We start from the raw sequence: 57,671 nt of genomic DNA, 5'->3' as shown, positions 1-57,671 counted from the left end.
GTGAAAAGATATGAAAAGAAAATGAAGTATATGGATCCATTAAAAATGGGTTCTGGTACGGAATGGACTTCTTACCGTGATTTGAAGAGGTATGCGGTAAAGGCAGTTTTTACGGCTAAAATAGAAGAGTCGAAGGACACGGAAAAATCGATGAAATTGTTTGAAGAAAGCTATTTACAATACCGGAAATTGGAAATCTTGTTTGACAGGCAGGCCGGGCATATTCGTAAAGAACGCTTTAAGGCAGCGCTTGTATTCGCAAGCCGTTGTGTTTTATGGCTCTTTTTGGTCATCTTAGCCGCTATCTTGTCCGCTCTTATGGCTGACGGGCTACAGGCTCTGTTTTAATTTTCAGCCAATCTTCTGACATTTCTATTAATCCCCACGATACTATTGCATAGCCAAACCTTTCATAAATAACGGTAATTCTATTAAAATCCGTAAATCTCTCCTTTTCGCCTTCTTTCCTATCAGAATCACCTGTTTTGTAGTTATTTCTATCGCATTTAAAGGGTACGCCTCTCAATCTTTCCTCTGGTATTTTTACCTATTAATCTTGAAAGTTTCGCCTATCGCCCCCTCTTGATATTCCCCCTACTTTTGCCTTCGTAAGTTAAATGGAAAAAATATTAGGGTTATGAAACTAAAGAATATACTATCGTTTTTTTGCTTCTTGGCAGCAATGGCATCCTGCTCGATGGACGATGAGACAGTGATGAATGACATCTCTAAAGAAATAAACAGTTCTACAAGTACTTCTAAGGAAGCGTTGGTCTCTTTCCAGTTGGATATGAATGGCTTAACAACAAAATCTGTAACTGATGCAGGAACAGATAATACAGTAGATCAAGAAGTTAATAACATTGTCATCTTTTTGTTAAATGGAGACAATGTTATTGATTATGCTTTATTGAACAAAGCTGATGGAGATTTCTCGCAGTCTGGTAACGTTTGTACTCCTAAAGCCGATTTTGGTTTCCTTACAAAAAAAGTGAATACCTTAAAATTAATGGTTATAGCCAATTCTAACATCACTGCTTCAACTGTATCTAATTACACTACAGGGACACAAGTGAAAGCTGCTTCTACTAATTTGGCTGATTGTGCCAAGTTCGGTGAATCCAATATTACATGGATCTTTGCTGACGGATCTGAATATCCGGGTTATGAAAAGATTAACGGTACTGATGGCGTTTTAGCACATTCGTATGCCGTGAATGTTGCAGTGAAACAAGCCTATGCACGTGTAGAACTTGCTTCGTTTAATGTTAAGAAGCAAATCGGTTCTGATAATGTAGACGTAACATTGATGGGAGTGAAGTTGTGTAACATAAATACAAGAGGCCGAGTAGATGGAGCCGTTATCGGCCCGGTTCTTGCAGAGCCATCTGATTGGAACTTTCGCAATGGTTTGCCTTCTTGTAATACTGGTGAGGCTGAATGTTCTTCAAGCGTAGGGAAAAATATTTTAGCTAATAATAATGTATTTTTCCGGACATTTGCATACGATTATTCAAACGTGGAAGATGATAAAGAAATGTATTTGGAAATTTCTTATAAGATTGGAGTTCAATCTCAACTTCGTACAAAGAAAATCGTAATTGAAGGAAAAAACGATAATCTGAAGGCTGTAGAAGCTGGCTATATTTACCGGATTAACTTGACTGCATCAGTGAGACCTGAACAAGTAGATCTGGATGTGATCTTTTCTATCGACAAATGGATTGACGGAGGTGTATTAGTTGATGGTAATTTGACTGCGAATAGAAATTAATGTAAACGGGTAAAATTAATATATTATGAAGATAAGGAGTTTAATAGGTTGTTTAGCTGCGGTTGTAGGAATGGCAGCTTGTACCTCAGAAATGGCTGTCGATAATAAAGAACGTGTAGGACTTTCAATAGCGTTGTCTGTCGGAGGAGGAGAAACGAAAGCTGTAGGTGATGAGATAGATCCATATTATGAAGAAGTAAATGTTGTACGTTATCATGTGGCTCTTTTTGAGAATGGTAAGCGAATCGCACATGGTGAATATGGTGATGGACAATCGCAAGGTTTACAGAAAGTAGAAGGGACGGAGGGTATATCAACAGAGTATAAAGCTCATTTTGATAATATACCGGAAGGTTCTATTTCTGTTTATGTGATTGCCAACTATCCCTCGACTTGGGATTTTAATGATACCAAATGGGGTAACTTTTCAGGCTACCAGGCAGAGAGCGTCGTGACAGATCCTTTTCTTGCAGAGGAGTTAGTAAAAGTCGGTTATAAAACTTTTACAGTAGAGAAAGGAACAACTGAACTCAGGTTATCACTTGTTCAGCTATCATCTGGTATTGATATGCTTCTTACACAATCGGGAGATGCTGGTTCGATGGAAGATGCAGATGAAGCTACGCATGAATATGTTTTTCAGGATGCATCGGCAGAGAAGATGTATGATATAACCGATGAAAACGAAATTGAAGATAATATTGGTTTTGAGGTAATAAAAAGTACGATTAGTAATTATTTGACTATTAAAGATGCTAAGTATGCACGGGCATCTGCTCTTATGAATTCCAAAGGACAATGGAATGATGCAGGAAAAAAGTGGTTCAATAATGGAAAGACTGATGTATATGAAGGTGATAAAGTATATGAAAAACTTCAACCTGAACGGGGAGTTCTTTATTTTCGTGCAAAGGTGAAAGAAGACGGTAAAAGAGATTATAATGATTATCTCACAGATTTCAAGATTGTAGCTTATGGACGTGATGTCGATTGTGATGTTAAAGTTCCTGTAACAGGACTTCTGACAGGTAAAACAACGTTAGCAGGATTGAATAAAGAATCGGATATTGCAATATGGAGTAAAGAAAGGCCAGAAAATACAAAATATCAGGCTCTTACAATGTCATCCTTTAATACACGGTTTTATACTTACGAACCTGGTGAGAATGATCTCATTTTGAGTGTAGTAGTAGGTACTGGGGAAAGCAAGAATGTGTATCGTAAGAAATACAGACAATACGGTTATAAGATTTATCGGGGAAGATGGATAAATGAACCCACTCAGCATTATGCTTATGATTGGGCGGGGCAACCGGAGAAATTCCCTGTTGATGCATGGCTTAAAGTTTCGAAAGGCGGTAGAGTTATTGATGAAGGAACTGGAACGCCTATACGCACAGAAGCAGGAACCGGCGATCTGAATAATACAAAGACCTATTCATTGACAATTCCAGGATCAACAATAACGAAAGGCCATGTTTATCAAGTGAAAGGGACATATAGTCCTTCTTTCGATGTCTCTCCTGAAATTGAATGGGAAGTGATAGACATGAAACAAGTGACTGTAAATCCAGATCCATTTGAATAAGCGTATAGAGATGTAATTTCAAGAATGAATGTGAATTAAAAAAATGAGAAATATGAAACGATATAGCATACAAACCATTTTCTTTATTTGGGGTTTATTGTTGTTTGCGGCTTGCCAGGATGAAGATTTGATCAAGAAAGATGATGTAGTCGAAGGTGTCCCTGTCTCTGTAGTTTTGAATGTGTCTTCTTTTGCATTCGACAAGGTAGAGACAAAAGCCGACATGGGAACAGTTGCGGAAAACAAGGTAAATGATCTTCATATCTTTATTTTCCGTTCGGATAAGACTTTGGAAGATCAGGCGGATTTTAATAACCTGTCACAAACCGAAGGTTCCGGAAATAGCGGAAGTGTAGTGTGGCCTCGTACTATTACTTCCGGACAGAAATATATTGTCGCTTTGGCCAATGTCAATTCTGATAATATCACCGGAATCGATTATTCCGCTGTTGACGAATTTGATGATTTGAAAGAAATAGCAGCCTCGTTGAATGGTGATCTTATTCAGCGTCCTTCTACGAAAGGTTTTGTCATGAGCGGCTATTGGGGAGAAAGTTCTTCTTCTGCAACTACCAGCTTAGGTTTATGCGTTATTCCGAGACCAACTACGGAAGGAGATAAAATAACATTGACAGCAGGTAAAATCTGGTTAAGGCATCTGGATTCGAAGATAAAATTTGACATTCAATTATATGATAAGACAAATAAAGAGTTTATCCCTCGTGATTGGAAGATTGTAAATGTGCCGAAAAAAAGCAATATTATAGAGCAAACTACCGATGCCGCTACGGTAGCTGATGATTTCTTCGAGACTCCGGAAGCGAAGTTTGAAATTCTGAATCTTGAAGCTCAAAAGTATTTGGGCGGTAGTTTTACTTTTTATATGTTGGAGAATCGTAAAGCGGCATTGAATCCGATTGACGACTATGCTGAGCGTGAACATAAAAAAGACAAAGGAGGTCGTCCTGAAGATCCGTTTTTCAATGCAGATCCGCTCTCGACTTATGTGGTATTAAGAGGTACTTATTATGAATATAAGTCCAATGGAGAAATTAAATTGAGTGCCGATGTCCGCTACACAATTCATTTAGGTTATGTGAATAAGGTTGCTTCCGATTTTAACAGCGAACGGAATCTGTTCTATACTTACACTGTCAAAGTCAAGGATGTCCAAAATATTATTCTTGAAGTAACATCGAGTGAAGATGGCAAAAATTTTGAGGAAAAACAACCGGGAAGCGAAGGCGATGTTATTATTTCCGACCAGAATCTGTTGTTGGATGCACACTATGAAGTAAAAACCGTTACTTTCAAAAAGGATGCAATTTCTAATTTGTCGGTAATGGTGAGGACACCTTATGAAAAACCGACTTCGACAAGCGGGCAGTTTAAGATTGATAAAGAGAATGGAGAGGTAGTGATTGATAATCTGAATGATTATCAATGGGTCGAATTTGTAAAAAATCCATCAGAAGTAAAGACTTTTGCCGATTATACATCTGTTAAGAGCCACACGGATAATTCCTCGTATAATAACTCGGATGATCAGAGGTGCCTAAGGGATATTAAGCAGTTGTTGCGCGATCTATATACTCATCGTAATGATAATGATTTTTGGGATGCAGATGGTACAGTCACTTATACTGTATTCGTCAATGAATTTTATTATGATAAGGAACCGGCGAGTAGCAGTACTGCTCAATGGAGAGATTTTGTGAATTGCGATAACCGCCAGATGCATATATTGTGCGATACGAAATACAGTTTGGACGAACAAAGCAGTTTGACTAAATCAAATATTATGATCAATCAGCGTTCGATCAAGACCATTTATAACAAGGAACTTTCTGAAAGTGTTCTACCTACGGCATGGGGTATCGAGACGAAATGTGAAGATGGGCGTATGTATCCTAAAAGAGGTGATTATGTTGAAGGGCATTGGGAAAAAGGCAAATGGGTTGATGCTTATTATAAATGGATTTATAAAACGAATACGAAAACAAATGGACGATATAATACATTCCAATGGCTGGCAGAAGCTGGGAATTTGGGTTGGAATAATTATGTCGATTATCAAACGAATACGAATAAAAGCACAGTGACAGCAGAATATGCATGTTTTCAGCGTAATCGGGATTTGAATGGTAACGGAAAAATCGATCCATATGAAGTTCGTTGGTATTTGCCTGCAACCAACCAATATATCGGTTTATGGATCGGACAGGATGCTTTGCCTTCGGAAGCTCGATTGTTACAAAATTCTGTAAGTTCTATTAAAGATGGTAGTAATGGTACAAAAGATAATCGTTTGGAAAATCACTATTTATCCAGTAATGGTGTTCGTTTTTGGGCGGAGGAAGGTGTTTCTACCGGTTCTGAAAAATATTATGGATTTTATGTGCGTTGTGCCCGCAATTTAGGTTATGCTCACAATAACGAAGAAGAATCGGCTCCGACTTCACCTACCGATGGGGAAGTATTGGATTATGTAATTCCAACTCGCGGATTTGACAAGATCGTAACAAGTATTGATTTATCACGTGTGGATCCATCCGCATTAAGAAAGGAAATATATACTTCGATTGATTTTCATGCTGAACATAGTGGTGGAACATTGAATTATCCTCATAGTAGTTTTGTGGTTTCTGACTTGAAGAACGGTACGCTATCTTACAATAAAGATAGTGGGAGAGGGAGTCTGCCTTCTTCCTGTCCGGAGGGTTATCGTATTCCGAATCAGAGAGAATTGGCGTTGATTGCGGGATATTCTAATGCCAATATTGGAAATATCGGAGCAGTTACTTATTCGGACTTGACTTATAAGAAAGACTTGTATACGACAAGATGGAGTGGGGATGGAAAGTTTAATTGGTTAACATTGAGTGGAAACAGTGTTTCTACAGTCCGCTGTGTGAAAGATTATTAAACACTAAATAGATCAATTGTTCTCATTTTCAGTTGTAGTTTAGTATAAGAAGTAAAGAGGCTTCAGTCATAAGGTGTATCCTTGGACTGAAGCCTCTCTCTTTGTCAATGTTTTTATTTTTTACAAAAATTCCTATTTCCCCGACATCCTGTTTCGGAATGTCGGAATTTTTATCAAGCAAAGTCAGGAGCTTAATTGAAAGTTAAGTAGTGATACTTAGAAAATGTTATAAAATAGGGGCTACGCCTTCAACGTTTGTTATTTTCTAAAAGTTTTTTGTAAGCATAAGCAGAAGTACACATTGTATCTTCATATTGCAACAACAAGGGTTATCGTTTTTTCAGTTACAGTTCTTGTTGTTGTAGCCTTTATCATTTAGCCCGATTGCGTATGTCTGATATTATCACTTTGGGATGCGAGAGTATCCAATTCTTCTATTTGTCGTCATAATGACCTATGGCGGAGACGATGTAGATGGTAATGGTTTCTTCTTTTACTCTATAGATAAGCCTGTCTTTTTTATTTATTTGTCTTGACCAATATCCGGAAAGTTCATATTTAAGGGGTTCGGGCGAACCTATGCCGTCATAAGGCGTTTCCGCTAACTCCTTAAATATCCTCTCAATTCGTTTGATCGTTTTCCGGTCTCCCGATTTGTAATGGGCTGCAAGTTCTTTCTTGGCTTCGTTTTCAATTTCTATAGAATACTTTCCCATATATTATCAATATCGTTGATTTTTGTCGTATTTCCTTCGCGAATGGCTCTTTCGGCATCTCTGATCTTGTTTATCAGAGCAGAACTTGTCGACAATCTATCTGACTCGGTAATGGGGATAAGCATATAAGCCTTGTCTTTTCCTCTTTGGACAATAATTTGTTCATTCTGATCTGCCAAGTCAAAGTACAACTTTTGATTGTCATTAAATTCACGACTGCTAATAATCCTCATAAAAACCTCTCTTTCGTTTTAATCATATATCAAACTTTTGCGAATATACGGAAAAGTTTTAATCATACATCAAACTTTTGGCTGCTTTTTGTCTTCTTGATCCTTTTTATGGTGAAGCCTGTTGGATGATTTTATCGGCATGATAATATTTCCGTGTGTTAATCGGTATTTCTATCGTCCTGCCCCTTTTTCATCGGTATTTATATCAAACGCCTTGTTCTTGGTAGCTTTGCCTGTGAAACTTGAAACGTGCACCTACCGCGTAGGGTAAAGACTTATTATATTTTTGTGTCGGGATAAACTGTATTATCTCCTTTGTTGTTTAATATAGGATAGAAAAATAAAAGATAATTAAAAATGAAGTGTATGAAAAAAGTACTTTTCCTCTTTTTGCTTCTGGCCGGAATGACGAACGTCTATGGGCAGAAGTTTGCGGTAAAGTCAAACTTGCTGTACGACGCGACTGCGACGATCAACCTCGGTGTTGAGATGGGATTGAGCAAGAAGTGGACGCTGGACTTGTCCGGTAACTACAACGGATGGAAGTTCGGCGACGACATGCGTTGGAAACATTGGATGGTCCAGCCGGAAGCACGTTATTGGCTATGTGAGAAGTTTAACGGCCATTTTCTCGGGGTGCATGCCCATTATGCCGATTATAATGTCGGCGGGATCAAGTTCCTGAGTAAAAATATGGAGAATTACCGGTACCAGGGCAACCTCTACGGAGCCGGACTGTCCTATGGCTACCAGTGGCTGCTGAGCAATCGTTGGAGCATGGAGGCGGTGATCGGTATCGGATGGGCGCACCTGGACTATGATAAATATCCGTGCGCATCGTGCGGTACGGTTCAGAAGAGCGAGACGAAAGATTATTTCGGGGTGACGAAGGCTGCTCTTTCTATCATTTACTTTATTAAATAATCGGCGCTATGAAGAAAACAATGAAATTATATATGGCGGCAGCTCTGTTGGCTGTCGTTTCGCCGGCTATCCTGGCTCAGGCTCCGGTAAAAGTGGTTTGTAACGAATTGAAGCAAAAAGGAAACGAATTGCTGATCGATGCCGTGATCACGGTCGACGGCAGCCAGATCAAATCCCGTGAGAATCTCTCCCTGACACCGGTCTTGGAATCGGCTTCGCAGAAAGAGGGCTTGCCTTCCATCTTGCTGAACGGGCGGATCAGCCAGAAAGTGTACGACCGCGAGATCGCGTTGAACAATTTGCAGGATGAGCCTCGCTTCCTGGTCGTGCAGGCCGGAAAGAGCGAAAGCGTCATCAACTATAAGACGGTAATCCCGTTTGAAGCGTGGATGAAAGACGCCCGTTTCGTGCTGGTCCCGAACATGTGCGGTTGCGGCAAAGAGGCGCAGGGCACGCCGCTCGTGATAGCCGACAAGGTCCTGACCCGTCCCGACAAACGGTATGAGGTACAGCCTACCCTGGCTTATATCTCTCCGGAAGCGGAAACGGTAAAACATCGTGCCGAGGTGGGGACTGCTTATCTGGATTTCCAGGTGGGCAAATATGCGATCCTGCCGGATTTCCGTAACAATGCGGTGGAACTGGCGAAGATCGACAATACGATCAGTACGGTCGTAAACGATAAGAACATCACGCTCGAAGGCATTATCCTGAAAGGTTTTGCTTCGCCCGAAGGCAGCTACAAGTCCAATACGGTCCTGGCCGGCAATCGTGTGAAAGCGCTTTCCGAATATATAAGGAAGAAGCATGACTTCAAACCGGAGCTTTTCACGCTGGAAAACGGTTCCGAAGATTGGGAAGGCCTGAAAGCGAAAGTGGAGGCCGACCGGAGCGTCCCTTCGCGGGAGGCTGTGCTGGCTATCATCGACAGTAATGACGACCCGGACAAGAAAGACGCCAAGCTGGCAGCTCTGGACGGAGGGGCTCCTTACCGGTATGTGTTGAAGAATATCTATCCTTCGTTGCGCCGTTCCGACTACCGTGTCGCTTACCAGGTGCGTTTCTTTACGGTTGAGGAAGGCCGCGAGATTATCAAGACGCGTCCGCAGCAGCTGAGCTTGAGCGAAATGTTCGCGGTGGCCAACAGCTACGAGATCGGCAGCAAGGACTATAACGAGGTGTTCGAGATTGCGGTCCGCATGTACGGCGATGATCCTGTCGCCAACCTGAACGCAGCCAATATCGCCTTGTCGAAACACGACCTGGAGGCAGCCCGTACGTATCTGGCTAAGGCTGGCAACAGTCCCGAAGCGGTACATGCCCGCGGCGTGTTGAATCTGCTGGAAGGAAACCTGGATGAGGCAGGAAAGTTGTTGGAACAGGCAAAAGCTGCCGGAGTGAAGGGGGCAGCGGCCAATTTGGACGAATTACGTAAGAAAGAGGCGGATAATCAACTGTTTGATAGTTTTGAGTAGCATAATTGATACTTTTGCATGGTAGCGGATATATAGTTAGCCTGTATCTTTGCGGTAAAAGTTTGCATATAAAAGATTGAGGATTTTAAAGAATTAAGATTATGGAACGTATAGCAGATGTCGAAAATGTTTTGATGAATGAGATAGACAACCAGCATGGTGTCTACTTATATCTCGAAGGTAATGCATGGTGCGCGTATGAACGTTCTGCTTATTATCTGGCCAGACTGAATGTGCCGGTGGTATTACAGAAAGAAGTAATCCGCGAGGGGTACGATGTGGTTTTGTTAAAAGCACTGTTTGCGGTGGATGACATGTGTTTGCCGCTTGCTCCCAAAACGGAGTTGAAAAGGGTGGCAGATGACAAGTTGCAGTTCCACATCTATGACAGTATTGATGGTTTTCCCGAATGGAAAGCTTCTCAGTTGAATAAGTTGCCTGCGTGACAGGTGGTTGATTCGCATTTTTATTAAACAGCCGTGAGGCTTGAATAAATACTAAGTTGTAAAATTGAGGGTGTATTTTGTCCCGAAGGCCGATCGCAAGATCCCCTTCGGGACTTTTTTAGTTCTAAGAATATTTGAAACATACAAATGATGATTTATCGGCCGAAATTGAACTGTATTATTTAGAGGGTGCGGTAAACTATGATCCGGGCGTCCGGTGAGAGGGTGACGGTGAAGTTGTTGCCTGTCGCTTCGTTTAATGTGCCTTGCCACCAAGAGGTCAGCTGGCGATTGTGGATGGGCCAACGCAGTCCGGATATCGAGATCCTGCCGGATGGGGCAAGGGAGAAAAGGGACACTTGGGTTCCGGGCTCGCTGTCCAGTGTTGTCGTTTGCTGGATAGGGGTGAAGATCCCATAATCCGATAGCATCTCTACCCGGCGGAACAGCGGGGCGTAGTCCATCAGCAGGGAGATATTGCCTAACGTATGGTCTTCGCGCAGCCCGGTAGCCCCTAAGATCAGGACTTCCTGTTGCCCGGACCGGCGGGCGAAGCGGACGGATTTTGTCAGGTCGTTTATTTCCTGGTCTTCCACGATATGGATGCGGTCGGCATAGCGTTGGCGGAAGCGGGGCGGGATGCTGTCCAGGTCGCCGACAATCGCTGTCGGAATGATGCCTGCTTTATCCAACGCCTCGACGGCTCCGTCACAGGCGATGACAACAGAGGCTTCGTGCAGGAGACGAAGCGGTAAAGCTGTTTGCGGAAAGCTGCCGTTTGCCACGACTACGCAATTATAAGGTGCTATCATTTGTTCTTATTCCTTTCTTTTTCCATGTGTATAATCCGACTGCCGCCAATATGGCGTAGCAAATATAGAGAAACATTGTGGGATAAAGTCCACGCAGGCAATAAAGATAGACGGAGACGCAGTTAACGATGATCCAGAATATCCAGTGTTCGACGATCCGGCGTGCCAGCATCCAGGTGGCGACGATCCCGACAGCAGTGGTAAAAGCATCGCCTGCCGGGATCGGCGAATCGGTGAAATGATGCAGGGCATAATAGAGCAACGCAAACAGGACGACAATGGAAAAACTGATCCCGGCAAAAAGACGGGGCGTCATGTCGCGGTAGAGGATCACCTCCTGGGGAGCTGCTTCTACGGCTTCCGCTGTTTGTTCTTGCCCGCCCCTGCGGCGTGTCCATTGCCAGAAACCGTATATGCTGATGGCTACATAATAGATGTTCAATCCCATATCCGCATATATCTTTGAAAAGAAAAAGACAAAAACATAGACAAGGGAAGTCAGGAAGCCGACGACCCACATGGCGCGATGCTGCCTTATCTCCAGAAAGAGATAGAGCAGACCGGTCAGTACTCCGAAATATTCCAGTAGTTGTTCCATTGTTTAAAACCTGAATGTTACCCGTGCCATTGCGTTAGTTCCCGCCTGGGTGAAATAACCGTCCTCTTTATAGCGTTCGCCGTCGACCATTGCCGAGTAGACCCAGGCGTTGGTCTCATATTGCTCGTTGAACAGGTTGTTAACCGTGACATCGAGTGCGATCTCCTTCATGAACTTCGGTTTGAAAACATATCCGACACGCAGGTTGCTTACGAAATAAGGATCGATGGAGCGGTCTTTGCAAGAGGTGTTGTCGATATACTGGCGGCCGACAAACTGGGAGTTGAAACTTGCACTGAATTGTTTCCAACTGAAATTGAACATGCTGTTGGCGATGATGTCCGGCGAAAAGGCGATAGTGGTCGTCCCTAAGTTGTTGCGGTCCTCACGCAGGTAGTTCCAGTCGGCGTCGTAGACCTCGATGCTTTCGGTGAAGTTCTTGATCTTGTTCCGGCTTAAAGTCAGGTTCCCGTTCCAGTCCAGCCAGCGGGCTATTTCTACGCCTCCGGTCAATTCGATTCCCATCCGGTAACTGTCTTTGATATTGGAGGTGAGCGCTTCGCCGATTTCGCTGATCTTGCCGGTCAGGACCAGCTGGTTGCTGTAGTCCATGAAGTAGAGGTTGGCTCCGATGTGGAAGCGGGAATTGCCGAAACCGTAGCCGGCTTCGTAATCGTAGAGTGTCTCATGTTGCGGACGTTCGTCCGGGCCGGCTTCGGTGAAATTGTCGCGGTTCGGTTCGCGGTTGGCTACCGAGAAAGATACGAATGCGTTGTGGCCTCCCTTCTGGAAGTTAATGCCTGCCTTGGGGTTGAAGAAGTTCCAGCGTTTGTCGACATCCACGTGGTCGCCGGCTTTGTCGTCGCTGCCTTTGATGGTGTAGTGGATGCCCCGGTATTGCATGTCCAGATATCCGTTCAGGTTGGGATGGAACTGGTAATTGGCTTTGGCGTACATATTATAGTCCAGTTTGTCGCCCGTGTTCCGGTAATATTCGTAGTCCGGTTCGGGAAGGCTGTTTGATTGCTTCGCCCATATGACACGTCCGAAGTGGTCGCCGTCGTAGCGGTTGATGGCGGCTCCGGCGGAGAATTGCAAGCGCTCTCCCCGGTAGTTGGCGCTGTAGATGGCTCCGTAAAAGTCGTTTTCCAGCCATTTGCGGCGGACAAGGTCTGTCTTGGCGAGGGTGTCTCCCTCGCTGTTTATATAAGGAGGCAGTTTGTAGCTTTTGAATTTGGCTCCGCTTTTGTAATCTTCGTAGTAACCGGTTCCATGCGTGTAATGGAGTGTCAGGTTCATGTTCCAGAAGTCGCTCAGGCGTTGGCTGGCGGTCAGATGGTAGTTCTGCTGTCGGTAGTTGTCCGTCTGGTTTTTGTAATATTTGGTGACGCCGTTTTCCTCATATTCCCCGCAAGGGTTGTAGGTGCGGTCTGCATTCAGCAGATAGGAGGGGACACCGGTCCACGCCTGGTAGGTCTTCTCGATGCTGCCGAAGGTCTGGAGGCGGATCAGGGTATTATCTCCGTAATAAGCCGCTGAGGCAAAGTAGGAGTGCATGTTGGCATCGGCCCGGTCGATGTACCCGTCGCTTTGGATATTGGAATAACGGGCATCGAAAACGAAATGGTCCTGTAGAAGTCCGGTTCCGAGCTTGACCATGTTTTTGACTGTTCCGAACGAACCGGCCGAGACTGAATATTCGGCATAAGGTTTCAACTCCGATTTCTGTGTCTGCATGGCGACGGTGGCCCCGAAGGCGGCTGCTCCGTTGGTCGAGGTCCCGGCTCCACGCTGTATCTGGATGTTATCGACCGAGGAGGCGAAGTCCGGCATGTTTACCCAGAAGACCGTGTGAGACTCGGAGTCGTTTACCGGTACGCCGTTGACAGTGATGTTGATACGGTTGGCATCCGTCCCGCGGATCCGGAATCCGGAATACCCTATACCTGTTCCGGCATCCGATGTCATGATCACGGATGGCGATTGGAGGATCAGGAAAGGGATTCCCTGCCCGTCGTTCCGGCGGTTCAGCTCGTCCTTTGTCAATTCACTGTAGGCGACAGGCGTATCTTTGGCTACTTTGGTTGCGGTCACGACCACTTCGTCCAGCGAGATGTCTTTTGAGATTTTCAGCGAGTCGGCAGGCCCGATCGTTTTGCCTTGTGCCGACAATGCCACTAATGATGAGGCGATAATAAGAACATTTTTCATCCTTTTTTCTTTTTGATAACCTGAATTTTAAAAGGAATAGCAGAGGTGGGCTGTTTTTACTGAAGATACACTTTTCTCCCTTCGTCGGCATTACCCGTGCAGGTTCAATGGGTATAATCTCAGCCTGCCTTCCTGTTTCCGGGCGTCATTTCGGCAAGCACCCCTTATATTCGGGGGCAAAGGAACGAAAAAAACGGGTAATGACCAAATGTTCTGACATACGCTTGCTTTTGAGACATATGTGCAATATGTACGCGATAAATCCCATAACATGCAGAAAAAATATATATTTATTTGAAAACTCACTGATTATTTGTATATTTGCAGGCGATTAAGCGAAGATGAGGAGGGGGCGGGCAGTCCCCTTCTTTTGTTCTTAACTGTATGTATATGATTGAAAAGGACGTGATAAGTCAGTTGGTAGAAGAGAAATTAGCTTCTTCCGGCAATTATTTAGTAGATGTAGTAATTAAACCAGGTAACCTGATTATCATAGAAATAGATAATGATGAGGGTGTTTGTATCGACGACTGCGCGGAGTTGAGCCGCTATGTGGAAGGTCACCTGGACCGGGATGTGGAAGACTTCGAGCTGGAAGTCGGTTCCGCAGGGATAACATCTCCGTTTAAAGTGCTTCGCCAGTATGTGAAAAATATAGGCAATGAAGTGGAAATGCTGCTTAAAAACGGCACGAAGCTGACCGGCGTATTGAAGTCGGCCGACGAAAACGGGGTGGTAGTCACTGTTGAAAAACAAGTGAAGCCCGAAGGAGCCAAGCGTAAAGTGACTGTCCAGGAAGACCAGTCATATACATTCGATGAAATAAAATATACAAAATACCTAATAAGATTCAAGTAAAAAGATTATGGCCAAGAAAGAGGAAACAATCAGTATGATTGACACACTTGCTGAGTTCAAGGAGTTGAAAAATATAGATAAAGATACGATGATCAGCGTGTTGGAAGACTCATTCCGCAACGTGATCGCTAAAATGTTCGGTACGGATGAAAATTACGACGTAATTATCAACCCGGAAAAAGGGGACTTCGAAATCTGGAGAAACCGTACGGTTGTCGCCGATGACGAACTGGAAGACGAGAATCTTCAGCTGACATTGACCGAGGCCCGTAAGATCGATGCCGACTGTGAAGTAGGCGAAGAGGTGACCGACGAAGTGCATTTTGCCGATTTCGGACGTCGCGCCATCCTGAACCTGCGCCAGACGCTGGCTTCAAAGATACTTGAATTGCAAAAAGACAGCTTGTTTGCTAAATATAAGGATAAAATCGGCAACATCATCGCAGCCGATGTTTACCAGGTATGGAAGAAAGAGATCTTGTTGTTGGACGACGAGGGTAATGAGTTGCTGCTCCCGAAAACAGAACAGATCCCGACAGATTTTTACCGCAAAGGTGAAACCGTACGTGCTATCGTACAGCGGGTGGATAACTACAACAACAATCCGAAGATCATTCTTTCCCGTATAGACAAATTATTCCTGCAGCGTTTGTTCGAACTTGAAGTACCGGAAATCAACGATGGCCTGATTACCATCAAGGCGATTGCACGTATTCCGGGAGAGAGGGCAAAAGTGGCCGTAGAGTCGTACGATGACCGTATCGATCCGGTCGGCGCCTGCGTCGGAATGAAAGGTTCCCGTATTCACGGTATCGTTCGCGAGCTGAGAAATGAGAATATCGATGTTATTAATTATACATCCAATGTATCGCTGTTTATCCAGCGTGCATTAAGCCCGGCAAAAATTTCCTCTATACGAGTGAACGAAGAAGAACGTAAGGCAGAGGTTTATCTTCGTCCTGAAGAAGTTTCATTGGCTATCGGTAAAGGCGGTCTGAACATCAAACTTGCCTGTATGCTGACCGAATATGCCATCGATGTCTTCCGTGATGTGGAAGGTGCAGATGAAGAGGACATCTATTTGGATGAATTCTCGGATGAAATTGACAGCTGGGTAATCGAAGCACTGAAGAATATCGGGTGCTACACGGCGAAGAGCGTATTGGCTATGAGCCGCGAAGAGATAATAGAACGTGCCGACCTCGAAGAACAGACTGTTGACGAGGTACTTGCTATCTTATCTGCCGAATTTGAAGAGGAACAGGAGGAAATCCAAGAACAGGATGAAACCCAGGAACAGGAATAAGTATTACGACAAAGTTTGATATGCCCATAAAATTAATACAAGTACAAAGGAAATTAAATGTAGGAATCAACACGGTGGTTGAGTTTCTACGCAAGAAAGGGTTCGAGGTTGAGGACAACAATCCCAACACGCGAATCGGTGATGAACAGTATGCTTTGCTCGTAAAAGAGTTTGGAAAAGATTTACCGAACGGCGGACGTGAGCGTGAGCGGGTTGTGCCCGAACGTCCTCACAGGGAGGCTTCTTCTGTGAAAGAAGAAAAGGGTTCGGAAATAAAGACTGTAATACCGGAAGAATTCAAGCCTAAAATCGTGACGAAGGGCCGGATCGATCTGGACAGACCGCATAAAAAAGCGCAGGAGGCACAGCAACAGCCTGTTTCCGCTCCTGTGGAAAAGAAAGCGGAGAAGCCTGTGGAGGCGACCTCTGCTGCAAAAACTGCTGAAGCTCCGGTTCAGGAGGTGAAAGCCCCTGAAGTAAAAGCTCCCGAAGTAGAGGCACCAGAGGCGAAAATGCCTGAGGTGAAAATCCCGGAAGTGAAACAGCAGCCTGAGGAGATAAAAGAAGAAAAAGTTATAGTTGTGGAAAAGGAACCAGCAGAAGTGATCAAACCGGAGCCTGTACAGGAGCCGGAAGCTGCAAATGTAGAGTCAACGACCGCGAAATCCGAGGAACCGGCGGCATCTGCCGGCAACGGTTCTGAAGAGGAATTATTCCGGTTGAATACTCCGAAGTTCGAGTCGAAAATCAAGGTGACCGGGAAGATTGACCTGAACGCGTTGAATCAGTCTACCCGTCCGAAGAAAAAGACGAAGGAGGAACGCAAGAAAGAGCGTGAAGACAAGCGTGAGAAGTTTGCCGGTAACAAGCCGGGACAACAGTCGGGTAACGGGCCTTTCAACAAGGGACCGAAAGATGCGACGTCAAGGCCCGGCGCTCCCGTCAAACCGGGAGAAGGCGGTGCAGACGCAAAGAAAAAGCGTAATCGTATCAAAAAAGATCGCGTAGACGTAAATAATACGCCGGGAACCAATGCACGTCCGTCACGTCCGAACGACGATCGTAAGCCGCGCCTGCGCAAGCCGGTGAAGGCGGAGATCAGCGAAGAAGATGTACAGAAGCAGGTAAAGGAAACCCTGGCCCGCCTGACCAACAAGGGCAATAAGAATAATAAAGGCGCCAAGTACCGTCGTGACAAACGCGATGCTTTCCAGAAGCGTGAACACGAACTGATGGAACAGGAAGAAATGGAAAGCAAGGTATTGAAGTTGACGGAATTCGTGACAGCCAACGACCTCGCCAACATGATGGATGTTCCTGTGACGCAGGTTATCGGTACTTGCATGAGTATCGGCATCATGGTTTCCATCAACCAGCGCCTGGATGCGGAAACAATTAATATCGTAGCCGAAGAATTCGGTTTCCAGACCGAATATGTAAGTGCCGAAGTGGTGGAAGCCATCAAGGCCGATGAAGAAAATGACAACGAAGAAGATTGGGTTGCCCGTCCGCCTATCGTTACGGTGATGGGACACGTTGACCACGGTAAGACTTCTTTGCTGGATAACATCCGTAATGCAAACGTAATTGCCGGTGAAGCCGGAGGTATCACGCAGCACATCGGTGCTTACAACGTGAAGTTGCAGAGCGGACGCCGTATCACGTTCCTGGATACGCCGGGTCACGAGGCCTTTACCGCCATGCGTGCCCGTGGCGCCAAGGTGACGGATATCGCGATTATCATTGTGGCTGCCGACGATAATGTCATGCCGCAGACCGTCGAAGCGATCAACCATGCTTCGGCTGCCGGCGTACCTATCGTATTTGCCATCAATAAGATCGACAAACCGCATGCCAATCCTGACAAGATCAAGGAGGAGCTGGCTAACATGAATTACCTGGTTGAAGACTGGGGGGGGAAGTACCAGAGCCAGGAAATTTCAGCCAAGAAGGGTATCGGGGTAGAAGACCTGCTGGAAAAAGTATTGCTGGAAGCCGACTTGCTCGACTTGAAGGCGAATCCGAAGAGACGTGCCGTTGGTTCCATCATCGAGTCTTCACTCGACAAAGGACGTGGATATGTTTCTACCGTGCTGGTTGAAAACGGGACGCTGAAAGTCGGTGACATCGTACTGGCCGGAACCCATTTCGGTCGTGTAAAAGCGATGTTCAACGAACGTAACCAGCGTATCGAACAGGCCGGTCCTTCCGAACCGGCTCTGATCCTCGGTCTGAACGGGGCTCCGCAAGCCGGCGATACGTTCAACGTACTGGAAACAGACCAGGAAGCCCGCGAAATCGCCAACCGTCGCGAACAGTTGCAGCGTGAGTTGGGTCTGCGTACGCAGAAGATGCTTACGCTGGATGATATAGGCCGCCGTATCGCAGTCGGCAACTTCCAGGAACTGAACGTGATCGTGAAGGGTGACGTGGACGGTTCCGTTGAAGCGTTGTCAGACTCCCTGATTCGTCTGTCTACAGAGGAAATCCAGGTGAACGTGATCCACAAGGCTGTCGGCCAGATCTCCGAATCGGATGTCGTACTGGCTGCCGCTTCCGATGCGATCATCATCGGGTTCCAGGTGCGTCCGGCATTGCCCGCGCGTCGTCTGGCAGAGAAAGAAGGAGTCGAAATCCGTCTGTACTCGATCATCTACGATGCGATCGAAGAAGTGAAGAGCGCAATGGAAGGTATGCTTTCGCCGGAAATCAAGGAAGAGATCACGGCCAACGTGGAAGTGCAGCAGGTATTCAAGATCACGAAAGTGGGTACGATTGCCGGATGTATGGTACGTGAAGGCAAGATCAAGCGTTCGAACAAGGTGCGCGTGATCCGTGACGGCATCGTGGTTCACTCCGGTGAATTGGAATCTTTGAAACGTTTCAAGGACGATGTGAAGGAAGTGGTTGCCGGTTTGGATTGTGGTTTGAACATTGTGAACTACAATGATATCCAGGTTGGCGATATCATCGAGGCATACGAAGAAACGGAAATCAAGAAGACATTGTAAACATGAACTGGTTGGACATTACATTGCTATGTCTGGCAGGAATAGGATTTGTGAAAGGCCTGTTTGATGGAGTCATCAAACAGGTTGTTTCGCTTATAGCCCTTTTGGTCGGGATCTTTTTTTGTACGAAGGCGGCACTCTGGCTACGTGGATATATATTGGCATTGGGCTGGTTCCCCGAACAAGGGGTGACGGTGCTCAGCTACGTGGCGGGGTTTCTGCTGATCGTGGGTGTCATATTGTTGGCGGGTGAGATTCTGACCCGTGTCGTGGGGGCGACGCCGCTGAGCGTCCTGAACCATCTGGCAGGCGGTGTCTTGGGGCTTTGCTTTATGATGGCGTTTGTCAGTCTCCTGCTGAACGGCATGGAGATGATAGACCGCGGATCGGTCCTGATCCCACGCGAGGCAAAGGTCGAATCCCGTTTTTACAATCCAGTCAAAGAAATAATCCCAACTATTTACTTCCGTAATTTGTTTTTTAAGGAGGAATAGGTTTCATAAATTGAACAATATATATATAATGTATAATGGAAGATTCGAACGACATACTAAATGAGGTAACGACCGGTGATTACAAATACGGATTCGTTACCGATATAGATACGGAGGTGATTCATCGCGGATTGGATGAAGAGACCGTCCGTATTATTTCTGCCAAGAAAAATGAACCGGAATGGCTGCTTGAGTTCCGCTTGAAAGCTTTCCGCCACTGGCAGACACTGGAGATGCCCACCTGGCCTCACCTCATGATCCCGCCGATCGACTATCAGGATATCATCTACTATGCTGCCCCGAAGAAGAAGGAAGGCCCGAAGAGCCTGGACGAGGTCGATCCGGAACTGATGAAGACGTTCGACAAACTGGGTATCCCCCTGCACGAGCGTGCTCAGCTCAGCGGGATGGCGGTCGATGCCGTGATGGACAGTGTCTCCGTAAAGACGACATTCAAGGAAACGCTTGCCGAGAAAGGCATTATCTTCTGCTCTTTCAGCGAAGCCGTCCAGCATCATCCCGATCTGGTCCAGAAATATCTGGGAAGCGTGGTCAGCTATCGTGATAACTTCTTTGCTGCTTTGAACTCGGCGGTATTCTCGGACGGTTCGTTTGTCTATATCCCGAAAGGCGTGCGTTGCCCGATGGAGCTATCCACCTATTTCCGTATCAATGCCGCCAACACCGGACAATTCGAACGTACCCTGATCGTGGCGGACGATGAAGCCTACGTCAGTTACCTCGAAGGTTGTACCGCACCGATGCGCGACGAGAACCAGCTTCACGCCGCCATTGTCGAAATCGTGGCGCATGAACGTGCCGAAGTGAAATATTCTACCGTCCAGAACTGGTATCCGGGCGATAAGGAAGGAAAAGGGGGAATCTATAACTTCGTGACCAAGCGCGGACTGTGCAAGGGCGAAGGAAGCAAGATTTCCTGGACACAGGTAGAGACCGGTTCCGCCATCACTTGGAAATATCCGAGCTGCATCTTGGCCGGCGATAATTCGGTAGGCGAGTTCTACTCGGTGGCTGTCACCAACAACTACCAGCAGGCCGATACCGGCACGAAGATGATCCACCTCGGGCGGAACACCCGCAGCACGATCGTTTCGAAAGGCATCTCCGCCGGACATAGCCAGAACAGCTATCGCGGCTTGGTGAAAGTCTCTCCCCGTGCCGAAGGCGCCCGCAACCATAGCCAGTGCGACAGCCTGCTGCTCAGTTCGACTTGCGGCGCCCATACCTTCCCCTATGCCGATATCCAGAACGAAACGGCGGTAGTGGAACACGAGGCGACGACAAGCAAGATCAGCGAGGAGCAGTTGTTCTATTGCCGGCAGCGCGGTATCTCGGTCGAAGAAGCTGTCGGCCTGATCGTAAACGGATATGCCCGCGAGGTGATGAACAAGCTCCCGATGGAGTTTGCCGTAGAAGCACAGAAGCTGCTGACCATCTCCCTGGAGGGGAGCGTGGGGTGATGCACCGTTGTATCGAGGTTGCCGCGAAGCTATGCGGTGTGATACCGCAAACGTATGCGGTGAAGTGCCGCATAGCTATGCAGTAAGATGCCGCACAGCTATGCGGCATCCTCGATACAGCCCGGAAGGGGCATGAAGAGAAAGGAAGCGTTTAACAAGTAATCAGTATAGATATGTTAGAGATAAAGAACTTGCATGCCAATGTCAATGGCAAAGAGATATTGAAAGGGATCAACCTTTCTGTCAAGGCGGGTGAGGTACACGCCATCATGGGACCGAACGGTTCCGGGAAAAGTACCTTGAGCAGTGTATTGGTCGGTAATCCGGCATTCGAGGTGACGGAAGGGGAGGTGATCTTCAACGGCAAGAACCTGCTGGATCTTGAACCGGAAGACCGAAGCCGCGAAGGGATTTTCCTGAGCTTTCAGTATCCGGTGGAGATTCCGGGTGTCAGCATGGTGAACTTCATGCGTGCCGCCTTGAACGAACATCGTAAATATAAAGGGCTGGAACCTGTTTCGGCTACCGACTTCCTGAAACTGATGCGTGAGAAGCGTGCGATTGTCGAACTGGACAATAAACTGGCGAGCCGCAGCGTGAACGAAGGTTTTTCGGGCGGTGAGAAGAAGCGGAACGAAATCTTCCAGATGGCCATGCTCGAACCGAAGCTGGCGATCCTCGACGAAACGGACAGCGGCCTGGATATCGACGCCCTCCGGATCGTGGCGAACGGTGTCAACCAACTCCGTACGCCTGAGAATGCGGCTATCGTCATCACGCACTACCAGCGCCTGCTGGATTATATCAAGCCTGACGTAGTCCATGTCCTCTACAAGGGCCGCATCGTCAAGACCGCCGGTCCCGAACTGGCCCTCGAACTCGAAGAAAAAGGCTACGACTGGATCAAGAAAGAGATGGGAGATTAAGAATTTGGATTGTATGAAGAACCAGGTTCGCGGATGACGCGGATCGGGCGGATTTTAACGGATTATTATTGTTTATGAAATTGCTTTGTAAAGAGATTACGGATCAGGTATTATCGGCATTTTATGCCGTGTATAATGAGCTTGGTTTCGGTTTTCTGGAAAGTGTTTATCAGAATGCTCTTTATAAGGAACTTTGTTCGATGGGACTGAAGTGTGAGCCTCTGAAAATTATAGAGGTCTATTATAAAGGTGAAGTTGTAGGTAAATACATTGCAGATATGGTTGTGGAAGATGAAGTAATATTGGAACTAAAGGCCTCAAGTGTGCTTACCGAAGCACATGAAATGCAGTTGCAAAATTATTTGAAGGCTACCCGCATCGAAGTGGGGCTGCTACTGAACTTTGGAGCACATCCGGAATTTAGGCGGAAAGTCTTTGCCAATAATCTGCACGATAGATATAAACAAAGGAATCAAATTAAATAGTAATCCGTTAAAATCCGCCCAATCCGCGTCATCCGCGAACCTGGTTCTTCTATTACAGGTAATAATTAAATAGCACATGAAAGCAGAACAACAATATATAGACCTCTTTACGCAGTGTGAATCGCTGATATGTAAGCATGCGGCAAGCGTGATGAATGCACCGCGTGCGAAGGCTTTGGCTGATTTGGAGCGGCTGGGGTTTCCGCAGGTGAAGAGTGAAGATTATAAATATACGGATGTGGCGCAGGCTTTTGCCCCGGACTATGGGGTGAATATCAATCGCCTCGACATACCGGTCAACCCCTATGACGTGTTCCGTTGCGATGTTCCCAATCTGAGTACCTCGCTTTATTTTGTGGTGAACGACACTTTCTACGACAAGGTGTTGCCCAAAGCCCATCTTCCTGAAGGAGTTTATGCCGGGGGAATGCGTACTTTCATGGAGAAATACCCTGAAGTGGCCTCCCGCTATTACGGCAAGGCGGCTCCGAGCGGTAAGGATGGCATCATCGCCTTGAACACGATGCTGGCTCAGGACGGCTTTGTGCTCTACGTGCCGGAAGGTGTCGTAGTGGAGCGTCCGGTCCAGTTGGTGAATATCTTCCGCAGCGATGTGGACACGATGGCGAATCGCCGTATTCTGGTGATTATGGAGCCTCGTTCGGAAGCCAAGCTGCTGGTGTGTGACCATAGCATCGACGATGTCAAGTTCCTGGCTACGCAGGTGGTCGAGATCTTTGCGGGCAAAGGCGCCTTCTTCGATTATTACGACCTCGAAGAGAGCAGTGTGTCGACTACCCGTTTTGCCTCCGTGCATGTGAAGCAGGAAGCGGGAAGTAACGTCTTGGTGAACGGCATTACGCTGAATAACGGCCTTACCCGCAACAACTATTATATCGAACTGAACGGTGAACAGGCTGAAGCGACCTTGTGCGGTATGTCCATCCTGGACAAGGAACAGCAACTGGACACATACAGCCATATTACGCATGCCGTACCTCATTGCACCAGCAACGAACTGTTCAAGAATGTCTTGGACGACCATGCGACCGGTGCGTTCAGCGGCCGTATCTTAGTGAAGGAAGACGCACAGAAGACAGCAGCCTATCAGACGAACCGCAATCTTTGTGCGACCCGTGAAGCCCGCATGTACAGCAAGCCCCAGTTGGAAATCTATGCCGACGATGTGAAATGCTCGCATGGCATGACCACCGGGCAGTTGGACGAAAACGCCTTGTTCTATATGCAGAGCCGTGGCATTCCCCGCGACGAGGCACGCATGTTGTTGAGCGTAGCTTTCACTTCGGACGTGATCGACTATGTACGTCTGGATGCCTTGAAAGACCGCCTGCACAAATTAGTAGAAAAACGTTTCCGCGGAGAACTGGCGAGATGCGCCGGTTGCCGGATTTGCAAATAAGAATAACATATGCAATTGACTCATATCGCTATCTGGACGAACGAACTGGAACGTTCGCGTGATTTCTATATCAAGTATTTCAACGGGAAAAGCAACGAGAAGTATGTGAATCCGAAGAAAGGCTTTGCCTCTTATTTCGTCACCTTCGAGGGAGGGACATCGCTTGAAATCATGCAGCGGACCGATATAACGAGGGAAACGGCAGACGTGTTCATCGGTCTTGCCCATTTTGCCTTTTCTACCGGATCGAAAGAGAAGGTGGATGCCATGATCGAACGGTTCCGTTCGGACGGTTACAAGATCGCAGGCGAGCCGCGTACCACGGGTGACGGCTACTATGAAGGGGCAGTCTTGGATCCGGACGGCAACCTCATCGAGGTGATTCGATAAAACCCGGTTGTCGCGTGTGGGTGGAAAGCCCGGATCAATCCATGTAGGATAAGAATACTAACAGCGGCATGTAATCTTTCAGGTTGTCGTGTAGCTTTTTCAGGGCCTGGGTGATATGGTATTCCACGCCTTTGGTAGTCATGCCGAGCGTTTCTGCTATTTCTTTGTAGGGTTTGTTCTCGTAACGGCTCATGATGAAGATACGGCGGGTCTGTTCGGGCAGGGTGGCCAATGTCTTGTTCACGATCTCCTGCGCCTCGGCTGTAAACAGTTCTTCCGGGTTGCAGGCTTCGAGGGTGGAGATACGGGTGTTCAGTTCCCATTCGGCATGGTTCTTCAGGTGTTCGCTGGCATCTTCCCTGACTTGTAAATGTTGCAGGTAGTTGAGGCATTTGTTTTTGATGATCGTGAGTATATAGGCCGGGACATTGGAACCGGCCTTCAGCGTGTTCCGGTTTTCCCAGTATTGCATCAATGCCTCTATGGTGAAATCTTCGGCTACGGCCATATCCCTCACATACATATTAGCAAAGCGGATGAACCGTCCTTGATAATCTGCGAATAATTGATTGAAAGCCTTTAAATCTTCTGAATATTCCATCATACCCTATCGATTAGAGCGTAAATATAGTAAAAATCTAAAGGATTAGATCTATTTATTTCAGATAGATTATTTTTCCGGTACTTGCTGATTCTTTCGCTGCATCGAGAATTTCCATCACGATCAGATTATTCTGTAAGGTGGATTGGGGATCTTCTTCTGCGATCCCTTTTACCACTGCGCAGAAATAGGAGAACGGTTTCTCGACCATGATGTGAATCTTTTTGGGTGCGAAGAACCGGACGACGTCCTGATGATAATAGGTCGCGTTGAAGCAAGCGACGGCTTCTGGATGTTGTTGGTCGTAAAGTTCCTGCATAGTGGAATATACGATTTCCATGCTGAAGCCGAACCGTTTGGACATACGTTCCGCCAATTGCTTGTCAGGTTCGACAATGCCGACTATGATATAAGGTTTGTTTTTATCGTTTAAAACACCTCCCACATGCGAGTGGGTTAGCCCGATGATTCCTAATCTGACGGGTGCATCCTGCTCTGCCTTTGCCGACAGGACGGCAAGGCAGAGCAGGAGTATGTGAATGATTCTTTTCATATGTCGTTCGTTATAAGCCAAGTGAAGGAGGAAGCGATCCGGTGGAAGAGGCCCATTCTTTGTTGGGAGTATCGCCCATGACAAACGAGAGTTTGCCTCCGTTCATGATGTCCGTGTGGAGGATATAGCTCTTGTCGTATGGCTGGCCGTTGAGTGTGGCGGACTGGATATAGATATTCCTGTCCGATGCCCCTTTGGCTTCGATCGTGAACTTCTTGCCGTTTTCGAGTGTGATCACGCTTTCTTCAAATGACGGGCTGCCGATCACGTAATAGGGCATGCCCGGACAGACCGGATAGAAGCCGACCATGCTGAAGACCAGCCAGGATGACATCTGCCCGGCATCGTCGTTGCCGGAAAGCCCGTCGGGGGTCGTGAAATACTCTCGGTGGATGATGTCATGCACCCATTTTTGCGTCTTCCATGGTTCGCCGGCATAAGCGAAAAGATAGGCGATATGGTGTCCCGGCTCGTTGCCGTGCCAGTAATACTCTCCTTCGAAGAAGGTATCCAAGCGGTTGATGAAGCGTTCTTTTCCGCCCATGTGCCGGATCAGCCCGGCTATGTCCTGAGGCGCATACCAGGTGTAGTGGTAAGGCGTCCCTTCACAGATAAACGAAGTGGAGGCAAACGGATCGAACGGTTCGATCCAAGTTCCGTCGGCATGGCGTCCACGGGCATAGCCTGTTTCGGGGTCGATCACGTTCCGGTAGTTTTCCGCCCGTTTGATGAGCGCTTTATAATCGTCTGTCTTGCCTAATTTCTTGGCAACCTCGGCAAGGACGAAATCGTCATAGGCATATTCCAGTGTACGGGAGACCTGTTCACGGCGGTGGAATGCTTCCATTACGGGATCTTCTAACGGCACGTAGTTGTATTTCAGGTAAGATTCCATTGCCCGGCGGCCTTTCCCGTCCCGGTAGCTGTCGGGATCCGGATTGGCCTCGAAAGCGTTTTTGCGCATCAGCGTGTAAGCCTCTTCATAGTCGAAGCCCGGAGCATCTTTGACGATGGCGTCTCCGATCATGGCGATGCAATGGTCACCGATCATGGCAGCCGTGTAGCTGTTCCAGGACGGGAAGATGGGCAACCAGCCCCCCTGCTGTCCTTTTAATACGAGCGAATGCGCCATGTCCCCGTTGCGGGAAGGGTTGAGGATGGAGAACAGAGGATGAACGGCCCGATAAGTATCCCATTGCGAGAAGTCGCAATAGTAGGTCCCGTGGTCCATCTTCATAATCTGTCCGCCGCCATCGAATTTCGGATAGGAGCCGTCCACGTCGCTGAACGTGCGGGGCAGGAAATGCGCGTTGTAGAGAGCCGAATAGAATTTGACCTTTTCTTCTTCGTTGTTCCCTTTTACTGCGATCTGGCCCAGTGCCTGGTTCCAGGTGTCGGATGAAGTCTGTCGTACCTCGTCGAAGTTCCATCCCGGAATTTCGGCAGCCAGGTTCTTGCGGGCATTGTCGATGCTCGTAAAAGAAGTGGCAACCTTGACCAGTGTCTTCCCCGGCTTGCCGGAGGCCAGCTTTACCCAGGCTCCGACAGCGTGTTTTTGTCCTTTTGCCGATTTCCGTCCGGGCGTGATCGTGGTGCTGTCCCAGACGCCATAGTCGGCAATCTCTTCATTCAGCCGGATCACGAAATGTCCGCTGAATCCGGCTTCTTTGCCGTAACCCTGATAGATGCGGTGTACGGGGTTATAGCCGGTAATTTCTTTCTTTTCCGGATCGATCTCGACGAAGGCGACCCCTTCGTCGCTGTTGGGCTCGATCACGATATAGTGGTCGCCATCCTGCTCGAAGCTGAATTGCATGATGCCGGCGCGGGAGAGTCCGGTCAGTTCGGCATGGATCGCGTAGTCGTTCAGTTTGACTGAATAATAGGAGGGAGTGGCACTCTCCTGGGCGTGGTCGAAAGAGGAGGCGCGTTTGACCGGGTCTGTTTCGAGCTTGTTGCTCAGCGGCATGATCGTGACGCTGCCGTAGTCTTGTGTGCAGGAACCGTTCATCCAGTGGCTGGCCCGGAATCCCTGGATCGCGTCTTGGAAATAATAGTAGGGGGGATGGCATTTCTGTTCGGTCGCCTGTGTCTGTGCCACCCAGTTGGTCATACCGTGCGGAACCCCGACAGCCGGCATGATTTGTCCGCGCTCTTCCGTCGAGTTCTTGTCTTTTCCCTGTACGATGCGGATATCCGTACCGATCAGAGGGTTAACATACTTTTCGTATTTGTTTTCCTGTTGGTTACATGAGAATAAACACAATGTACTTAATAAAATTGTCCAGGTCTTCATGTCATTAGAATTATTGATGGTACAAATATAATAAAAAGGAGAGCTTGGCAGCCTTAAAACGACATCTTGATGCCAGTGGCAGAGACATCAAGATGCCGGCAGTGGGAGACACCAAGATGTCATAGCCGTTGACATCTTGGTGTCGTTTTGAACATCTGTCAGGATGCGTTGTCGGTCTGTCAGTTTCGTGATTCGATCTTGTAATCGTTCTGCGTCAGCTTCGGATTGACATCGATCTGTTTCTGCGGAATCGGGCAGATCAAGTTTGTCTCGTTCAGGGAGAATCCTTTACTTTTCATTACTTCGACTGCGCGTCCGGTGCGGATCAGGTCAAACCAGCGATGGTTTTCGAAAGCCAGTTCCACGCGGCGCTCCTGTTCTACCATCAGGGCGAACTGAGCCTTGTCGGTTGTCTGCAGGTCGACCGGACTGGTCTCTGTCGTCTGATAACCGAAACCGCGACGGCGCGTCATATTCAGATACTTGCAGGCTTCTGCCGTCTTTCCGTTCTGGTTCAGGGCTTCGGCATACATCAGGATCACATCGGCGTAACGGATCACCGGATAGTTGTTGCTGGCATCATTGTTTTGATAAGGAACGTCCATGAACTTGCAAACATAGCGGGATTCCACCCATTCGTTGTTCTTGCGGTTATCGTAATATCCGAGGGACATGGAGAAATCACGGCGCAGGTCGCCTTCTTCGTAAGCATTGTAGATATCCATTTCCGGAATATTATTACCACCCGTACCGCCGACTGCCACGACGTTCGTCCCCGAATTTTCAGGTGCGAAGTTATTGGTATAGTTGGAACCTTCTTCATAACCGCCTTTCAGGAACTGGATTTCAAAGATCCCTTCCTTGCTGTTATGGTTAATCGGGCTGAATACATCTTTGTAGCCGTCGATGTTCAGGCTGCCCGGCGTGTTTTCCAACAAGCTGTATCGTCCGCTGTTGATGATTTCGGCCAGGATGGTTTCCGCCTCTGCATATTTATGCAAAGTCATGTAGACCTCCGCCAATAATGCTTTGGCTGCTCCCTGGGTGGCACGCCCGTCTTCGGCTGTCGAATAGGAAACGGGAAGAGCTTGCGCTTCTTTCAGGTCGGAGATGATCTGGTTGTAAACATTCTCTTTCGGTTCGCGCAGGATGTCGTAAGATTCCGAGATGCCGATTTCTTTCAGGACCAGGGGAACATCGCCGTAGACGCGGACCAGGTTGAAGTACATCAGGGCGCGGATGAACTTGCATTCCAATTTGTAGCGGTTTGCCAGTTCGGCATTGATCTCGATACCGTCGATGCGTCCTAAGACCGTATTGGTACGGTTGATCGTCTTGTAGGCGGCTTTCCAGAAATTGGCGATCATGCTGTTCTGTGTGTCGATGTAGAACTGGTCGAACTCGTTCTGGGTGGTTACCGAACCGGAGAGCTGGTTGCGGGTATTGTCGGAGGGAATTTCTCCGAAAACATACCAGTTACCGTATATGTCATTCTCCTGTAGAGAAGAGTAGGCTCCGTTTACTGCCGAAAGAATGTCGTCGGCCGTTTTGTAGAAATCGTTTTCACTTAAATCCGTTTGCGGATTCTGTTCTAGGAAGTCGCTGCAGGATGAGAAGCTGAATCCTAAAAGAGCGATTGCGATCAGATTATATTTTAGTTTCATAATTCGTCTGCTATTTAAAAGGTTACGTTAATACCGAAAGTACAGGTGCGATACAGCGGGTACATACCGTAGTCGGTACCGGGAGCTGTCACCTCGTCTTCCTTGAAACTTGTTTCCGGGTTGTAGCCGCTATAACTTGTGATCGTCAGCAGGTTCTGCGTGGAAACATATACGCGTGCACGTTGGAGGCTGCATTTCTTGGTGAATGCTTCAGGCAATGTGTAACCGACAGTCAGGTTGTTGACGCGCAGGAAAGAACCGTCTTCCACCCAGCGGGAAGAAATGGCATTGTTCTGTCCGGTCGGCTGCGAGTTGGCTCTCGGAATCCATCCGTTGCCCGGATTGGCTTCTGACTGCCAGCGTCCCATCATCTCCTTCAACTGATTCTGGTTACCTTCTCCCTGTGTGTAGAAACGTCTTCCCAAGTGTAGCACTTCATTTCCGACGACCCCTTGCAGGGAGATGCTGGCATCGAAGTTCTTGAAGGTAAAGGTGTGTGTCATACCCCAGGTGAAGTCCGGCATATTGTTACCGATGATCGTACGGTCATCGGCATCGATTTTATGATCTCCGTTGACGTCTTCGAACATAACGTCACCTACCTGCGTGTCGGCCAGGTGAGGATATGCATCCAGTTCTTCTTTCGTTTTGAAGATTCCCAGCATCTTATACCCGTAGAATGCGCCGATCGGTTGGCCCACCATCGTGACGTGGGTCGTTCCGGCGCCGCCATCGCTGAAGATCGGGTCGCCTGTCGGTCCTAACGCCAGTACCTTGTTGCGGTTGACGGAGATATTTCCGGTTGCATCCCAAGTAAAGTCTTTACCTCTGAAGGGAGTACCGCTAAGAGTGATTTCGAGACCTTTGTTACGCATTTTCCCGATATTCTGCATGGCTTTATCAAACCCGGTGATTGTCGGGATGTCTACATCCATCAACAGGTCGGTAGTCTTGCGGTAGTACAGGTCCAGAGATAGGGACAGACGGCTGTCCAAAACGGAGATTTCGAAACCGAGGTCGGTCTGGCGTGTCTTTTCCCAAGTCAGGTCGGCGTTGGAGAAGCTCTTCTGTGCTGCACCGTTTACGATGTTGCCCGTACCTGTTCCCAATACATAGTTGGCATTTTCCATGATACCGATGGAAGCATAGTCGCCGATGTTGTTGTTACCCGTGATACCGTAACTTGCGCGGATCTTCATGTCCGACAACCATTTCAAATCCTTCAGGAAGTCTTCCTGGGACAGACGCCATGCTACCGATCCGGAAGGGAAGTAACCATAGCGGTTATTCTTGCCGAAGCGGGAAGAACCGTCCGCACGAATGGATGCGGTCAGGTAGTACTTGTTGTTATAACGATAGTTCACACGTGCCAGATAAGAGAGCAACGTCCAGGTCTTCCGTTCCGACTCGCTGCTTTTTACCGTCGCATTGTTGAGGGTCTGGATTTTGTCGTTCGGGAAATCGGAACCTGTCGATTTTGTGTAGCGGTAGATATTTTTCTGTGCAGTGACACCGGCAACAGCGTCGAGTTCATGTTTGTCCCATGATCCGAAGTAGGTGACGGTGTTTTCGTTTAGCCAGTTAATGATCTCGATGGACTTTTCCGTTGCTTTTCTTTCCGTTGAGGGAAGAGGTGCCACGTTACCGTTGTTCGGAATGGTTGCCGGGCGGAAGTATTCGCCTCTGTATTCGCGGATGTCGGCACCGATTGTGGATTTCAGTTTCAGGTTTTTCAACAAGGAAAGTTCGATGTAGCCGTTGCTGAACAGACGGAGGTCTGTGTCGTAGTTGTGGATATGTGTCAGGGCCACAGCATTCGGTACACCGGTCAACCCGTCGCTGGCGACGGCGTACATGGACTGTGAAGCCCATGTACCGTCTTCATTATATACCGGTACTACGGGAGATGTCGCCAGAGCCGCATTGATGACACCGTCACTTGCCCAGTGTCCCTGGGTGGTCTTGTTCGAATTCATATAGGTCGGAGCCAGGTTGACACCCATCTTCAGCCAGCTGTTCAGTTCGCTGTCGATTTTGGCCCTTGCCGAGAACCGTTCGTAGTCGCTGTTGATCACGACACCCTGCTGGTTGAAATAGCCGGCCGAGAACATATATTTAGTCTTTTCGTCGCCGCCTGTTACTGTCAACTGGTAGTTCTGTACGGGTGAAGTGCGGAAAATTTCGTCCTGCCAATCCGTACCGGCCCCTAAGGAGGCGATATAGGCGTCGTCGTCGTAGATAGCCGGATAACGATAACGGTTTCCGGACGGACGCATACTCAACGGGTCGCTGGCGGATGCTCCCGGAACCTTGTTGATGTAGTTGTTATTGAAGGCTTCCCGGCTGAATTCGACAAATTCCTGTGCGTTCATCAGATCCATCTTCTTGGTTACGTTCTGGAAACCGGCATAGATATCCAGGCTCACGCTGACCTTACCGCTCTTTCCCGATTTGGTTGTGACCAATACGACACCGTTGGCTGCACGAGAACCGTAGATGGCGGCTGCCGAAGCGTCTTTCAATACTTCGATCGATTCGATATCGTTCGGGTTGATGGCATTCAGGTTTTGTTCCCCCAGCGGATATCCGTCGACAACATACAACGGGGCGCTGGATGCCGTGATAGAGCCGGACCCGCGTACTCGGATTGTGGCCGCTTGTCCCGGTTGCCCTCCGACTTGTTGTACCTGTACGCCGGCCAGTTTTCCGGCCATCGCTTCTGTCGGGTGCGACACTTTGAGGTCTTTCATCGAACCGCTGTTCAGTTGTGAAACTGCTCCTGTCAGGTCTTTTTTCTTCATGACACCGTAGCCGACTACCACTACTTCGTCCAGAGCTTCGGAGTCTTCCTGGAGAGTAATGTTGAAAGTGGTCTGGTTTCCTACGCGTATTTCCTGTGGAGTAAATCCGATGTAGGAAATAACGAGGGTAGCGTTTGCGGGCACATTCTCAAGCGTGAATTTACCGTCCATGTCTGTAATATTCCCGTTTGTCGTTCCTTTTACGATAATGTTGGCACCGGCTATAGGACCGAGTGCGTCTTGTACGACTCCTGTGATGGTCTTTCCATTTTGTTGCAAACGTGCAGGGATTGCCGAGTCCGATTTTCCCCGTAGGCTCGTTGCAGGATCCGTGATGGAGTTCTCACTTGCCAGAACGCTGATGCTGGGCAAAAGAGAAAGCAGGCAAATTTTTGCCATTTTGTTATTTTTCATGTCTACATGGTAATTTAAGTGATTACTCAATAAGTTAACTGAATGAATACGGAGAATATACGTAGCTATTCTCTACATAGGAAAGTTCCTTCGATTTCATGGTCCCATTGGATAATTGATTTAAGTTTATATTTATAAAACACAATTTATTTACGTTCTCTGATCTTGTTGAAGACTCTGCAAATATAGATAAAGTTGTTGTTAATCAAAACAAATTAACGGTTATTCCAGCGCATCCCAGATATAACCGTTAATTACTTTTAATTGTATTTACTTCTGTCAGAAGCGGAAATATAATTTTCCACTGACATTATTTTCCGGTCCGTTTCCTCTTGCCCGGTGGGGCTGCGATTGAGGTCCGAAATCTTCCGCTTTTCCGAATTTGGTCCCGACAGCCGGGATCGCATTCATGAAAGAGATGTTTCCTTCCGGATAATCGACGATCGTATTGTTACGTTTCGGGTCGTATTGACTTTGTATGGCAGGCGTGAAGAGGTGCAAAGTGACGTCCTCTTTCCCGCTATAAACTTCAAAAGGAGTGGGACAGTCGAGTTTCATCCCGTAGAAAAGAGAATAGTATCCTTTGAATTCCGGATAATCCCAACTTTCGCCGGTGATGGTGTTATTATATTTCTTTTCCCAGATATTCAGGGATCCGCCTTTCATCCGGTTGTTGTACACGCGGTAGGGGCCGTTGGCGAGCAGGGTGGCCCCGGCAATCTCTTTTTCCGGAAAATCGAACGTGATACCTGCCATCTTGACATTGTCTTGGGGACGGTAGTTGTAATCCAGTTCCACAATACCCGAAGGGAGCATGGTCCAGGTAAACGTATAGACTGTGTTTTTCCCGTTCCGGGACGTATAGGAGGCAATCAGTTGAGGCTTTTCCCCGGCTTGCTTAAATTCTACTGATTTACAAACAAGGTCCTGGCCGGATATCAACACCGGACCGTTATTCAACGGGATTACTTTACCCCCGGAAGTGACTGACCGGAGCAGGCCGTTCTCTTTGTCGAACGATACCTCCGTACCGGCGGCCGAAAAGCACCAGTTATCGGTGTTTTCTTTCACTTGCGGTGCGCTGCCTTCCTGTGGCAGCAGGCGGTTGGCAAGACGGCCGGGTGTGCCGATCTCGTAGCTCCAGGTAAATAACACCTGGTTGTAACGGTCTTTTACCGTGACATATAGAAAGTCGTAGTCCTGCCAGCCGGAGGGAAGTTCGAGCTGTAAATATCCTCTTTCTCCCGGACGGATATCGGGGGCTTCGATCTTGCCGGAAACAGATTGTATGTCTTTTCCCTGAAGCGAGTTGATTTTAGCCAGCCGGTATGTGTAGCTACAAGCGTTTGCGTTTGTGAAGGCATATCTATTTTCTATATCGAAACGCCCGTCCCATCCCGGTGTGAGATAACGTTCCGGCAGATGGATCGGCGACCATATTTCTTTGATTGTAAAGAAGCTGCCTTCTTTTTCGCGATATGGGCCTACGATACCGTCGGCTCCGTGATCCTTGTCGGTGTCGTAGAATCCGTTTTTATCTTCGCGGAGAACTGCCTGGTCTGCAAAATCCCAAAGGAACATTCCGGCGGATAGAGGATTGGAGAGCATCAGGTTCCAGTAGTCGTCGAGTCCGGCCCCGTGGCCTCCGTCGTATAATCCGTGCAGGATTTCCGTCGGCATAAAGATATCCCTTCCGTGGAACATATTACCGATACCGGAATTATATTTGATGTAATGTACCGTATTGATATTTCCCGATAATGCCCAGGGATGCAGGACCGCCCGCTTTTGCGGGTCATATTGCGGAAACAGCGGATCGAGGTCGAGATTGAAACCTCCCTCATTCCCGTTTGCCCAGAATACGATAGACGGACGGTTGAGATCCCGTTTCAGCATTTCACCGACCAACAGGGCTCCGACTTCCGTGTCATAAGGCGGATATTGCCAGGCGCATAATTCATCTATCACGTACATTCCCAGCGAATCGCAAACTTCGAGGAAATGTTTGTCAGGCGGGTAGTGCGACATACGGACTGCATTCATATTCATCTCTTTCATCAGTTTGACGTCATTGATGCTAAGCTGTTTGTTTGTCGTTCGTCCGGTCGTGGGCCAGTGGGAGTGGCGGTTCACGCCTTTGAAACGCATTTTCACGCCGTTTATATAAACGCCGTCTTTGGGCTTTACTTCAATGGTGCGGAAACCGATCCGGTCTGTCAGGGTATGTAATATCTTGTCCTTTTGTCGAAGCGTGATTATGGCCGTGTATAGTTGAGGATCTTCAGCCGACCAGGGTTGGATGTTATCGATCTTACCTGAAAGGGATATCTTGCCGGTCTTTGCGTTTACAGGGACAGATGCGATTTTACCCATCGTCCGGTCCTGTGCGTCTCTGACCTCTATTTCCGCTTTTATGCCGGAAAGTTTCTTGTCTATAAATATATCTGCGTTCAGTTCGCCGTCTTGCCGGGCGTCGATCGCCGTATATTCGATGAAGTTTTCGGGAACAGCTTCCAGATAAACCGGACGGAAGATGCCTCCGAACACCCAGAAGTCACATTGCCGTTCCGCTTCGTTGATGCTGGAGTTGGACGACATTTTATTTACTTTGACTTCCAGTAGATTGCTTTTGTTGTCATGAACCAATTTGGTTATTTCCCGTTTGAAGCGATAGAAAGCTCCCTGATGGATGGGCCCTGCCTGTTTACCGTTTACCTTAATCTCCGTATCGGTCATGGAACCTTCGAAGACGATAAAGATACGTTTCCCTTTCCATGCCGCCGGCACTTCGAATGTCGTTTTATACAATCCGGATTCGTCGGCTTTCGGCTTGTCGTGCCCGTAATTGAAGGTTCCGTATCCTTCCATTTCCCAGCAAGACGGAACTTTTATCTTGTTCCATTCCCCGCTTTTCCTGCCTCCGGTGCAGAAGAAATCCCATTCGACCGCATCGTCCGAACCTTGTCCGGATAAATATTTTACATCAGTGGTTTGCCCATTTATAAAGAGGCTACCCAATAAGAATAAAAAAGAATAAAAACATTTCATATAGTAAGTATTAAAAGGTTTTCTGAATAAATAGGGATTGTAAGTGATGATTTATTTTAGGCACGGATTACACGGATTAACACGGTTTTTGTTTTAAATCAATAATATTATCCGCGAAATCCGTGTAATCCGTGCCTAATTATTGTATGATAAATCTACATTTATCGAATTACCACAGCGGATGCTGTTTCAGATTCGGATTCTTGTCCGTTTCGTCCTGAGGCAAAGGTAATGAATAATATTTATCATCTACAACTCTGCCCAAACGTTCTGCCATGCAATGCTGCCGTTTCATGTCGAACAAAGAATGTCCTTCGGCTGCAAACTCCCAGATACGTTCCTGTATGATCGCTTTCCGCAAATCCGCTTGCGAAATGGATGAAGGGATCGGATCGAGTCCGGCTCTTGCCCGTACCCGGTTGATTCCCGCCAGTGCATCTCCGATACGGTTCATTTCGCAAAAGGCTTCGGACTGCATCATCAGGACATCGGCATAACGGACAACTTTCCAATTGCAACCGTAGTCGCCGGCTTTTGTAGACTGGTTGTCGTTCGGGTCCAGATATTTGGCAAAATGGCAAAGCGGGAAAGACGGTTCCGTTACATTGTCCGGATCGTAGACATACTGTTTCCCGTTCTTCATATCCGTGAATTCCGTTACGAACGTAGTGGATAAACGCTTATCACCCACTTCGTAGCTCTTATAAAATTCAGGAGTGGAAATGAAGGAGGACCAACCGTCCGTTTTCTTGATGTTGTAACCGCGCATGCCTGATAAAGCCGGAATATCCTGTCCGTTGATGTTGGTCTGAAATTCGACATCGAAGATATACTCTTTACCATGTTCGTTGGTCACATCGAAAATGCGTCTGAAGTTATCCTCCAACCCATAGCCGAAAGCCCCTTCGTTGCTGATGATCTCGGTCGCTTTTGATGCCGCTTTTTCCCAGAAGCCCGCTTTGTTCCAAGGCCATCCGGCTTGTGTCAGATATACTTTCGTCAGCATTGCCATGGCGGCACCTTTGGTAGCCCGACCGCCATCTGAGTCTCCCCATCTTACCGGCAGAACGGATTCCGCGTACTGCAAATCTTCTTCTATCAAAGCCCATGCGGCATCGTCTGTCCCTTGATTGGACGGAGTCTCTTCGTTTAGATTGTCGGTTTCCCGAATAACGACGATATGGTCATAAAAGCGTATCAGTACAAAATAGTAGAGAGCACGCAGGAACTTTGCCTGTCCGATAACTTGTTTTTTCGTATCTTCCGATTTGAATGAAATCTTGTCTATATTCAGTAACAGGTTGTTGGAACGTCGGATGGCAGAATAAGAAATTTGCCAGATGTTCTTACAAAAGTCCGTAGTGGTTGTCCAGGTCAGGTTGTCCATTTCCACACGTGATGGAGCGCTGGCATTGGCATAAGCAGCTTCGCCTGGAAAATCGGCGCCCATCCAGATGTAGCGTCTGTAGCTTTTTTCGTCGCTGAATGTGTTATAGACGGCTGTCAGCGCAGCATTTGCATCAGCTTCCGTTTTATAGAAGTTGTCGGGTGTGATAAACTCGTACGCTTCTTCATCCAGGAAGTTACAAGAGGAAGAGGACACCAGTAATGCTAATCCGATTATATAGTTATATAGTTTCATATTCTGTTCGTTTTAAATGATTAAAAACCAATGTTTACACCAAGAATGAAAGAGCGGGCAGTCGGGTAGGCGTTATAGTCCACACCCATCTGGAGATTACTTTGTCCCTGGCTGTTCACTTCCGGATTGAAACCGGAGTAGCCGGTAATCGTCAACAAGTTCTGTGCGGTGGCATAAACACGCAGTGACCTGAGGAATGAAACTTTCGGGAACGTATAGCCTAACGTCACGTTTTGTACGCGCAGGAATGAACCGTCTTCGATCAGGAAGTCTGATTGTAGCAAATTCTGGTTGACCAGCACGTGGGCACGCGGGTACTTTCCGTTCGGATTGTCGGCCGTCCAGCGGTTCATCACTTCTGCACGCTGGTTACCCCAGGTACTGACGATATTTGTCTCGGCGCGTAATACATTATATATATCGTTGCCGACAGAACCGTTGATATAGATAGACAGGTCGAAATTCTTATAAGAGAAATTGTTGGTCCAGCCGAAGATGAAATCCGGGTTCGGGTCACCTACGATCTGGCGGTCCTCCCCGAAACTGATCTTGCCGTCTCCGTTTTTGTCCACAAAACTCATGTCACCCACTTTGTCGAAGTTTGTGTCTGCAACACGCGCGGCGTCTTGCCATTCCTTTTCCGTACGCATCACGCCGTTTGTTTTCAGCAAGTTCCATACACCGACAGGCAAACCCGGTTCGAGCCAGCTGCCGTTTACCTTCAGGTGGCCGGAGATCGTCCCTTGCTGGGTCGGGATGTAACCCGGAATTTCCAACACCTTATTTTTGTTGGTAGACCAGTTGATCATGGTGTTCCATTTGAACTGCCCGGTCAGCACATCCGCAGACACGCTCAGTTCAAGCCCTTTATTTTCCAGGCTACCGATGTTTTTCAGAACTGTTCCGAAACCGGTCGTCAACGGAACGGAGATGTTCCACAACAAGTCGGTTGTCTTCTTGTAATAATAATCGGCTGTGAAGTTGATGCGGTTGTTAAGCACGCCGAAGTCAAGGCCGATATCGGTGATAGCGGTCGTTTCCCATTTCAGGTCCGGGTTCGGCATATTGCCTGCACCGATACCCACACTGGTCACGCCCCCGACCGGATATACGTACGTGTTCATCTTTTCCTGTGAAGAATAGCTTGAGATGTTCTGATTACCGGTTACACCCCAGCTGCCTCTGATCTTCAGGTTGCTGATCCAGTCTATTTCTTTCATGAACTTTTCCTGGTTGATACGCCAGGCGGCTGCGAAGGAAGGGAAGAACGCCCATTTGTTGTTCGTCCCGAATTTGGAACTGCCGTCGGCACGTCCCGTTACGGTGAAAAGATATTTGTCCATCAGGACGTAGTTGACACGTCCGAAGCCGGATAACAGCGTGCTTTTGCTTCTTCCTGTATTCGGTTTGTCCCATTGTGCGCCGGCATCCAGATTGTTATATCCATAAACGTCGCTGATGAAGTCGCGGGCCGTCATCGAACTGGTCTTGTTTTCTTCGTACAGAAGGGAAGAACCGACCATCACGTTCAGCGAGTGCACACCGAACTTCTTGATATAAGTCAGGATATTTTCATTCGAGTAAGAACTGCTGCGGCGGTTCTGCTGCTGTGCGATACCGTTCGCATTATAGCCGGTGTTGGTCTCTTTCGGTTCGTACACTTCGCGCAATGCGCTCGACATATCGGCGCCTCCGCTGACTTTCAGCGTCAGTCCGTCGATGATGTGGAACGTCAGGTCTGCCGATGCCAATATACGGTCGATCGTCCCTTTGTCCTGGAGGTATTCCACATACGGGACCGGGTTGGGGACGGCCGAAGAGCCGGACAGGTAGTTCATGCGGATAAAGTCGCCTGTTTCGGGGTCACGTACCGGGACGGTCGGCGGCAATACGAGTGCGGCGTTAATAACGGAAGTGTTACCGCCGCCGTCTCCGTTCTCACGGCCGATATTGGCAAATACGCGGCTGATCGTGAAGCTGGTCGACAGGTCGACGACTTTGGAGATCTTGGTGTCGATGTTGTTTCGCAACGAAACGCGGTTGAAGTCCTGGTTCTTCACGACGCCGTCCTGTGCGAAATAGCTGGCAACCACCGAGAACTTCGTGTTTTCGCTACCGCCGTTGACCGAAACATTATGGCTGTGTATCGGGGCGGAACGGAAAATGAGGTCCTGATAGTTTGTCCCTTCTCCCAACTGGTCGATTGCCGGATATAGCGGGTTGGGCGAGGCACTCGGATAATAGAGGGGGCGGCCGTCTGTCGTGGCGCCTTCGTTGGCCATTTCGGCCCATTCGGTAGCGTTCATCATATCCAGTTTCTTGGCTACATGCTGGAAACCTGCATACCCGTCATAAGTGACCGTTGTCTTTCCCTGTTTGCCTCTCTTGGTCGTGATCAGGATGACACCGTTGGCTCCGCGTGAACCGTAGATGGAAGTGGCGGAAGCGTCTTTCAGGATTTCCATGCTTTCGATATCGCCGGGATTCAAAGTCGCCAGCGGGTTTTGTCCCGCACCGGAACCTCCCGCCGAACCGCCAGCCGTGACGGGATAGCCGTCGATGACATACAGAGGCTGGTTACCCGACGTCAGTGAGTTGCCGCCGCGAATACGGATATCGACCACACCGCCCGGAGAACCGGAAGTCGCCATGACCTGTACGCCGGCCACCTTGCCTTGCAAGCCCTGGTCGAAAGAAGAGATCGCCTGTTTCTGGATCACGTCGGACTTTACGGAACCGACGGAACCCGTCAGGTCGCTCTTGCGCATCACACCGTAGCCCACGACGACCACTTCGTCCAATGCTTTTGTGTCTTCCGTCAGCTTGATCGTCAGCGATGATTTGTTTCCTACCGGCATATCCAGCGTGTTGAAGCCGATGTAGGAAATCTGCAGTACGGCTTTCGGACTGACGGTGAGGGTAAACCGGCCGTTCATATCGGTAATCGTGCCGTTGGTCGTTCCTTTTTCTACGATATTGGCTCCGATGACCGGTTCGCCTGTCGCATCTTTTACGATACCGGTGACGGTTTGTCCCTTTTGTTGTAAACGGATCGGAGCGGCTTTTTCGTCTTTCGAGATGATGATCTGCCGGTCGGAGATGTAATAATGTGTGTCGGTCCCTTCAAATATCTGATCGAGAATCTTGCTTACTTGCTCTTTCCGTGCCTTGACGGATACTTTCCGGTTCAGGTCGACCGAGTTGTCCAGATAGAAAAAGATATATTCGCTCTCTTTCTCGATCTTATTCAATACTTCTTTCACCGTGAGGTTGTTCGATTCGATGGTGAAGAATGTCTCCTGCGAGTAGGTTTCCGCTGCCAGACAGAAACTCATACTCATCCATAAAAAAAGCAGGCAAATACTAAACCTTGTGTTATTTTTCATATTGCTTGTAATGATTTAAGTTGGTAAAGATTTTTAATACTTCTCATCTTTATACGGGAAGGAGATTGTTTCCTCCCTGTGTTGTTGCGATTTAAGGACCCATACTGTACGGTTTTTAATGTTTGACTTTTATTTCTACACTCTCATATTTGTTTTCTATTTGAATCGGAGCCGCTTCTTTCAAGGCCTTCATCACTTCGTCCAGACTCTCTTTCAGGTCCAGTTTGCCGCTGCAAGACAACTTGTCGGCCGGCTCTTCGCAATAGATACGGACGCCGTAATAACGGGAAAGCTTTTTCACGATTTCTCTGAGCGGTTGCTGGCGGAACTGGTAATATCCGTCTTTCCAAGCCACATAATCGTCGGTGTCGACCGTGCTGATCTTGCCTCTGTGCATATCGCTGTCGTAAGAGAACATCTGATTGGGAGCCAGGATATTCGTGCTCTTGTTGTTGAGGTTTACTTCTACCTTTCCACTGACGAGAACCACTTGCATGTTCGCCTCGTTTTCATAGGCCGTGACATTGAATTGCGTCCCTAACACCTTTATATCCATCTGATGTGTCTTGACGATGAAGGGTTTTTGTTCGTCCCGGCTGACGTGCAGGTATATTTCTCCTTCTACGAATATCTCCCTTTTCTCTTTTGCGAACTTGACCGGATACACGACTTTCGAACCGGAGTTTACCCAGAGCCGGGTCCCGTCGGCGAATGTGATGGACGAACGCCGGCCGACAGGTACGATCAGTTGGTTAAATTCCTGTGCCTGCTCCGGATCGCCTTTCGGACTGAGGTCCACTTGTTCCGAGTTGACGTTTACCTTTCCTTCCTTTTTATATTCGAGTTGGGTTTCCGTCCCGTCGATGGTCAGCTTCTCGTTGTTCGAAAGGACCAGTTGCACTTTTTTGTTTGTACTGTCCGGCGCCGGATTGGCTTGGAGGATTGCCGTATAGTCTGTTTCGGTATCTTCCGGCCGCAGGGTTGCATACCAGCCGATTGCCGATAACAAAAGAAGGGAGGCCGCCGTCCCGATGGCGAAACGGATGAATTGTCTGCGTTTCGCCCTTCTTTCCGTTTCTTTGTTTTCAAATTCGATGCGTTGCCATAACGCATGTTCATCCTTGTCTGACAAGGATGAACAATTTCTGTCTATTTTAATGGTATGCAGGAAGAGACGGGCATTTTCGATCTCCCCGGACAATGCGGCATCCTTCGTCTGAAGGTCGCTCCAGAAGGCCCGGCTTTCTTCTGTCGGGTGCAATTCCGACTGTATGAAAAAGTCGTCGTTCAGCAGTTGGTCTGCGGTGTATGTTATATAGTTTTTATCCATTTTTCCGGTAAACATTATTATATAAAGGACAAGGCTGTTTCCTTTTTATACTCACCGGAAGTGGATTTTTTTTATTTTTCTTACTGGACGGAAACGGATAGGAGCAGGAGGAATACTTCCATCGGCCCGTATGTGTCGCGGATCTTCTTCAAGGAGCGCTGGATCAGGTTTTGTGCGGATTGGTAATTCATGTCCATCATGATGCAGATTTCATCGAAGCTAAGTTCTTGGATATAGCGGTAGTAGATAATCTCTTTTTGACGCGGAGTCAGTACGTTCAGGATTTCCTGTATCTTTTTTTGCTGGTTGGTGTACTGTTCGTCCGTGACATATTGTTCTTCGACCGTCAGTCCGAGGGTAAAGGAAACGGTTTCATGATCGTAAGGCGTGTAGCGGTCTTCCCGGTAAAGTGCATTGATCAGGCTGTTCTTGAGGGAGACAAGCAGGTAGACTTTTATATTTTTGGGTGTGACCAGTTGCTTCCTGTTTTTGTATAATCCGGTAAAGACATCCTGGATGCAATCTTTTATAAGCTCCGTATCGGAAGTAAAGCGCTGCCCGTAACGGAACAGCATTTGTATGTAGACTTTATATATCCAACAATAAGCTTCATTATCACCGGCTAAGAACTGACTCCATTTTATTTTGCTTTCATCTTCCTGCATAATTGTGTTGTATGGTCGCAAATATAATATTTTTATCAGAATAACGGAAGTTCGCCACAACTTCATTCAGTGCTTCGGAATCTTCCTGGAGAGTAATTTTAAAATATCCCCAATAGTTTCAGCCGAAAAAAAGTTTGAAACTAAAGTTTCATGTAGTCGCTCACCTTGAAACTTTAGTTTCACTTGAGGGAAACTTTAGTTTCATCGGAGGAAACTTTTGTTTCACCGATCGAAACTTTAGTTTCGCGCCTTGAAACTAAAGTTTCAACTGCGGAGACTTTTGTTTCCCTTCTCGGATTACGGCTGGAAAAAGATTTTCGGCAGTGAAGCAAGCTAATATCTTATCATCAGTTTCCGCAATGTAGAGATGCTCGGTTTGAAGCAGGACCGGCGACTACAAGAAGTGGTTATATGTCTTAAACGACATCGAGATCATGTAACGATTACCGAATGAGCCAAGATGTCGATGTTCAGAATATTTGGAGCCTTTACCGGTTTAAATCTTCTTGGATTATTTCCTAAATTCCCCTTAGTTATTTTATTTAATTAGAGTTCACACAGCTTGGAAACTCTGTAGATCAGTACAAGTCACTATTGGGCAACCGATGCCTACCTTTTAGGGAAGCGATGAGCATCTGAAAAGTGGATTCCCAGAGGAAGCCATACACTTGTTATAAAAAAAAGAAAATATTTTTTTTCATTTTCAACTAGGGATATAAATTTGTGAACTGTTAGTATTATGTAAGTGTAAGTAAAAAGATGAAAATGGACAGGGAAACGTTATATAAGTTCTTTGAAGGAGCCGCTTCTTATGAAGAAGAAGTCCGGATCCGGCAATGGATGGAACATTCCCCGGAAAACAGACGCGAATTCTTGAAAGAGAGAAAGATATTCGACTCGATGTTGCTTCTTGGTGACGAAAAAACGATCGAAGCGAAGAAACGGAACAAGTCATGGAGCCTGAATCCTCTCGGAACTGAGTTAATCAAGATCGCGGCAGTTGTCGCTGTGACATTGGGACTTAGCTTCTTATATCAATTTGTTTCGGATAAGGGCGGAGCAATGCCGATGCAGTCCATTTATGTTCCTGCCGGACAACGGGTGAACATCACGTTGGCAGACGGGACGAATGTCTGGCTGAATGCCCGGACGAAGATCGTTTATCCGGCTGTGTTCGACAAGTCCGTACGCCGGGTCACGGTCGACGGGGAAGCCTATTTCGATGTAGCCAAAGATACGAAAAGGCCTTTTATCGTGGAAACGGGCAAGTGCAATATGGAAGTATTGGGCACAAAGTTCAACGTGGAAGGCTATTCCGGCAAAGACGATTTTGAGGTCACGTTGATGGAAGGAAGCGTGCGGGTCGCTTCGCGGATCGGTCTGGGAGATACGTTGACGCTGAAACCGGACAGCAAGGCGTGCCTGCAAAAGGACGGCAGACTGAAAGTCATTCCGGTCGACGATTATAACCCTTATCGTTGGAAAGAAGGGTTGATATGCTTCCGGAACGGATCGTTCCTCTCGATCATGAATGATCTGGAGAAATATTTCGGAGTCAGCATAGTGGTGGAGAATAAAAAGGTACTGAAATATTTCTTCACGGGGAAGTTCAGGCAAGCAGACGGCATCGACTACGCGTTGAGGGTCTTGCAGAAGGATATACGCTTCAAATATGAGCGGGATGATGAAAATCAGATTATTTATATCAGATAAACACGAGTAATATATAAAGAACAAAAATAAAAAACACGATAATTAGTATTAACCTTATAAAAGAATAGGAGGCATGAAAACAAACAAGGAATAACAAAAAATGCCGGCAAGCGCTGGGGGGCATTTACCGGCATTCCAATCAACACAATTTTTTTAATTCATTGTATTAACTTCAAATCATTTACAAAGGTATGAAAAAAAACTTTTTGTCGGGGGGATATTATCCGAAAACCCCGTCAGGTAAAAAAATCTTGAGAACTATGCGAATATCCACATTCCTTTTGGGGGCCTGTGTATTCTGCTCGTATGCTGAAAATTCGCATTCGCAGAACGCCCGGGTAAGTATAAACAAGAGCAATACTCAGTTAGAAAAGATTCTGGATGAGATTGAAAGCCAGACAGATTACTTGTTTATCTATAATAATCAGATAGATGTTAACCGGAAAGTTTCGGTAAAGGCTAAAACGAAACCTGTCTCAGTGGTATTGGATAACCTGTTCAAGAATGCTGGTATCGAATACGAGATGGAAGGTACGCATATCGTATTGTCTGCGAAAGAAGTGAATACTGTCGCTGCCGTCGAACAACAAACACGAACGGTTACAGGTCGGATCGTCGATAATATGGGGGAACCGATTATCGGGGCGAATGTTGTTGTAAAGGGAACTACGAACGGGACTGTTACCGATTTTGACGGTAATTTCTCTATTGAAGCCGATTCCAAATCGGTATTGAATATTTCTTATATCGGTTATCTGACAAAGGAAATCATTGTAGGTAACGAGAAAACAATCAATGTCGTGTTATTGGAAGATACGAAAGCATTGGATGAAGTGGTCGTGATCGGGTATGGTACGCAGAAGAAAGCCGACTTGACCGGTTCGGTTGCCAATATCAGTACGGATGATTTGAATACGCAGAGCAATACGACTATAGGCCAGGCTTTGCAGGGAAAGATTGCTGGTGTGGATATCGTATCACAGGGAGGCGCACCGGGGGGGAGTACCCGTGTTATGGTTCGTGGTATCGGAACCTTGAACAATTCGTCTCCTTTATATATCGTGGACGGTATGTATATGAGTGGAATCGATCATATCAATCCGAACGATATCGCCAGTATAGATGTGCTGAAAGATGCTTCCTCGGCGGCTATTTATGGGTCGCGTGCGGCTAACGGTGTAATCATTGTGACTACTAAGGAGGGAGCAAACACGGAAGGTAAACCGATTGTGGACCTGTCTGCAAATATCGGTGTCACTGCACCTTCAAAATATCTGGATTTGTTGGATGCGGCCGGATGGGCGGAAGTTTCGACTATTTCCCGGAAAGCGGCAGGTTTGAATCCGCTTGAAATGGCGCAGGATCTGGCATCCAAACCGGATAACGATTGGCAGGATTTGATGTTCGGACCGGCTTTGATGCAGAATTATGCGCTTTCCGTAAAAGGAGGGGGGAAATATACTACGTATTATAACAGTGTCGGCTATACGAATCAAGATGGAGTCATGAAAGGAACCAACTACCAGCGTTATACCTTACAGAGCAAACAAGATTTCAAAAAAGGCATTTTCTCGGCAGGAACGAATGTTGTCTTGGCTTACGATCAAAGCAATCCGTTGCATTCGGAAGTCCGCGGAGGTATGGTCGGCCATACGATACAGGCGATTCCGACATGGGAACAATACGATGCGTCTCGCGTAGGCGGGTATGGTGCTTTGTATGGCGACGTTGTGAATCTGACGCATCCGTTAGGCATGGTGGACGACAACTTGATGAAGCGTTATAATGAAAATGTCAAGATTTATGCCAATGCCTATGTCTCGGTAGAGTTTATGAAGGGGTTGAAATATAAATTGAATTTGACCCCGGACTTCCAATTCTATCGATACAATAATTATAATGGGGTGTATGATTTCGGATTGGCGACGAATGGATTGACGAAGGTCACAGAACAGCAGACCCGTACACGTAATGTGTTGGTGGAAAACTTATTGACATTCGACCGGACGTTTGGAGATCATAAAATATCTGTTTTGGCTGGTTATACCTATCAGGATTCCCGTTATCGGTATATGCAAGGTTCAGGACAAGGTATGCCTGCCGGTATTATGGAAATTGATGCTGCCGCACAAGGACTGGCTGTTAGCGGCAATTCCACTCGCAGTGTGTTGACTTCTATTTTAGGGCGTGCTTTTTATTCCTATAAAAATAAATATCTGTTGACGGCGACTATCCGTCGTGACGGTTCTTCCAAGTTCGGTTCCAGCCATCGTTATGGTAATTTTCCGTCGGTATCGGCTGGTTGGAATGTTGCGGAAGAAAGCTTTGTTAAGGACAATGCTTCTTGGTTGGATCAATTGAAATTGAGAGGTGGCTATGGTGTGCTGGGTAATCAGGAAATCAGTAATTACCAGTTTGTCTCGGTCGTAACGACCGGCATTAACTATCCTGATGGAAAGAGCGGGCTGATCCAAGGGGCCTTTCCGAAGACGTTTGCCAATCCTGATATTAAATGGGAAGAAACAGCTATGACAAATGTCGGTATCGACTTTATGGCATTGCGTAATCGTTTGACATTGACCGCCGACTGGTATGTGAAAAACACAAAAGATATCTTGTTGAATGTCCCGATTCCTATTTCGACCGGTGGAGCTAATGATCCGATCCGTAATGCCGGTAAAATCCGCAACAAGGGTATCGAATTCAATGTCGGATGGAATGAATCGTTGAACAAGGATCTCTCTTATGGCGTCAGTTTCTTAGGTACGTATAATAAGAATGAAGTCGTAGAAATGGGAGCCGAGTCGCAAGCCATAACCGGTGGAACGATACATGGTGGTACTTATACGAGTAAAACGCTTGCTGGTTATCCGATTGGCGGTTTTTGGTTGATCCCTGTTGACGGTTACTTCAACAGCACGGAAGAGGTGCAAGCATACCAAAAAGATGGAGTCTTGATACAACCGAGTGCTGAACCGGGAGATATCCGTTTTAAGGATACGAACAATGACGGCACGATCAACGATGAAGACCGTGTTTATTGTGGTAGTCCGTTCCCTAAATTTACCTATTCCATTAATGGTAATTTGACTTATAAGCAAGTGGACTTCTCGATCGGTTTCCAAGGTGTGGCGGGTAATAAGATCTATAATGCAACCCGTCTGCAATTGGATGATGTGACGCGTGGAACGAACTATCTGGCCAGTACGTTGGATTATTGGACGCCGGAAAACAAGAATGCGTCTCATCCGCGTCTGATTTGGACAGATCCTAACAGAAATGCGCGTCCGGAATCCGATCGTTATTTGGAAAATGGCTCTTATTTCCGCTTGAGAAATGTTCAGCTTGGTTATACATTCCCAAATGCGTTATTCAATGGCCTTATTCAAAAAGCGCGTGTATATTTTAATGCGGAGAACTTGTTTACGATCACTTCGTATTCGGGATATACTCCGGACGTAAACTCTTCCAATGTTTATTCTCGTGGTTTCGATGAGTTTATATATCCTTCCAACCGTACATTTATGGTGGGTTTGAACGTAACTTTTTAAATGAACTAATAGTATGAAACGAATATATCTATATTTTATAGCTTGTGCTGTCGCACTCGTCACTTTTTGTTCTTCTTGTGATTCGCAGTTGGAACAGGTAAATCCGAATAAGGCGACAGAAGATACTTTCTGGAAAACAGAAGCGGATTTTGAATTGGCCTTGACCTCTTGTTATACTCCGCTTAAAAATGCGTTGAATGGAGGTTATTATGGTACTCGCGGTGTCATGATGCGTATTGCGCGTGCTGACGAGGTGGAGTTCAGAAATGACATCAGTGATGTTTTTCAGGCTTGTTATTTCACCAATACGAATGGCAACTCTTTATCGCAAGGGATGTTTTACCAGTTCTATAATGCTTTATACCGGACAAATTCCATCATGCAGAAATTAGAAGAGAAACAGGGTGACTTTACAACCGATTTCATTAATAAGGTGAAAGGAGAGTGTCTTTTTATCCGTGGTTTTTATCTGTTCCAGTTGGGAAAAGAGTTTAAGGATGCACCTTTGCGTTTGACGGCATCACAGTCTCCAGCGACGTTCCCGTTGGAAAAATCGTCTCAGGCGGAGATATGGGCTCAGGCTGAACAGGATTTGATCACGGCAGCGTCTTTGCTGCCGGTGAAAAACGATGTGGCGGGTAAGCCTACCAAAGGTGCGGCTAATGCCATGTTGGGTAAAATTTATGTCTATGAAGAACAGTTCGATAAGGCGATTGATGTTTTGGAACCGTTGACTCATTCTCCTTATTCTTATCGTTTGGTCGATGATTTTGCTTGGAATTTTGATGATACGCATGAGAATAATGACGAGAGTATTTTTGAGTTGCTCATGGAACCGGTTGGCGGAACGGATATTTGGGGCGATGGAGAAAACATCAATTCTACGCAAACCAATACACGTCCAAAAGAGTATGCGGCACCGGAAGCCGGCGGTTGGTATGAGGCGAATCCTACTCCGCAAATCATGGATTATTTCTTAGAAGAAAAAGACAAAGACGGTAATTTTGATTATCGTGCTCGTACTTCGGTTGCTTGGGACTGGGAAGGTTGTACCTATTATTTAAAACCGTTTAGAGAAAGGTTTGCAGAAGACAGATGGAATACGTTTTGGATCTTGAAATACCAGAATTGGAACACGCAGGAATCGGAACCTTCACCTCCCATGTCTTGTATCAACGAACGTGCCGTCCGTTATGCAGATGTGATATTGTTACTTGCAGAATCTTATCTGCGTGGCAAACAGGATTTATCGGTTGCGATCAGTTACTTGAACCAGATACGTGAACGTGCCAATTTGAATCCATATAGCGGGGCACAGACATACGAGGCTGTTTTTAACGACTTGGAACGCCAGCGTGCCATCGAATTCTTCGTGGAAGGAGAACGTTTTTACGATTTGCGCCGCTGGGGGTTGCTGGAAGAACGGATGAGGACTTGTAATGAGGTGCGTTATAAGCAGTTGATAACTGGAAAAGTAGGTAATACAAATCGTTATTATTATTATCCGATACCTTCCAAGGAACTGGAAACAAATACGTTATGTACTCCTAATGAAGGTTGGTAATAAAATAAAAGTCGAATGTTAATCTTTTAGCCGGTAATAATCATTCTACATCATTATTGCCGGCTATTTTAGTCTTTATAGTATTATGTGTTAAAAGTAAAAAGATGAAAAGTGTAAATAGATTGAAATTAATCGGTTGTTACTTTATTCTCTTGATCGTTATTCCTCACTGGGTAGCTGCAGAAAGAATTTGTATTGATATTGGTTGGAAGTTTTATTTGGGAGATGCCGGTGAAAGTGCAATCTCAAAGGAATATGACGATTCTTTGTGGAGAACACTTGATCTGCCTCATGATTGGAGCATAGAAGGAATGTATGATCGTACGGAGAATGGAACGGATTGGCAAAGTGGTTTTTTACCGGCCGGAATAGGTTGGTATCGTAAATCTTTTACTTACCGGCCGGAGTGGAAAGGGCAAAAGGTACAGGTTCTGTTCGATGGTATTTATTTAAATAGCGAGGTTTGGATAAATGGGCATTTGCTGGGTAAACGTCCGAATGGTTATATCGGGTTTATGTATGATCTCACTCCTTTTTTGGAAGAGGGCATGAATTGTATTGCCGTTAAAGTAGATCAAAGTAAACCTCTTACGGGGAGGTGGTATACAGGTTCCGGCATTTACCGGCATGTTTATTTGTCCGTATCAGGTAAAACTTATATACCCTATTCTGGTGTACGTTTCAATGTCGAGACTTTATCTGAAGACCGGGCGGATGTCTCGGTTGAAGTTGAAATTGCCGGAGAACAGGAAAAATCACTTCAGGTAGTGACTTCTTTAGTGAATAACCGTCAAGAGGTAGTTGCTCGGAAGTCTTTATTATACTCGTTTATTTCAGATACCGTTTGTTCGCTTGCTATGTCTGTTCATGAACCGGAACGATGGTCGCCTGATAATCCGGTTACCTATGTGCTTTTGTGTCAGTTATATCGTGACGGAAAACTGTTGGATGAAAACCGGCAGTTGGTCGGATTTCGTTCATTAGAGTTTAGTGCGCAAACCGGGTTTCATCTGAATGGAAAGAATATCAAGCTAAAAGGGGTTTGTGAGCATCATACGGCTGGAGCGGTAGGAGCGGCAGTTCCGGATGATTTACTTTATTTTCGTTTGAAAATGTTGAAGGAGATGGGATGTAATGCGATTCGGACAGCTCATAATCCGTTTGCACCGGAGTTTTATTCGATATGTGATACGCTTGGAATTATGGTGCTCAATGAAGGCTTGGACGGTTGGGGAACTTCGAAAGCACGCGATGATTATGGCAACTATTTTAAGGAGTGGTGGCTGAAGGATATGACTGATTTTATCAGGCGGGATAGGAACCACCCGTCTGTGATCATGTGGAGTATTGGCAATGAGGTGACGGGAGCGACCCCGGAAGTCCAACGAGACCTGATAACTCTTTTTCATACACTTGATTCGAGCCGTCCCGTGACGCAAGGAGGTACGGATCCTACGCGTGGAATGCTGACAGATTACAGCAAAAATTTTAGAGGTATTGATATTGTTGGTTTTAATGGAAATGGAGAAGAGGTTGGAGAGTTCGAGTCGTTTCGGAAGAAATTTCCTAATCGTTGTGCTGTTGCAACCGAGGTCCCTCATACATATCAGACGAGAGGGGTTTATCGGAGCAAGACACAATGGAGAAGGCGGGATTTTCCTGCCCCGTGGGAAAGAAGAGATGGAAGGAGCTGGGATAGTTTTAAAAATAGAGTTTTTCCTATATCGGATTTGACGGAAAAAGAATGTTTCCCGGAGGAAAATGCTTTTCCTTATTACCAATCTTCTTATGATAACGCTTCCGTACGTATCGGGGCGCGTGCGTCTTGGCGTAGAATCTGTTCATTCCCTTGGTTGATGGGATCTTTTCGTTGGGGAAGTTTCGATTATTTGGGAGAAGCGGAATGGCCTCAGCGTTGTGGTAATTTCGGGATTATTGATGTAGCGGGGATTCCGAAAGATGCTTATTTCTTATACCAAAGTTTGTGGAGTGATACACCTATGGTCCACATGCTTCCTCATTGGACACATTCTGGGAAAGAGGGGGAAAAAATTCCGATTGTTATTTATACGAACTGTGATTCGGTGGAACTATTTTTAAATGACGTATCTTTGGGATGTCAAATATATAAAGGGGAACAACTGGTCTGGATGGTTCCTTATACCCCAGGCAAAATTGAAGCACGTGCGATGAAAGGCGGTAAAGAAGTGGCTATTGATCGTTGTCAAACGGCATCTTTGCCTTATACGATTGCTTTTTCCTGTGATAAAAATATGGTGAAAGCAGCTTCGAATGAGGTGATACGGATTGTAATCGATGTAGTGGATCAAGCTGGTGTCACTTGTCCTTATGCCTCGGAGCTTTTGACTTTTGAGTGGAATGGACCGGTTCGTCTACTGGGTGTTGATAATGGAGATCCGGTGGATATGTTTCCTTATAAACGTCCTTTATGTCGGACCTTTAGAGGGAAATGCGTATTGTTGTTGCAGTCTACTGGTAAGGTCGGCAACATAGAGGTTTCTGTGAAAAGTGAAAAATTGAAAAAAAATAATTTGATAATACAGGCTTTATGAAAATTCTTTTGTTGCTATGTTTGTATATGTTTACGCTAAATGTCCATGCCCGTAGCCTGGACAAAGCGTTCCAGCTCCTGCCCCGGCCTCAATCTATAGAGGTGCTTTCGGGAAAGGGGGTGATGCATACCGATCTTAAGTTTGTCTCGGCCGCACCCGGCACGCCTGTCCCTGTATTGGGGGCGTTGACGGATGTCCTTCCACGTGCCGGACGTGCGGGAAAGGGATTGTACTTGCAACTGTCCGGACAGAACGTTCCCGACTCGCCCGAAGGATATGTTTTGGAGGTGAATGATAAAGGGGTGACGGTGACGGCACGTACCGAAGCGGGCCTTTTCTATGGTTGCCAGACGCTGGAGCAACTGTTGGAAGACAGCCGTGATTTCGGACGGGAGATCCCGCGGATGAGGATCACCGATTATCCGGCCATCGCCTATCGCGCCGTCCATCTCGACACGAAACATCATCTGGACCGGATGGACTATTATTACCGGATGGTCGATCGGCTGGCACGCTATAAGGTGAATGCGGTTATCTGGGAACTGGAAGACAAACTGCGCTTTACCCGCCGTCCGGAAGTCGCAGCCCCGAATGCGATCAGCAAGCAGGAGATGCAGGCGCTCTGCCGGTATGCGAAGGAGCGGAATGTCGAGATCAGCCCGCTTGTGCAGGGACTCGGCCATGCCGGTTTTATCCTGAAGCATCATTGGGAATTGCGTGAGAACCCGGCCAGTGACTGGGAGTTCTGTCCGTCCGATCCGCGTACTTACGAGGTGCAGTTCGACCTTTACTTGGATGCGCTCGAAGCGATGCCGTACGGGAAGTACCTGCATGTCGGAGGGGACGAGATCACGGCGATCGGGATCGACGACCGTTGCAAGGCGACCGGCAAGACGGCTTTCGAGTTGCAGATGATCTGGTTGAAAAAGGTGTGCCGATTTGCGGTCGAGCATGGGCGCACACCGATCTTCTGGGACGATATGCCGTTGAAATATGCCGGTATCTGGGAACTTGCGCTGAGCGATAAATCCGAAGAGGAAGTGGCGGAGGTCTGGAACACCGGCAAACTGGATAAGGCGATCGATCTTTTCCCGAAAGAATGCGTGTATATGCGCTGGAAATATGAGGATGCGACGACGCCTGCCCATCGGCGCCTCCTGAAATGGTATCACGATAAAGGGTTGAAGGTGATGGGAGCGACGGCTGCTTCTGCCGGTGATTCGCCTTTCCTGCCGCGCCGGAATACCCGTTCGGAATATGTGAAAGGATTCAGCCGGTTGGTTGCCGACAACCAGTTGGAAGGAATATTGGCGACTGCCTGGGACGACGGTTCGCCGCATCTGGAAACGGTTTGGAGGGGGTTCATCGCACAGGGTGAGTTCGGCTGGAATCCGTCGGCACGAGACATCGAAGCGTTTAAAAAAGCACATGCACAGCGAGAATATGGTTTCCGCCCGGAGGATAACCGGATGGAATTTCTGGATGAACTGGAAAAGGCGATCTTTTTCTTCGACGGCGCGTTGGTGACTTCCGGACGCCGTAACCCGGCGTGGGGTGCGACTGCTTTCACATTGATGGAGTTGCCGGACAAGACGAAACCGGGGGCTTGGAGCGAACTGTACAAGGATAAGATAGCGCAGGCGAAGATCGAGGCCGACCGTTACAAGAAGATTTCCGAAGGAATCCGGACGGCGGAGGCGGAGGCATTGCGCAATCGCTATACGCTGCGGGTCTATGAACAGACGAACAACCTGCAGAACTATCCGGTACGCCTCATCCTGGCCTTGAACGCTTATGATACGGCTGTGGACGATGCAACCCGGAAAGCTGCGTTGGCGGAAATCGCGGAGGTCTGCGATTATTTCGATGTCATGCGTTCCAACCTGGAATCGGTCTATTCCGAAACCCGTTTCATGGAGCAGCCCGAAGGTTTCATCTCCGACCTGAACCATCACAACCATCTGGCTTCAAAAACGAACAACAGCGACTGGTGGTATTATTACGAGATCCCGATGGTGAAGAAAGTACGCGCGTGGATGAAATAGTCCGGCAAAATGGCCAAAAAAATAATTTGGACACTTTGCCGGGCGACAAAGCCTTCAAAAAAATAATTTGGACGTTTCGTAGACGGCGAAATGACCAAAAAAAAAATTTGGACACTTTGTATTGCTTCAAAACGTCCAAAAAAATATTTTGGGCTCGTTGAAGTGCTTCAATGGCCTTACTGGAGATTTTGGGTTCGTTGAAGTACTACGACGAAAACGAATCATCCGTTTAATGAGAAATTATAAATATTCATATCATGAAGAAAATTATATTCAGTTTCGTATTTATATGGCTTAGCCTCTCTTTATGGGCGGCCCGGCAGCCGGAGTTTTCGACAGCCGGTTTCTTCCGGCTGGACAACAGCGGGCGTGAAGTGTTTTCGTTGAATCCGGCTTGGCGCTTTTATAAAGGCGCTGCCGATGGTGCGGAAACGAAAGAGTTTAATGATAAAGACTGGACGGTCGTCTCTTTGCCGAACGGCATCGAGTATCTGCCGACCGAGGCGAGCGGTTGCATCAATTACCAGGGGGAAGTCTGGTACCGCAAGCATTTCACGCCCGATGCCGCTCTGAAAGGGAAAAAGCTTTTCCTGCATTTCGAGGCCATAATGGGTAAAAGCAAGGTGTTCGTGAACGGCAAACTGCTGACGGAACATTTCGGCGGTTACCTGCCTGTCGTGGTCGATGTGACGGACGCGCTGGACTGGAACGGCGACAATGTGATTGCCGTCTGGGCCGATAACAGCGACGATCCTTCCTATCCTCCCGGAAAGGCGCAGGATGTGTTGGACTATACCTATTTCGGCGGCATCTACCGGGATTGCTGGCTGATCGCGCATAACAATGTGTTTATCACCGATCCCAATTATGAAAACGAGGTAGCGGGAGGTGGCTTGTTTGTCGCTTTCGGGAACGTGTCGGATGAGTTGGCTGAGGTCCAACTGAAGATACAGGTACGCAACGCGACGAAGCAATCTTTCTCCGGCGTAGTGGAATATACCTTGCTGCAACCGGATGGTACGCAGGTGGCTTATCTGAATGACAAAATCCAAGTGAAAGCCGGTAAAGCGACTACCTCTTCCGATAAGATGCTGGTGAAGCAGCCGATGCTCTGGACCCCTTCGACGCCGACCTTGTATAACCTGTTGGTGCGGGTACTCGATAAGGAGGGAAATGTGATCGACGGGTATCGTCGCCGCATCGGAATCCGCAGTATCGAGTTTAAAGGAAAAGAGGGGTTCTACCTGAACGGCAAACCGTATGAAAAGCCGTTGATCGGAGCCAACCGCCACCAGGACTTTGCGGTTGTAGGAAACGCAGTCGCCAACAGCATCCATTGGCGGGATGCCAAGAAGCTGAAAGATGTCGGGATGGAGATTATCCGTAATGCCCACTGCCCGCAGGACCCGGCCTTTATGGATGCCTGCGACGAGTTGGGCTTGTTCGTGATCGTCAATACGCCCGGCTGGCAGTTTTGGAACGATGCGCCCGAATTTGCGCAACGCGTGTATAGCGATATCCGCAATGTCGTGCGCCGCGACCGCAACCATCCTTGTGTCTGGTTGTGGGAACCGATCCTGAACGAGACCTGGTATCCGGCTGATTTCGCCAAGAACACCCGTGATATCGTGGATGCCGAATATCCTTATCCTTATTGCTACAGTGGAAGTGACAGCGAAGCACGCGGGCATGAGAATTTCCCGGTCTATTTTGCCCATCCCGCCAATATGCAGGATGCTTCGAAGGAGATCGATCCGTCGAAGACCTATTTCACCCGTGAATGGGGCGACAATGTGGATGACTGGAGTTCGCACAATTCGCCGAGCCGTGTGGCCCGTAACTGGGGCGAACAGCCGATGCGCGTGCAGGCACAGCATTATGCAAGCCCTTCTTATCCGGTGACCAGCTACGATGTGCTTTACAAGCAGTCCCCGCAGCATGTCGGCGGTTGTCTCTGGCATTCGTTCGACCACCAGCGCGGCTACCATCCCGATCCGTTCTACGGTGGCTTGATGGACGTCTTCCGCCAGCCGAAATATTCTTATTATATGTTTATGGCGCAACGCCCTGCAGTGAAGGACGACCAGCTTGCCGGAAGCGGGCCGATGGTGTATATTGCGCATGAAATGACACCTTTCTCAGGTAAGGATGTGACGGTCTATTCCAATTGCGACGAGGTTCGCCTTACGTTCAACAAAGGCGGAAAGACTTATACTTATAAGAAAGACAAGAACCGTCCGGGAATGCCTTCGCCGGTTATCACCTTCCCGGACGTCTATGATTTTATGGTCGACAAAGCTCTTTCAAGAGCTAAAAAACAGGACGATGTCTATCTGCTTGCCGAAGGTCTGATTGACGGTAAGGTGGTGGCTACGCACAAGGTCGTGCCTGCACGCCGCCCCGAAAAGATCCTGTTGTGGGTGGACAACGAAGGCACGGATCTGAAAGCCGATGGTTCCGATTTCGTGACGGTAGTGGCGGCCGTTGCGGATAAGAATGGGAACATCAAACGGCTGAATAACTACAACATCCGTTTCTCCATTGAAGGTGAAGGACGTTTGTTGGGTGGTTCCGGGGTACTGGCAAATCCGGCTCCCGTAAAGTGGGGAACGGCGCCTGTCCTTGTCCAGTCTACCTTGAAACCGGGTAAGATACGGATCACGGCGAGCGTCCTGTTCGAAGGTTCGCAAATGCCGGTAAGCGGTGAGTTGGTGCTCGAATCGAAACCGTCTGCTTTCCCTCTGGTCTATGATGCTGCGGATGCCGCCCGCATCCCCATGAGCAGTGTCTCCGCCGGACAATCCGCTGTCTCCAAAACGGATGCCGAGCGGGAGGTGGAGCGTCTGCGCAAAGAACTGAACACTTTAAAACTGAAAGAGGTGGAACGGCAGCAGTCGGAGTTTGGCGAAAAAGAATAGTTTAAGGTAACTATATACAATCTTACAGTATAACCCTTGTTAAACCTCGTAACTTCTAATTAAAATAATATCTATATATAATATTGAAAAACAAATTATTATATATAGATATTATTAGGAATAAAGGTGATCGAATTTATATTTTATTTGAAACAAAAATCAATAATAGATGGTAAGAAATAAACAAAATACATATATAAAAAAAGCATTTTTTGCTGCTACTAAAATAAATAAAGATGGATCTCATACTACTTATCTAGCTCCACTAGCAGAAAATTTGAAAAAGTATAAAATATCTAAATATGTTTTTAGAGAGTGGATGTTAAATAGAAATAGAAGACCTTGTTGTAAATTTCCTAAAGAATATATAGATTATACAGTCAATGCTATTTATACAAAATATTTCAAATAGAAAAAAATATTGATTCATCATTATTCTTTTCTAATTCAATTTCTCGCTTTTTCTTTTTACTTAAAGAAGACTCTTTAAAAGATACATTACTTATCTTTGTGAATATTGGAGATATTGTTTCTAATATTTTAGGAAACTTTCCCTCGTTTACACTTTCTTGTATATCTATTCTGAATTTCATATTACTATTTTTTTTTGCAAAGATAGACTATTTTCAAACATAAACAAATCAAATTTGAAAAATAATCCACACTTTATATTAATAATTAATCCTATTTTTCTATATAAAAACAATAATAGTATATATTAATTATAAACCAAGAGCTTAACCCCTATTAACACATATTTACAGGCTTCAATATTGAATCGTAAATTCTCTTTTTACCTTTGCATTGTTGAGATATAAATAACTAATAATCAA

At 47.0% G+C, this 57,671-nt stretch carries 39 protein-coding genes and 1 riboswitch (1 of these 40 running past the window's edge); of the genes, 23 read left to right on the top strand and 16 right to left on the bottom strand.

The window, feature by feature from the left end; translation table 11 throughout:
* The 4 genes from RDN79_RS11990 to RDN79_RS11975 all read left to right on the top strand — a co-directional run.
* A protein-coding gene (locus tag RDN79_RS11990) for a hypothetical protein (RefSeq protein ID WP_298549938.1) crosses the window boundary here: on the top strand, nt 1-348 show its 3' portion. The gene continues 315 nt to the left of window position 1, outside the view; the window shows 348 of its 663 coding nt (coding positions 316-663); its start codon lies off the left edge, out of view; it ends in the stop codon at nt 346-348.
* 289 nt (nt 349-637) lie between these two features.
* A complete protein-coding gene (locus tag RDN79_RS11985) occupies nt 638-1,774 on the top strand; it encodes a hypothetical protein (protein WP_298549939.1) in 1,137 nt (378 codons plus the stop codon).
* 25 nt (nt 1,775-1,799) lie between these two features.
* Nucleotides 1,800-3,362: a hypothetical protein gene (locus tag RDN79_RS11980; protein WP_298549940.1), complete on the top strand. Its 1,563-nt coding sequence runs from the start codon at nt 1,800-1,802 to the stop codon at nt 3,360-3,362.
* Nucleotides 3,363-3,414: 52 nt separating this feature from the next.
* Nucleotides 3,415-6,288 carry a fimbrial protein gene (locus RDN79_RS11975; RefSeq protein WP_298549941.1) on the top strand — a complete coding sequence of 958 codons (2,874 nt, stop codon included), beginning with the start codon at nt 3,415-3,417 and terminating at the stop codon, nt 6,286-6,288.
* A gap of 434 nt (nt 6,289-6,722) precedes the next feature.
* On the opposite strand, the gene RDN79_RS11970 is transcribed toward RDN79_RS11975, so the two are convergent.
* Complete coding sequence (locus RDN79_RS11970) at nt 6,723-7,004, bottom strand: Txe/YoeB family addiction module toxin (RefSeq protein ID WP_298549942.1); 282 nt, start codon at nt 7,002-7,004, stop codon at nt 6,723-6,725.
* On the bottom strand, nt 6,986-7,237 hold the full coding sequence (locus RDN79_RS11965; RefSeq protein WP_298549943.1) for a type II toxin-antitoxin system Phd/YefM family antitoxin: 252 nt from the start codon (nt 7,235-7,237) through the stop codon (nt 6,986-6,988). The genes RDN79_RS11970 and RDN79_RS11965 overlap by 19 nt, the downstream gene beginning before the upstream one ends.
* 366 nt (nt 7,238-7,603) lie before the next feature.
* Between RDN79_RS11965 and RDN79_RS11960 the strand changes: the two genes are divergently transcribed.
* The 3 genes from RDN79_RS11960 (at nt 7,604) to RDN79_RS11950 (ending at nt 10,082) form a co-directional block, all read left to right on the top strand.
* Nucleotides 7,604-8,161, top strand: coding sequence for a DUF3575 domain-containing protein (locus RDN79_RS11960; protein ID WP_008154165.1), 558 nt, complete (start codon nt 7,604-7,606; stop codon nt 8,159-8,161).
* Nucleotides 8,162-8,169: 8 nt separating this feature from the next.
* Nucleotides 8,170-9,636, top strand: a complete 1,467-nt coding sequence (locus tag RDN79_RS11955; protein WP_298549944.1) for a DUF3868 domain-containing protein — start codon at nt 8,170-8,172, stop codon at nt 9,634-9,636.
* Nucleotides 9,637-9,737: 101 nt separating this feature from the next.
* On the top strand, nt 9,738-10,082 hold the full coding sequence (locus RDN79_RS11950) for a hypothetical protein (protein ID WP_298549945.1): 345 nt from the start codon (nt 9,738-9,740) through the stop codon (nt 10,080-10,082).
* Nucleotides 10,083-10,264: 182 nt separating this feature from the next.
* Here the strand turns inward: RDN79_RS11950 and RDN79_RS11945 are convergent, their stop codons facing one another.
* Genes RDN79_RS11945 through RDN79_RS11935 form a run of 3 tightly spaced genes read right to left on the bottom strand, consistent with a single transcriptional unit; the run spans nt 10,265 to nt 13,703 of the window.
* Nucleotides 10,265-10,894, bottom strand: coding sequence for a thiamine diphosphokinase (locus RDN79_RS11945; RefSeq protein ID WP_298549946.1), 630 nt, complete (start codon nt 10,892-10,894; stop codon nt 10,265-10,267).
* Entirely contained in the window at nt 10,878-11,492 is a 615-nt protein-coding gene (gene pnuC, locus RDN79_RS11940; protein ID WP_298549947.1) for a nicotinamide riboside transporter PnuC, read from the bottom strand. Before pnuC ends, RDN79_RS11945 begins: the two co-directional genes overlap by 17 nt.
* 3 nt (nt 11,493-11,495) lie before the next feature.
* Nucleotides 11,496-13,703, bottom strand: a complete 2,208-nt coding sequence (locus RDN79_RS11935) for a TonB-dependent receptor (protein ID WP_298549948.1) — start codon at nt 13,701-13,703, stop codon at nt 11,496-11,498.
* Nucleotides 13,704-13,762: 59 nt separating this feature from the next.
* A riboswitch (TPP riboswitch) is annotated at nt 13,763-13,878 on the bottom strand.
* Between the two features lie 215 nt (nt 13,879-14,093).
* On the opposite strand from RDN79_RS11935, the gene rimP reads away from it, so the two are divergent.
* The 9 genes from rimP (at nt 14,094) to RDN79_RS11890 (ending at nt 24,074) form a co-directional block, all read left to right on the top strand.
* Nucleotides 14,094-14,561 carry a ribosome assembly cofactor RimP gene (gene rimP, locus RDN79_RS11930; protein ID WP_298549949.1) on the top strand — a complete coding sequence of 156 codons (468 nt, stop codon included), beginning with the start codon at nt 14,094-14,096 and terminating at the stop codon, nt 14,559-14,561.
* Between the two features lie 7 nt (nt 14,562-14,568).
* Complete coding sequence (gene nusA, locus RDN79_RS11925; protein WP_298549950.1) at nt 14,569-15,867, top strand: transcription termination factor NusA; 1,299 nt, start codon at nt 14,569-14,571, stop codon at nt 15,865-15,867.
* 20 nt (nt 15,868-15,887) lie between these two features.
* Nucleotides 15,888-18,878, top strand: coding sequence for a translation initiation factor IF-2 (gene infB, locus RDN79_RS11920; protein WP_298549951.1), 2,991 nt, complete (start codon nt 15,888-15,890; stop codon nt 18,876-18,878).
* 2 nt (nt 18,879-18,880) lie between these two features.
* Nucleotides 18,881-19,372 carry a CvpA family protein gene (locus RDN79_RS11915; RefSeq protein WP_298549952.1) on the top strand — a complete coding sequence of 164 codons (492 nt, stop codon included), beginning with the start codon at nt 18,881-18,883 and terminating at the stop codon, nt 19,370-19,372.
* Nucleotides 19,373-19,407: 35 nt separating this feature from the next.
* The gene (sufB, locus tag RDN79_RS11910) at nt 19,408-20,853 is read left to right on the top strand and encodes a Fe-S cluster assembly protein SufB (protein WP_298549953.1); all 1,446 of its coding nucleotides are present in this window, start codon (nt 19,408-19,410) and stop codon (nt 20,851-20,853) included.
* 173 nt (nt 20,854-21,026) lie between these two features.
* Nucleotides 21,027-21,779 (top strand): Fe-S cluster assembly ATPase SufC, encoded by a 753-nt coding sequence (sufC, locus tag RDN79_RS11905; protein WP_298549954.1) that lies wholly within the window; start codon nt 21,027-21,029, stop codon nt 21,777-21,779.
* A 74-nt stretch (nt 21,780-21,853) separates the two neighbouring features.
* Nucleotides 21,854-22,264 (top strand): GxxExxY protein, encoded by a 411-nt coding sequence (locus tag RDN79_RS11900; protein WP_298549955.1) that lies wholly within the window; start codon nt 21,854-21,856, stop codon nt 22,262-22,264.
* A gap of 76 nt (nt 22,265-22,340) precedes the next feature.
* Nucleotides 22,341-23,684: a Fe-S cluster assembly protein SufD gene (sufD, locus tag RDN79_RS11895; RefSeq protein WP_298549956.1), complete on the top strand. Its 1,344-nt coding sequence runs from the start codon at nt 22,341-22,343 to the stop codon at nt 23,682-23,684.
* Nucleotides 23,685-23,693: 9 nt separating this feature from the next.
* Nucleotides 23,694-24,074 (top strand): VOC family protein, encoded by a 381-nt coding sequence (locus RDN79_RS11890; protein ID WP_298549957.1) that lies wholly within the window; start codon nt 23,694-23,696, stop codon nt 24,072-24,074.
* 34 nt (nt 24,075-24,108) lie between these two features.
* On the opposite strand, the gene RDN79_RS11885 is transcribed toward RDN79_RS11890, so the two are convergent.
* The 10 genes from RDN79_RS11885 to RDN79_RS11840 form a co-directional block, all read right to left on the bottom strand.
* Nucleotides 24,109-24,675, bottom strand: coding sequence for an RNA polymerase sigma-70 factor (locus tag RDN79_RS11885; protein WP_298549983.1), 567 nt, complete (start codon nt 24,673-24,675; stop codon nt 24,109-24,111).
* A 55-nt stretch (nt 24,676-24,730) separates the two neighbouring features.
* Complete coding sequence (locus RDN79_RS11880; RefSeq protein WP_298549958.1) at nt 24,731-25,228, bottom strand: Gfo/Idh/MocA family oxidoreductase; 498 nt, start codon at nt 25,226-25,228, stop codon at nt 24,731-24,733.
* Between the two features lie 10 nt (nt 25,229-25,238).
* On the bottom strand, nt 25,239-27,524 hold the full coding sequence (locus RDN79_RS11875; protein ID WP_298549959.1) for a GH92 family glycosyl hydrolase: 2,286 nt from the start codon (nt 27,522-27,524) through the stop codon (nt 25,239-25,241).
* 179 nt (nt 27,525-27,703) lie between these two features.
* Nucleotides 27,704-29,188 carry a RagB/SusD family nutrient uptake outer membrane protein gene (locus tag RDN79_RS11870; protein ID WP_298549960.1) on the bottom strand — a complete coding sequence of 495 codons (1,485 nt, stop codon included), beginning with the start codon at nt 29,186-29,188 and terminating at the stop codon, nt 27,704-27,706.
* Nucleotides 29,189-29,202: 14 nt separating this feature from the next.
* Nucleotides 29,203-32,403, bottom strand: coding sequence for a TonB-dependent receptor (locus tag RDN79_RS11865; RefSeq protein WP_298549961.1), 3,201 nt, complete (start codon nt 32,401-32,403; stop codon nt 29,203-29,205).
* 279 nt (nt 32,404-32,682) lie between these two features.
* Nucleotides 32,683-35,451 carry a glycoside hydrolase family 2 TIM barrel-domain containing protein gene (locus tag RDN79_RS11860; RefSeq protein WP_298549962.1) on the bottom strand — a complete coding sequence of 923 codons (2,769 nt, stop codon included), beginning with the start codon at nt 35,449-35,451 and terminating at the stop codon, nt 32,683-32,685.
* Between the two features lie 169 nt (nt 35,452-35,620).
* Nucleotides 35,621-37,093 (bottom strand): RagB/SusD family nutrient uptake outer membrane protein, encoded by a 1,473-nt coding sequence (locus RDN79_RS11855; RefSeq protein ID WP_298549963.1) that lies wholly within the window; start codon nt 37,091-37,093, stop codon nt 35,621-35,623.
* 20 nt (nt 37,094-37,113) lie between these two features.
* On the bottom strand, nt 37,114-40,479 hold the full coding sequence (locus RDN79_RS11850) for a TonB-dependent receptor (protein ID WP_298549964.1): 3,366 nt from the start codon (nt 40,477-40,479) through the stop codon (nt 37,114-37,116).
* Between the two features lie 115 nt (nt 40,480-40,594).
* The gene (locus RDN79_RS11845) at nt 40,595-41,809 is read right to left on the bottom strand and encodes a FecR family protein (protein WP_298549966.1); all 1,215 of its coding nucleotides are present in this window, start codon (nt 41,807-41,809) and stop codon (nt 40,595-40,597) included.
* A gap of 80 nt (nt 41,810-41,889) precedes the next feature.
* On the bottom strand, nt 41,890-42,474 hold the full coding sequence (locus tag RDN79_RS11840; RefSeq protein ID WP_298549968.1) for an RNA polymerase sigma factor: 585 nt from the start codon (nt 42,472-42,474) through the stop codon (nt 41,890-41,892).
* A gap of 765 nt (nt 42,475-43,239) precedes the next feature.
* Between RDN79_RS11840 and RDN79_RS11835 the strand changes: the two genes are divergently transcribed.
* The 7 genes from RDN79_RS11835 (at nt 43,240) to RDN79_RS11805 (ending at nt 57,250) form a co-directional block, all read left to right on the top strand.
* Complete coding sequence (locus tag RDN79_RS11835; protein WP_298549985.1) at nt 43,240-44,187, top strand: FecR family protein; 948 nt, start codon at nt 43,240-43,242, stop codon at nt 44,185-44,187.
* A gap of 260 nt (nt 44,188-44,447) precedes the next feature.
* Nucleotides 44,448-47,738, top strand: a complete 3,291-nt coding sequence (locus tag RDN79_RS11830; RefSeq protein ID WP_298549970.1) for a TonB-dependent receptor — start codon at nt 44,448-44,450, stop codon at nt 47,736-47,738.
* A gap of 13 nt (nt 47,739-47,751) precedes the next feature.
* Nucleotides 47,752-49,302, top strand: a complete 1,551-nt coding sequence (locus tag RDN79_RS11825; RefSeq protein WP_298549972.1) for a RagB/SusD family nutrient uptake outer membrane protein — start codon at nt 47,752-47,754, stop codon at nt 49,300-49,302.
* A gap of 104 nt (nt 49,303-49,406) precedes the next feature.
* The gene (locus tag RDN79_RS11820; protein ID WP_298549974.1) at nt 49,407-51,875 is read left to right on the top strand and encodes a sugar-binding domain-containing protein; all 2,469 of its coding nucleotides are present in this window, start codon (nt 49,407-49,409) and stop codon (nt 51,873-51,875) included.
* On the top strand, nt 51,872-53,920 hold the full coding sequence (locus RDN79_RS11815) for a family 20 glycosylhydrolase (protein ID WP_298549976.1): 2,049 nt from the start codon (nt 51,872-51,874) through the stop codon (nt 53,918-53,920). Before RDN79_RS11820 ends, RDN79_RS11815 begins: the two co-directional genes overlap by 4 nt.
* Before the next feature lie 257 nt (nt 53,921-54,177).
* Nucleotides 54,178-56,838, top strand: coding sequence for a glycoside hydrolase family 2 TIM barrel-domain containing protein (locus RDN79_RS11810; protein ID WP_298549978.1), 2,661 nt, complete (start codon nt 54,178-54,180; stop codon nt 56,836-56,838).
* Between the two features lie 169 nt (nt 56,839-57,007).
* Nucleotides 57,008-57,250 (top strand): hypothetical protein, encoded by a 243-nt coding sequence (locus RDN79_RS11805; protein WP_195439816.1) that lies wholly within the window; start codon nt 57,008-57,010, stop codon nt 57,248-57,250.
* Here the strand turns inward: RDN79_RS11805 and RDN79_RS11800 are convergent.
* The gene (locus tag RDN79_RS11800; RefSeq protein ID WP_122369910.1) at nt 57,243-57,431 is read right to left on the bottom strand and encodes a hypothetical protein; all 189 of its coding nucleotides are present in this window, start codon (nt 57,429-57,431) and stop codon (nt 57,243-57,245) included. The genes RDN79_RS11805 and RDN79_RS11800 overlap by 8 nt on opposite strands.
* Nucleotides 57,432-57,671 lie beyond the last annotated feature (240 nt).

The sequence above is a fragment of the uncultured Parabacteroides sp. genome, from assembly GCF_902493135.1.
GTDB lineage: Bacteria > Bacteroidota > Bacteroidia > Bacteroidales > Tannerellaceae > Parabacteroides.
The sequence above is the reverse complement of the archived record's forward strand: the minus strand, read 5'-3'. Positions and strand labels throughout refer to the sequence as shown.

Bases quoted from the DNA above. Each gene is read 5' to 3' on its own strand.
- RDN79_RS11805 (WP_195439816.1), top strand. From the start codon at position 57,008: ATGGTAAGAAATAAACAAAATACATATATAAAAAAAGCATTTTTTGCT.
- infB (WP_298549951.1), top strand. From the start codon at position 15,888: ATGCCCATAAAATTAATACAAGTACAAAGGAAATTAAATGTAGGAATC.
- sufC (WP_298549954.1), top strand. From the start codon at position 21,027: ATGTTAGAGATAAAGAACTTGCATGCCAATGTCAATGGCAAAGAGATA.
- RDN79_RS11875 (WP_298549959.1), bottom strand. From the start codon at position 27,524: ATGAAGACCTGGACAATTTTATTAAGTACATTGTGTTTATTCTCATGT.
- RDN79_RS11870 (WP_298549960.1), bottom strand. From the start codon at position 29,188: ATGAAACTAAAATATAATCTGATCGCAATCGCTCTTTTAGGATTCAGC.
- RDN79_RS11845 (WP_298549966.1), bottom strand. From the start codon at position 41,809: ATGGATAAAAACTATATAACATACACCGCAGACCAACTGCTGAACGAC.
- RDN79_RS11960 (WP_008154165.1), top strand. From the start codon at position 7,604: ATGAAAAAAGTACTTTTCCTCTTTTTGCTTCTGGCCGGAATGACGAAC.
- RDN79_RS11950 (WP_298549945.1), top strand. From the start codon at position 9,738: ATGGAACGTATAGCAGATGTCGAAAATGTTTTGATGAATGAGATAGAC.
- nusA (WP_298549950.1), top strand. From the start codon at position 14,569: ATGGCCAAGAAAGAGGAAACAATCAGTATGATTGACACACTTGCTGAG.
- RDN79_RS11810 (WP_298549978.1), top strand. From the start codon at position 54,178: ATGAAGAAAATTATATTCAGTTTCGTATTTATATGGCTTAGCCTCTCT.
- pnuC (WP_298549947.1), bottom strand. From the start codon at position 11,492: ATGGAACAACTACTGGAATATTTCGGAGTACTGACCGGTCTGCTCTAT.
- RDN79_RS11820 (WP_298549974.1), top strand. From the start codon at position 49,407: ATGAAAAGTGTAAATAGATTGAAATTAATCGGTTGTTACTTTATTCTC.
- RDN79_RS11955 (WP_298549944.1), top strand. From the start codon at position 8,170: ATGAAGAAAACAATGAAATTATATATGGCGGCAGCTCTGTTGGCTGTC.
- RDN79_RS11890 (WP_298549957.1), top strand. From the start codon at position 23,694: ATGCAATTGACTCATATCGCTATCTGGACGAACGAACTGGAACGTTCG.
- RDN79_RS11915 (WP_298549952.1), top strand. From the start codon at position 18,881: ATGAACTGGTTGGACATTACATTGCTATGTCTGGCAGGAATAGGATTT.
- RDN79_RS11885 (WP_298549983.1), bottom strand. From the start codon at position 24,675: ATGGAATATTCAGAAGATTTAAAGGCTTTCAATCAATTATTCGCAGAT.
- RDN79_RS11835 (WP_298549985.1), top strand. From the start codon at position 43,240: ATGGACAGGGAAACGTTATATAAGTTCTTTGAAGGAGCCGCTTCTTAT.
- RDN79_RS11975 (WP_298549941.1), top strand. From the start codon at position 3,415: ATGAAACGATATAGCATACAAACCATTTTCTTTATTTGGGGTTTATTG.
- RDN79_RS11825 (WP_298549972.1), top strand. From the start codon at position 47,752: ATGAAACGAATATATCTATATTTTATAGCTTGTGCTGTCGCACTCGTC.
- sufB (WP_298549953.1), top strand. From the start codon at position 19,408: ATGGAAGATTCGAACGACATACTAAATGAGGTAACGACCGGTGATTAC.
- RDN79_RS11985 (WP_298549939.1), top strand. From the start codon at position 638: ATGAAACTAAAGAATATACTATCGTTTTTTTGCTTCTTGGCAGCAATG.
- rimP (WP_298549949.1), top strand. From the start codon at position 14,094: ATGATTGAAAAGGACGTGATAAGTCAGTTGGTAGAAGAGAAATTAGCT.
- RDN79_RS11840 (WP_298549968.1), bottom strand. From the start codon at position 42,474: ATGCAGGAAGATGAAAGCAAAATAAAATGGAGTCAGTTCTTAGCCGGT.
- RDN79_RS11935 (WP_298549948.1), bottom strand. From the start codon at position 13,703: ATGAAAAATGTTCTTATTATCGCCTCATCATTAGTGGCATTGTCGGCA.
- RDN79_RS11945 (WP_298549946.1), bottom strand. From the start codon at position 10,894: ATGATAGCACCTTATAATTGCGTAGTCGTGGCAAACGGCAGCTTTCCG.
- RDN79_RS11900 (WP_298549955.1), top strand. From the start codon at position 21,854: ATGAAATTGCTTTGTAAAGAGATTACGGATCAGGTATTATCGGCATTT.
- RDN79_RS11815 (WP_298549976.1), top strand. From the start codon at position 51,872: ATGAAAATTCTTTTGTTGCTATGTTTGTATATGTTTACGCTAAATGTC.
- RDN79_RS11860 (WP_298549962.1), bottom strand. From the start codon at position 35,451: ATGAAATGTTTTTATTCTTTTTTATTCTTATTGGGTAGCCTCTTTATA.
- RDN79_RS11965 (WP_298549943.1), bottom strand. From the start codon at position 7,237: ATGAGGATTATTAGCAGTCGTGAATTTAATGACAATCAAAAGTTGTAC.
- RDN79_RS11980 (WP_298549940.1), top strand. From the start codon at position 1,800: ATGAAGATAAGGAGTTTAATAGGTTGTTTAGCTGCGGTTGTAGGAATG.
- RDN79_RS11970 (WP_298549942.1), bottom strand. From the start codon at position 7,004: ATGGGAAAGTATTCTATAGAAATTGAAAACGAAGCCAAGAAAGAACTT.
- RDN79_RS11855 (WP_298549963.1), bottom strand. From the start codon at position 37,093: ATGAAACTATATAACTATATAATCGGATTAGCATTACTGGTGTCCTCT.
- RDN79_RS11880 (WP_298549958.1), bottom strand. From the start codon at position 25,228: ATGAAAAGAATCATTCACATACTCCTGCTCTGCCTTGCCGTCCTGTCG.
- RDN79_RS11850 (WP_298549964.1), bottom strand. From the start codon at position 40,479: ATGAAAAATAACACAAGGTTTAGTATTTGCCTGCTTTTTTTATGGATG.
- sufD (WP_298549956.1), top strand. From the start codon at position 22,341: ATGAAAGCAGAACAACAATATATAGACCTCTTTACGCAGTGTGAATCG.
- RDN79_RS11830 (WP_298549970.1), top strand. From the start codon at position 44,448: ATGCGAATATCCACATTCCTTTTGGGGGCCTGTGTATTCTGCTCGTAT.
- RDN79_RS11800 (WP_122369910.1), bottom strand. From the start codon at position 57,431: ATGAAATTCAGAATAGATATACAAGAAAGTGTAAACGAGGGAAAGTTT.
- RDN79_RS11865 (WP_298549961.1), bottom strand. From the start codon at position 32,403: ATGAAAAATAACAAAATGGCAAAAATTTGCCTGCTTTCTCTTTTGCCC.